The sequence below is a fragment of the Candidatus Manganitrophaceae bacterium genome, from assembly GCA_016200325.1.
GTDB lineage: Bacteria > Nitrospirota > Nitrospiria > SBBL01 > Manganitrophaceae > Manganitrophus.
The window spans coordinates 1-57671 of record JACQEZ010000010.1; the positions used below are offsets into that span (position 1 = coordinate 1).

46 protein-coding genes and 2 pseudogenes (1 of these 48 running past the window's edge) are annotated in these 57671 nt (G+C 58.1%); 25 read left to right on the forward strand and 23 right to left on the reverse strand.

The window, feature by feature from the left end; all coding sequences use genetic code 11:
• The coding region (locus tag HY282_07640; GenBank protein ID MBI3803622.1) for a DUF4091 domain-containing protein at positions 1-1154 on the forward strand (1154 nt) is incomplete at its 5' end.
• A 50-nt stretch (positions 1155-1204) separates the two neighbouring features.
• Positions 1205-1573, forward strand: a complete 369-nt coding sequence (locus tag HY282_07645; protein MBI3803623.1) for a hypothetical protein — start codon at positions 1205-1207, stop codon at positions 1571-1573.
• A gap of 21 nt (positions 1574-1594) precedes the next feature.
• On the opposite strand, the gene HY282_07650 is transcribed toward HY282_07645, so the two are convergent.
• From HY282_07650 to msrB, 3 genes are all read right to left on the reverse strand, one after another.
• Positions 1595-1777: a hypothetical protein gene (locus HY282_07650; GenBank protein MBI3803624.1), complete on the reverse strand. Its 183-nt coding sequence runs from the start codon at positions 1775-1777 to the stop codon at positions 1595-1597.
• A gap of 257 nt (positions 1778-2034) precedes the next feature.
• Entirely contained in the window at positions 2035-3177 is a 1143-nt protein-coding gene (locus tag HY282_07655; protein ID MBI3803625.1) for a hypothetical protein, read from the reverse strand.
• Between the two features lie 244 nt (positions 3178-3421).
• On the reverse strand, positions 3422-3934 hold the full coding sequence (msrB, locus tag HY282_07660) for a peptide-methionine (R)-S-oxide reductase MsrB (protein MBI3803626.1): 513 nt from the start codon (positions 3932-3934) through the stop codon (positions 3422-3424).
• A gap of 172 nt (positions 3935-4106) precedes the next feature.
• On the opposite strand from msrB, the gene msrA reads away from it, so the two are divergent.
• Positions 4107-4721, forward strand: coding sequence for a peptide-methionine (S)-S-oxide reductase MsrA (gene msrA / locus HY282_07665; GenBank protein ID MBI3803627.1), 615 nt, complete (start codon positions 4107-4109; stop codon positions 4719-4721).
• A 62-nt stretch (positions 4722-4783) separates the two neighbouring features.
• Here msrA and HY282_07670 read toward each other — a convergent pair whose 3' ends face one another.
• A complete protein-coding gene (locus tag HY282_07670; GenBank protein MBI3803628.1) occupies positions 4784-5296 on the reverse strand; it encodes a cyclic nucleotide-binding domain-containing protein in 513 nt (170 codons plus the stop codon).
• Positions 5297-5705: 409 nt separating this feature from the next.
• On the opposite strand from HY282_07670, the gene HY282_07675 reads away from it, so the two are divergent.
• Entirely contained in the window at positions 5706-5972 is a 267-nt protein-coding gene (locus tag HY282_07675) for a hypothetical protein (protein MBI3803629.1), read from the forward strand.
• 143 nt (positions 5973-6115) lie between these two features.
• Here the strand turns inward: HY282_07675 and HY282_07680 are convergent, their stop codons facing one another.
• On the reverse strand, positions 6116-6808 hold the full coding sequence (locus tag HY282_07680) for an SGNH/GDSL hydrolase family protein (protein ID MBI3803630.1): 693 nt from the start codon (positions 6806-6808) through the stop codon (positions 6116-6118).
• 256 nt (positions 6809-7064) lie between these two features.
• Here HY282_07680 and HY282_07685 point away from each other — a divergent pair, with 256 nt between their 5' ends.
• Positions 7065-7331: a hypothetical protein gene (locus tag HY282_07685; GenBank protein ID MBI3803631.1), complete on the forward strand. Its 267-nt coding sequence runs from the start codon at positions 7065-7067 to the stop codon at positions 7329-7331.
• Positions 7332-7475: 144 nt separating this feature from the next.
• Here HY282_07685 and HY282_07690 read toward each other — a convergent pair whose 3' ends face one another.
• The 4 genes from HY282_07690 to HY282_07705 form a co-directional block, all read right to left on the reverse strand.
• On the reverse strand, positions 7476-8279 hold the full coding sequence (locus HY282_07690) for a HAMP domain-containing histidine kinase (GenBank protein MBI3803632.1): 804 nt from the start codon (positions 8277-8279) through the stop codon (positions 7476-7478).
• A 386-nt stretch (positions 8280-8665) separates the two neighbouring features.
• On the reverse strand, positions 8666-9148 hold the full coding sequence (locus HY282_07695; GenBank protein ID MBI3803633.1) for a winged helix-turn-helix transcriptional regulator: 483 nt from the start codon (positions 9146-9148) through the stop codon (positions 8666-8668).
• A 132-nt stretch (positions 9149-9280) separates the two neighbouring features.
• The gene (locus HY282_07700; GenBank protein ID MBI3803634.1) at positions 9281-10639 is read right to left on the reverse strand and encodes a chloride channel protein; all 1359 of its coding nucleotides are present in this window, start codon (positions 10637-10639) and stop codon (positions 9281-9283) included.
• A 164-nt stretch (positions 10640-10803) separates the two neighbouring features.
• Positions 10804-11652 carry a carboxypeptidase regulatory-like domain-containing protein gene (locus HY282_07705; GenBank protein MBI3803635.1) on the reverse strand — a complete coding sequence of 283 codons (849 nt, stop codon included), beginning with the start codon at positions 11650-11652 and terminating at the stop codon, positions 10804-10806.
• 715 nt (positions 11653-12367) lie between these two features.
• Here HY282_07705 and HY282_07710 point away from each other — a divergent pair.
• On the forward strand, positions 12368-13246 hold the full coding sequence (locus tag HY282_07710) for a metallophosphoesterase (GenBank protein ID MBI3803636.1): 879 nt from the start codon (positions 12368-12370) through the stop codon (positions 13244-13246).
• A 50-nt stretch (positions 13247-13296) separates the two neighbouring features.
• Here HY282_07710 and ppc read toward each other — a convergent pair whose 3' ends face one another.
• Entirely contained in the window at positions 13297-16116 is a 2820-nt protein-coding gene (gene ppc, locus HY282_07715; GenBank protein MBI3803637.1) for a phosphoenolpyruvate carboxylase, read from the reverse strand.
• A 250-nt stretch (positions 16117-16366) separates the two neighbouring features.
• Positions 16367-17548: a hypothetical protein gene (locus tag HY282_07720; GenBank protein ID MBI3803638.1), complete on the reverse strand. Its 1182-nt coding sequence runs from the start codon at positions 17546-17548 to the stop codon at positions 16367-16369.
• Between the two features lie 431 nt (positions 17549-17979).
• On the opposite strand from HY282_07720, the gene HY282_07725 reads away from it, so the two are divergent.
• From HY282_07725 to HY282_07735, 3 genes are all read left to right on the forward strand, one after another.
• Entirely contained in the window at positions 17980-18609 is a 630-nt protein-coding gene (locus HY282_07725; GenBank protein MBI3803639.1) for a DUF1499 domain-containing protein, read from the forward strand.
• Between the two features lie 82 nt (positions 18610-18691).
• On the forward strand, positions 18692-19237 hold the full coding sequence (locus HY282_07730) for a hypothetical protein (GenBank protein MBI3803640.1): 546 nt from the start codon (positions 18692-18694) through the stop codon (positions 19235-19237).
• Between the two features lies 1 nt (position 19238).
• Positions 19239-19646, forward strand: a complete 408-nt coding sequence (locus HY282_07735; protein MBI3803641.1) for a hypothetical protein — start codon at positions 19239-19241, stop codon at positions 19644-19646.
• A 30-nt stretch (positions 19647-19676) separates the two neighbouring features.
• Here the strand turns inward: HY282_07735 and HY282_07740 are convergent, their stop codons facing one another.
• The gene (locus tag HY282_07740) at positions 19677-22001 is read right to left on the reverse strand and encodes a 6-phosphofructokinase (protein ID MBI3803642.1); all 2325 of its coding nucleotides are present in this window, start codon (positions 21999-22001) and stop codon (positions 19677-19679) included.
• 1084 nt (positions 22002-23085) lie between these two features.
• On the opposite strand from HY282_07740, the gene HY282_07745 reads away from it, so the two are divergent.
• From HY282_07745 to HY282_07770, 6 genes are all read left to right on the forward strand, one after another.
• Complete coding sequence (locus tag HY282_07745) at positions 23086-24681, forward strand: response regulator (protein ID MBI3803643.1); 1596 nt, start codon at positions 23086-23088, stop codon at positions 24679-24681.
• Positions 24682-24749: 68 nt separating this feature from the next.
• Positions 24750-24989, forward strand: a complete 240-nt coding sequence (locus HY282_07750) for a CDGSH iron-sulfur domain-containing protein (GenBank protein ID MBI3803644.1) — start codon at positions 24750-24752, stop codon at positions 24987-24989.
• A gap of 86 nt (positions 24990-25075) precedes the next feature.
• Positions 25076-25495: a hypothetical protein gene (locus HY282_07755; protein ID MBI3803645.1), complete on the forward strand. Its 420-nt coding sequence runs from the start codon at positions 25076-25078 to the stop codon at positions 25493-25495.
• Positions 25496-25844: 349 nt separating this feature from the next.
• Positions 25845-27473 (forward strand): Ig-like domain-containing protein, encoded by a 1629-nt coding sequence (locus HY282_07760; GenBank protein ID MBI3803646.1) that lies wholly within the window; start codon positions 25845-25847, stop codon positions 27471-27473.
• 70 nt (positions 27474-27543) lie between these two features.
• Entirely contained in the window at positions 27544-30288 is a 2745-nt protein-coding gene (locus HY282_07765; GenBank protein MBI3803647.1) for an FAD-binding oxidoreductase, read from the forward strand.
• A complete protein-coding gene (locus HY282_07770) occupies positions 30288-30650 on the forward strand; it encodes a DUF393 domain-containing protein (GenBank protein MBI3803648.1) in 363 nt (120 codons plus the stop codon). The genes HY282_07765 and HY282_07770 overlap by 1 nt, the downstream gene beginning before the upstream one ends.
• Positions 30651-30908: 258 nt before the next feature.
• Here the strand turns inward: HY282_07770 and HY282_07775 are convergent, their stop codons facing one another.
• The 3 genes from HY282_07775 to HY282_07785 form a co-directional block, all read right to left on the reverse strand.
• Entirely contained in the window at positions 30909-31166 is a 258-nt protein-coding gene (locus tag HY282_07775) for a hypothetical protein (GenBank protein MBI3803649.1), read from the reverse strand.
• A gap of 332 nt (positions 31167-31498) precedes the next feature.
• On the reverse strand, positions 31499-33334 hold the full coding sequence (locus HY282_07780; protein MBI3803650.1) for a DUF4091 domain-containing protein: 1836 nt from the start codon (positions 33332-33334) through the stop codon (positions 31499-31501).
• A gap of 331 nt (positions 33335-33665) precedes the next feature.
• Complete coding sequence (locus tag HY282_07785; protein ID MBI3803651.1) at positions 33666-34331, reverse strand: hypothetical protein; 666 nt, start codon at positions 34329-34331, stop codon at positions 33666-33668.
• A gap of 276 nt (positions 34332-34607) precedes the next feature.
• Here HY282_07785 and HY282_07790 point away from each other — a divergent pair, with 276 nt between their 5' ends.
• The 5 genes and pseudogenes from HY282_07790 (at position 34608) to HY282_07810 (ending at position 39846) form a co-directional block, all read left to right on the forward strand.
• Positions 34608-36032: an aldehyde dehydrogenase family protein gene (locus HY282_07790; GenBank protein ID MBI3803652.1), complete on the forward strand. Its 1425-nt coding sequence runs from the start codon at positions 34608-34610 to the stop codon at positions 36030-36032.
• Between the two features lie 52 nt (positions 36033-36084).
• Positions 36085-37494: a pyruvate kinase gene (pyk, locus tag HY282_07795; GenBank protein ID MBI3803653.1), complete on the forward strand. Its 1410-nt coding sequence runs from the start codon at positions 36085-36087 to the stop codon at positions 37492-37494.
• Between the two features lie 43 nt (positions 37495-37537).
• Positions 37538-37861 carry a hypothetical protein gene (locus HY282_07800; protein ID MBI3803654.1) on the forward strand — a complete coding sequence of 108 codons (324 nt, stop codon included), beginning with the start codon at positions 37538-37540 and terminating at the stop codon, positions 37859-37861.
• A gap of 353 nt (positions 37862-38214) precedes the next feature.
• A pseudogene (locus HY282_07805) lies at positions 38215-39060 on the forward strand (PKD domain-containing protein).
• Between the two features lie 273 nt (positions 39061-39333).
• A pseudogene (locus HY282_07810) lies at positions 39334-39846 on the forward strand (PKD domain-containing protein).
• 1961 nt (positions 39847-41807) lie between these two features.
• On the opposite strand, the gene HY282_07815 reads toward HY282_07810, so the two are convergent.
• Positions 41808-42008, reverse strand: coding sequence for a cold-shock protein (locus tag HY282_07815; protein ID MBI3803655.1), 201 nt, complete (start codon positions 42006-42008; stop codon positions 41808-41810).
• 305 nt (positions 42009-42313) lie between these two features.
• On the opposite strand from HY282_07815, the gene HY282_07820 reads away from it, so the two are divergent.
• Positions 42314-42703 (forward strand): CBS domain-containing protein, encoded by a 390-nt coding sequence (locus HY282_07820; GenBank protein ID MBI3803656.1) that lies wholly within the window; start codon positions 42314-42316, stop codon positions 42701-42703.
• A gap of 558 nt (positions 42704-43261) precedes the next feature.
• Positions 43262-46075 carry a PKD domain-containing protein gene (locus HY282_07825; GenBank protein MBI3803657.1) on the forward strand — a complete coding sequence of 938 codons (2814 nt, stop codon included), beginning with the start codon at positions 43262-43264 and terminating at the stop codon, positions 46073-46075.
• A 27-nt stretch (positions 46076-46102) separates the two neighbouring features.
• Here the strand turns inward: HY282_07825 and HY282_07830 are convergent, their stop codons facing one another.
• The 6 genes from HY282_07830 to HY282_07855 form a co-directional block, all read right to left on the reverse strand.
• A complete protein-coding gene (locus tag HY282_07830) occupies positions 46103-47215 on the reverse strand; it encodes a carotenoid 1,2-hydratase (protein ID MBI3803658.1) in 1113 nt (370 codons plus the stop codon).
• On the reverse strand, positions 47208-49763 hold the full coding sequence (locus HY282_07835; protein MBI3803659.1) for an FtsX-like permease family protein: 2556 nt from the start codon (positions 49761-49763) through the stop codon (positions 47208-47210). Before HY282_07835 ends, HY282_07830 begins: the two co-directional genes overlap by 8 nt.
• Positions 49763-50476 (reverse strand): ABC transporter ATP-binding protein, encoded by a 714-nt coding sequence (locus HY282_07840; protein MBI3803660.1) that lies wholly within the window; start codon positions 50474-50476, stop codon positions 49763-49765. The genes HY282_07835 and HY282_07840 overlap by 1 nt, the downstream gene beginning before the upstream one ends.
• Before the next feature lie 116 nt (positions 50477-50592).
• Complete coding sequence (locus tag HY282_07845; GenBank protein MBI3803661.1) at positions 50593-51783, reverse strand: trypsin-like peptidase domain-containing protein; 1191 nt, start codon at positions 51781-51783, stop codon at positions 50593-50595.
• Between the two features lie 225 nt (positions 51784-52008).
• On the reverse strand, positions 52009-53073 hold the full coding sequence (locus tag HY282_07850; protein ID MBI3803662.1) for a S8 family serine peptidase: 1065 nt from the start codon (positions 53071-53073) through the stop codon (positions 52009-52011).
• A 483-nt stretch (positions 53074-53556) separates the two neighbouring features.
• Complete coding sequence (locus tag HY282_07855) at positions 53557-54273, reverse strand: hypothetical protein (GenBank protein ID MBI3803663.1); 717 nt, start codon at positions 54271-54273, stop codon at positions 53557-53559.
• 172 nt (positions 54274-54445) lie between these two features.
• Between HY282_07855 and HY282_07860 the strand changes: the two genes are divergently transcribed.
• Together HY282_07860 and HY282_07865 are read left to right on the forward strand one after the other, a co-directional pair.
• Positions 54446-54832, forward strand: a complete 387-nt coding sequence (locus HY282_07860; GenBank protein MBI3803664.1) for a hypothetical protein — start codon at positions 54446-54448, stop codon at positions 54830-54832.
• A gap of 101 nt (positions 54833-54933) precedes the next feature.
• On the forward strand, positions 54934-55656 hold the full coding sequence (locus tag HY282_07865) for a DUF169 domain-containing protein (protein ID MBI3803665.1): 723 nt from the start codon (positions 54934-54936) through the stop codon (positions 55654-55656).
• Between the two features lie 26 nt (positions 55657-55682).
• Here HY282_07865 and HY282_07870 read toward each other — a convergent pair whose 3' ends face one another.
• Positions 55683-57239, reverse strand: coding sequence for a diguanylate cyclase (locus HY282_07870; protein ID MBI3803666.1), 1557 nt, complete (start codon positions 57237-57239; stop codon positions 55683-55685).
• Positions 57240-57420: 181 nt separating this feature from the next.
• Between HY282_07870 and HY282_07875 the strand changes: the two genes are divergently transcribed.
• Positions 57421-57671: the start of a radical SAM protein gene (locus tag HY282_07875; GenBank protein ID MBI3803667.1), read on the forward strand. The gene runs 1216 nt beyond the window's last position; only the first 251 of its 1467 coding nucleotides appear in the window; it begins with the start codon at positions 57421-57423; its stop codon lies off the right edge, out of view.

Below are 57671 nucleotides of genomic sequence, written 5' to 3' on the forward strand. Positions count from 1 at the left end.
ACAAGATCGGCGGCACCCACCATATTCCGATCCCCAGCATCCGTCTGAAGATGCTTCGAGAGGGGATCGAGGATTATGAATATCTCACCTTGGTAGCCGCCAAGAAAGAGCAGGCCGGCCTCGACGGGCAAGCGTGGGTGAGAGCCAACATCCTCGACCCTTACATGGCGGCGGTCGATCCGGCCGATGGGGTCCGCAAGTTCATCACCTACGTCTGGAATAAAAATCCGGGCGCTCCCACCTCCAGCACCGGACTGCTGCGCGCACGCGAAGAGCTGGCACAGATCCTCTCGCCGGAGGGGCCCGACTTTGGCCTCGGCGCTGCGCCGACCTCCAAGTCAGTCGGCCCCGGAGCGGCTGCTTCCTCACAGATATCGATCGCCTCATTGGCCGCCTTCAGCGGCGGGGTTGGGCTGACCTGCGCCCCATCCCATCCGGCGGTGACCTGCTCGCTTGTCCCTTCGACCGTCGCGGTTCCGAGTGACGGAAACACCACATCGACATTAACGGTCACGACGACCGCTGCAACACCGGTCGGTGCGCATTCCGTTTTGATCAGAGGTCAATCGGGGACGCTTGCGCATCAAGCGGTCTTTGGTCTGACCGTCCAAGCGCCGGCGCCGGCCCTTTCTTATAGCGATACGTTTAATCGGGACAATGGAGGTTTGGGAAGCAACTGGAATGAATACCTTCCCAACTTTGAAATCTTCAACGGTCAGATCCGAAATACCGATGCCAACGGCCAGGAGGCGCAGTTCGTCCGGCCGGTCGGGCCGGATCAAACCGTGGCCGCTAACTGTAAGATGCTCGTCGCTGAAAACAGCTGCGGGGTGATGGCCCGCTGGTCGAATGCCAATAATTTCTATTATGCCCGGATCGATGTCGGCCAGCAAAACATCGCTCTGTTCAGGCGGGTCGGCGGCGTCGTTACCCCGCTGGCGACGGCAAAGCGGCCGCTCCGCTACGACACCTATTATCGGATCCGTCTCGTGGCCAACGGTCCCTCCCTGACCGTCTATTTTGGAGACGAGACGGCGCCTGCGATCTCGCGGACCGACACCGCATTGAGCGGGGGAAATTATGCGGGGATTCGGTCGTATGCAACCGCGGCCTCGATGACCTGGTTGAATAACTTTACTCTGACCGGTCCTTGAGGCATAATAACGAATAAGGACCCGTTTGATTGTTAGAATAGGAGAAAGAGATGAAGCAGCGTCACCTTGCACTCATGTTAGGAATGATGGCCATCCTGATCGGCTCCCCCCGATTCTCTGTTGCCCAGGACGGGGAGGGACAGATGGAGATCATGGATGAAAACAAAGGACAACCCGACGCCCCGCCGCCACAAGAGGATCTCCCGCCGATGGCTTCGCCGGAGGCAATGGAAGAGAGCCCTTCTTCTAACCAGTCGGATGCGGAAGCGCCGACCCCCGATGAGACCCGACAATCGGAAGAGGCGCGGCAATTGGAAGAGATGAATCGGGGAATGGCCCAGGGCGAAAGTGGTGAGGCGTATGCAGACAAATTCGGTCTTAAAGAGGATGACCGACAGGAGGCGCCGTTCAACAATTAAAAGAGTGAAGCGGGTCTCGGTTCAATCCCGCTTTTTCGGCAGCGCCTCCATCGGGCCGGTCTCTTCGATCCGCACCGGATAGCCGGCGAGCTGATTGAAAATCTTTCGATCCAATTCGGGGGTTCTCTGGACGACGTAAACATTGATGCAGGGTCGGCCTTCGCAGGCGCCCAACGCGGTGCCGACGACCCCCGGAAACGACATCAATTCTTTGGTCTGCTCTTTGAGCACGTCGTTGAGTCTGCTCTCCGTCATCGATTTCTCTCCCGGAGAACCGGGGCTCCTGTCATTCGGATCGGCGGCATCCGCTGTCACGGCAAGGAGAAGGATCAGGCCGATCATCCACATCGCTGATTTCATCTTCGTAAAGAAATCCATTCTTGTTCTTTCCTGTTGATGAGGGGAGGGCGCCGTCCGGCCCCCTCCCCCTTCCGATCCGATTTCTACTTCTTTCCTCTGAATTACTTGCCGTCGATGGTGACAGCCAGTCCGGAGAGGACATCTTGGATATGGTTGGCGATCGCCGAGGTTCCGCTGTTGTTCCCGGCGAAGAGCAACCCGACCGGATTGGCATTCACATCATCGGTCACCAGAAGCGAACCGGAATCGCCCGCTTGGATGAAGGAGGTCGAGGCGCTGACGACGATCTGGTTGACAAAGGTTGCATTCCCCGACGCACCATAGTTGACCGTCATCGTTGCATTGATTCCGGTGACCGTTCCGTGGGTGAGGGAGGTCGTCCTCCCATATTTTTGAACCGCCTGTCCGACGGCCGCCGGGACGGCGGTGGAGCTTGGCACGCCATATCCGCCGGGAGGGGTGGCGTTGTTCAGAAGCGCGGTGGTGGTGCGGGCGATCGCCGCATCGACCGTATTGGTTCCCGATCCAAAATTAATCGTCACGAACCGGGAGAGGGTACCGAGGATATTGTTCCCATTCAAGACGCATCCGGTATCGACCAGGCCCGGCTGGACGACCTGGCTTCCGATCGGCGCCTGATTTTCCAACGCATAGACATGGTTGTTGCTGAGGGCATAGACATTCCCCGCCGCATCCTTCACCCGCGCCGCAATGGTGCCGGCCGAACACTCATTCACATTTCCGGTGGAAACGCCGATCGGAACCGGGGGAGGAAAGATCACCGTATTCGGGTTGGCGCCGCCACCGCCACCCCCACCCCCACCGCCACCCCCACCCGGCGGTTTACGGTGATGTCGTCGCAAATCGAAAAACTCTCCGGTGACTTTAACCGTCACCGGAAGGCCCTCCAGGCTGTCGGCAATCATGCCGGGGGGGACATTCTGTTTGGCGAAAACGATGACGGCCGGTTTGCCGTTATCGGAGAGGCCGGTCGCCGTTCCGACCACTTCAGGAATCGCCATCAGTTCCCGGGTATGGCGCTTGTGTACCGCGATCGCTGCTTTGATCTGCGGATCGTTTTCGTCGAGCTCTTGATCCGTTTCCTCTTGGACAACGGTTCCCTCGCGTAATTTCGCCTCCGCCTCACTCCCTTGATGCCATGCCGGTTTTCCCAGCCATTGGCTGATGGAGAACAGGGAGAGAAGCACGAATAAGGTCAGTGCAATCTTTCCGGTCTTCTTCATGGAATATATCCTTTCCGGGCGTCCTGCCCTTTCATGCGGGTGATACGTATCGTGACCCATTGCTGAGAGTCACTGATAAAAATGTTACACTAATTCTCCTAAGTGACGCCAGACTATTTTTCGATATTCTTTTAAGGTTTTGATCAAGAAATTCAGGTAGAGAAGAAATGCGACCTACAGGCTTTTTTGTCGATGATATGTCAATGAGAAAGGGGAGGGATCTTAAAAAAGAGGCGGTAAGAAATTACCGGATCGGTTCGCTGCCGGATGGTTTGAAGGTCAGCGCGGCGGAATTGATGCAATAACGGAGAAAGGTCGGTGCGGGGCCGTCGTTGAAGATATGTCCGAGGTGGCCGCCGCAGCGGGCGCAGTGGACCTCCGTCCGCGGCTCGGAGAGCTTCCGGTCGATCTTTGTACCGACGGCGTCGGCGAACATCGGCTGCCAGAAGCTGGGCCAGCCGGTTCCGCTGTCAAACTTTGTTTTGGAGGAGAAGAGGGTCTGATCACAGCCGGCGCAGTGGTAGGTTCCCTTCTCTTTGGAATCATGGTATTTATTTTTAAAAGGGGGCTCGGTCCATTCCTGGCGAAGCACCCGGTATTGCTCCGGGGTGAGGCTCGCCCGCCATTCGTCGTCCGATTTACTGACGGGGAAGGGCTCGCCCCCCTCCAACGCCCGGGCGACCTTCAGGCCGAGCGATTCTGTCGCGCCGAGGAGCGCCAGGCCGGCCAGCATTTTAAGACAGTGTCGTCGATCCATCAAAAAGGCTCCGATAAGGCTAGTTTATCGCGCTCGGTTGCCGAAGTAAAGATCCGAGCCGTTCCGATTGAAAAAATCATTGTGTGATAAGATGGGCGGCAGACCGCGATCGCTTTATCACAGCAGAGCGCCATTTGCGAGGGAGAAGATGAAAAGAGTGAGATGGAATGGAATGGGGTGGTGGATCGCGGTTTGGCTTGCTATCCTTTCCCAGATCGGCTCTGCCTCAGAGAATCCCGTACCCGGCACGCCGCCGGAGACCGCCACCTTCGCCGGCGGCTGCTTCTGGTGTATGGTTCCCCCTTTCGATACCCTCCCGGGGGTCATCTCGGTGACCTCCGGATATACCGGCGGTCATCTTGAGAATCCGACCTATCAGCAGGTCTCGGCCGGCGGAACGGGACATGCCGAGGCGGTGGAGGTGGTGTACGATTCGACGAAGATCGGGTATGAAAAATTGCTCGATGTCTTCTGGCACAACATCGACCCGGTCGCGGTCAACCGCCAATTCTGCGACTTCGGGGATCAATATCGGAGCGAGATCTTCTACCATACTGAGACGCAGAAGCGCCTGGCCGAGCAGTCGAAAGCGGCGATTGAGAAATCAGGCGCTTTCAGAGAGCCGATCACGACCAAGATTACCCCCGCCTCTCCCTTCTACAAGGCGGAGGAGTATCATCAGGCGTTCTATAAGAAAAGTCCGATCCGCTACAAATTTTATCGGTATCTCTGCGGGCGAGATCAGCGTCTCGAACAGCTGTGGGGAAAGGCACAGGCGGGACATTGAGCTGGAGCGACGGAAGGTGCGCCCCCATGCGCTTTTCCCCCGGATCGTCGCCGCAGGTTTAACTAATCGTCCTGCCCGCTCTCGATCTTTCCTGCTTTGCCGCCGCCGTAGAAGGTGTAGTTAATCGTCTGCAAGAACATCTCATTCATCGAGTCGAGGTTGGCGCTCATCTTCAGGATAATCTCCCGCAGCAGTTTATGAACCAGTCCGGGCTGCTGCTTTTCCATCTCATCGTAAAAAAACCGGTGGAGGAGCAGGAGCCGACCGTCGGCCGTCGCCTTGGCCCGGGAGGCATGCCGGCGGCTGACAAAGAAAGAGAGTTCCCCGAAGAATTGACCGGCCGAAATCGTCGCGATGACCTGTCGATGGCCGCTCGGGGTCTTCTTCGTAATCTCGACCGACCCGCGTTGAACGAGATAGATAATTCCCGGAATCTCGGTCTCTTTGTAGATCACTTCATTTTTCTTGTATTCTCGCTCTTCGAGGTTCTGGATCAGATACCGGAGTTCGTCGATCGTCAGTTCGGAAAAAAGAGGAAATTGCTTCAGCTCTTCGATGGTTGTTTTGGTGAGCATTCTTTTTCACCTCCTTCCGGTCAGTGAGGACGGGATCGCGCAGTGATGTTTAGACGTATTCCACTAACTGGCACAATATATGAGAGATCATCACTCCTGTCAATGCCCTTCGTCAATGAAAAAGAGCGGCCCTGGAGAGGGAAGGACCTTTTTCGATCGTCCTCTCCCGGCGCCGGTCGGACGTTGCAGCGATGGCGCCGGTCAGCGGCGGACGGGTCTGTTCGATCACGTCCCATTTTAAAAACAGGTGAAAAAAACGGAGAGGGGCGGTCCCGGACAGGCAGAACTCCTTGCTTTTTATTATTGACAGACAACTAAACCTTCCACCCTTAGTATATTGACTTCCTGGGCTCCTTCGAGGTAGATTAGGGGGTTCGAGCGTTCTTAAAAAAACCATGGAGGGATTAAAATGATGAAAAAGATCTTCGGTTTGGTTGGTGCATTTTTGATCGTTGTCGCCCTCGCGGGTGTGAGCCTTGCCAATAAGGCCGTCACCGGTGAAATCGTGAAGATCGACGGTGAGATGGTTTCGATCAAGGACAGCTCCGGAAAGGTTCAGCAGATTCATGTCGATCCCAAAGCGACCAAGAAGACCGGTGACCTGAAAGAGGGAGCCAAGGTCTCGGCCGAGGTGACCGACAAGGGTCATGCCGATTCGATTGAAGTCAAGAAATAGTCAGCGCCAGTGATCGGAACCTCCTCCCGGACTCAGCGAGTACGGGAGGAGGTTAACCCCCCTTTTTGTCACCCTTCCTTTCGGCATGATCGAGTCCACTCATCAATCGATGATCGACCGCGGCAGGCGCGCTCCGGCCCGGCTTAATGCGGCTTGATCACCTTTGCAAATGCGGTCGCTATGACGCGGTAGCCGGCGTTGGTCGGGTGGACGCTGTTGCGGTGAATCAGCCCTTTCTTCCCCAAAAAGGCGCTGTAGACATCGGCGACCGGGACATTGAATTCGGCGGCCACCTTCTCCAGGATCTGATTGAACAACGGGACCACCTGATCCGAGCCGGCGATCTCCGGTATGATATACAGATTATTGATATAGATCCGCGTGTTCGGCAGCGCTGTCCTCAACGCTTGGAAGATCTGCGTCAGGTTCGCCTGAAATTGACCCAGCACGGTCGTCACATCGGCGCCGTCCAAGATGGTGAAAAGATCGTTTCCTCCGACGGTGATTGTGATGTCGGTCGGCTCAAAGGCTTCAATCGCCTGCGGAACCTGATGTTCAAGGACCAGTTGACTGGTGGCGCCGGAGACCCCCGCATCGTTTAAGATCGTATTCGGAATGCTGTCGAAGACCCCCCAGTGATAGAGGAGATAGACATATCCCCGGGTGGCGGGGAGTGCCCCCTGACCTGCAGCGAGGCTATCCCCCAGCGCCATGTAACGGGTCGGCTGATCCAGGGGCTGGGTACTTTGCTTCGAAAGGGTTTCCGCCTGGACGGAGAGGGGCAATAGGAAAAAGGTGATTAAAATGATCGACCGACCCCATTTTTTTAAGAGCATAAGGCCTCCTCGGTTAAGCCTGTTCAACAGAACGCATTTCCATCTCCGGAACAATAAATAATGTTACCCGATTTTATTTCGAAATAAAATTTTAAAATTAGGCATAAACGGTATCGCCGATCACAGAAATAGAGGCTGTGGCTTCCAAAGAGGGGTCTATTGGCGTCGCGATTACATTCCGGGATTGACTTCTTTGTTCCGGTCAGCATACGATTAATTTGTTACACCATAATCACAAAACAATGGAGGAGCCCACATGTTGAAGAAAATTTTCGGTTTCATCGGTGCCTTTGCTCTCGTGATGGCGCTTGCCGGTGTCAGTCTCGCCGGAACCATCACAGGAGAAATTGTGAAGATCGAGGGCGATATGGTCTCGGTGAAGGACAGTGGCGGAAAGATCCATCAGATTCATGTTGACCCGGCGGCCACCAAGAAGAGCGGTGAGCTGAAACAGGGTGACAAGGTGAAGGCCGAAGTGGATGAAAAAGGCCATGCCAGCTCGGTTGAATCGCAGAAGAGCTAGCGCGCAGCATTCGCACGGAACATAGAGAGGCCCTCTCTTCCCAGTCCTGATCAAGAGAGGGCCTCAGATTTTTTGCCCGCCCGAATATCGCTGCGACCGCGCCGACTTTTTTTAAAGAGAAGACCGTCAAAACAAAAAGCCGATCTATTCTTTTTCCAACTCTTTTTCCAACCGATAGGGGAGAGAGACGGTGAAGGTCGCGCCTTTTCCATACTCGCTTCGGATGGAGACCCTCCCTTTAAGCAGCGTCACCAACTCTTTCACGATCGTGAGGCCCAGACCGCTTCCTCCCGACGTTCGGCTCTCCTCCGCCTGGTAGAAACTTTCGAAGACCCGCGACAGCGCCTCCGGCGCGATCCCGACGCCGGTGTCGGAGACCGCCATTTCGATCTCCTCCGTCGCCGGAAGATCCCGGGCGGAAATCACGATCACCCCCTGCTCGGTAAATTTAATGGCGTTGGTCAAGAGGTTTACGACGATCTGCTTTACCCGCAAGGGGTCGGAAACAATCGACGGGAGGGCGGAGGCCAGACCGTCACGGCGGATCGACAACCCTTTCCGGTCGGCCAAAGGCTTCATCTCTAGAGAGAGATCTTCCAGCAGCGGCGCAATCGCGATCGGCGCCAGATCCAGAGGCAACTTCCCCGACTCCATCCGGGCGAGGTCGAGGATGTTGTTGACCGGCTGGAGGAGGTCGTCGGCATTCCGCTGAATTCGCTCCAGCGCCGGCTTCTCTTCTTCTCCGATGGGGCCATCGGTCCCGTCGCGCAGCAGCGCGGTATAGCCGATGATGGCGTTGAGCGGGGTGCGGAGGTCGTGAAAGATCTGAGAGACGAATTCCGATTTAAACCGGTTGGCCCGCTCCGCCTCGGCGCGCAGCCTCTGTTCATTTTGCAACGCTTCGCGGCGCAGGCGGGCCAGTTCCAGGTGTGCGCCGACCCGCGCCATCAACTCCCGGGCCGAAAAAGGTTTAACGAGATAGTCGTCGGCGCCCGGCGGCTCCGTCCGCCACGGTTTCGACCCTCCAGCGGGCGCTCAGCAGGCGTCGAACATACTCGCGCATGTCGGTATTGTCATCCGCCAACAGGATGCGGGATCCGAGCGTCCGAACATCGGTTGGCGAGAGGTGAGCATGATCCGGACGGCGGTTTTGAGGCTCCGGGGGGCCGAGCGGATTGGCGGACCAATTGAAATTTCGAATCAGATAGCCTAATTCGCCGCCGCTGACGAGCCAATTTTCGAGGTGGGGATATTTTTCTGTCCGGACATAAAACGCTGAGCGACTCTCCTGAACAAAGCGAACCAAAATACTTCTCTGCAAGCATCGGATCGCTTTATTCTTCGCTGAAGAAAAAAGTCGCTTTCACCCGCTCCACCTCCATCAGGCGAACGATCTTTAGAAGCGCCTCGTGCATCTCCAAGACCTCTTTTTCGGAGAGATACTGTAAGCTGTGGAGCAGCTTCCCCTGAGACGGCTCCGGCGCTTGATCGACGATCCGCTTTCCGATAGCGGTGAGGTGAACCATGACGACGCGGCGATCGGGCGCGTCTCTTTTTCGGACCACATATCCCTTTGTTTCGAGGCGATCAATGATCCCAGAGACGGTCGAGATATGAAGGTACATCTTCTGGGTCAGCTCGCTGACCGACGTCCCGCCGTCGTGCCGGAGCGTTTTAAGGAGCCAGAGCTGGGGTCCCGTCACGCCGAACTCTTTTAACACCTCCTCGGAGTATTGCTGGATCGCTTTGAAGATTCTCCGGAACGATTGGACGATCTCCGCGATCGCCGTCTTTCTTGTAACTTTCTTTTTCGGCATTGGGTCTGTCCTCTTTATCGGTTGGGCCATTTTGACGAGGGACATCTCTTTGAGCGGCCTTTGTCGATGATCGCCGATCGGATCAGGACAAAAGCAAAGAAGCGGATCGGAGAGCGATCACTTAGCGCTTAATCACGATCTGCTCCGGCGGAGGCGGTGATAGAGATCAACAAGGATGAAAGAGAGCTTTTTGGGACGCGCGATCCGTTGAATCTGGATGACCTCGCCGATCTCCGATTGCAGATCGATCTGAAACGATTCGCTCTTGGCCACGCCGATGATCTGGCTCGGATAGACGCTCCGATGTCCGGTGATCAGAAAGCTCGTGACACAGGCGACGGCGGCATAGGAGGCGAGGAGCGGGCCGAAGAGCTCGATTGCCATCACCGAGGCGGCGATGGGGGTGTTCGTCGCCCCGGCCAAGACCGCCATCATGCCGATGGCGGCGAAGGTCCCCCGGTCCATCGACGTCATCTGCCCCCAGAGATCTCCCGCGGCGGCGCCGATAAAAAAAACCGGTGTGAGAATTCCGCCGCTCCCGCCCGATCCGAGCGTCACCGCCGTCGTGATCGTTTTCCAGAAAAACGCGCCGGAAGGAAGACCCTTCCCTTGCACCGCCTCTTCTATGCCGGAGATTCCGAGACCGAGATAGCTGTTTCCGACCGAGAGGGTCAATAGGATCAAAAGTATCCCGCCGGCCACCCCTTTCCAGGGCTTCCAGATGGGCCATCGTTTAAAGCCGCGCTCGACCCCTTCTAGGATCAAAATGAGCACCAACGCGATCAAGCCGAAAAAGAGGCCGGCGAGAAAGACTTTGAAAAAGGTCCACTCATCGATCGCAGGCACCAGGGTAACGGTGTGATGGAAGTAGGTCATGCCGAGGCGGGTGGCGACATGGTAGGCGATGATTCCGGAGACGAAGGAGGGGTAGAGGACATCATAAAGGAGCTGTCCCAAAAAGAGGACCTCGACGGCAAAGAGGGCGCCGGCGATCGGGGTGCCGAAGACCCCCGCGAAGCCTCCCGCGATGCCGCAGATCACCAGTTTTTTCCGATCATACGGAGAGAGACGAATCAGATTGGCGAAGGCCGAGGCGAGGCCGGCCCCGATTTGGGCGCACGGTCCTTCCTTCCCGGCGGAGCCGCCGGAGGCGATCGTGAGGATCGTCGCCAACAACTTGATCGGCACGACGCGGGGATCGATCCGGCCTTCCCGTTTGTGGATCGCCCAGATGACTTTCTCCGTTCCGTGTCCTTCCGCTTCCGGCGCGAAAACCCGGACCAATAGGCTGCTTAAAAAGAGGGTGATCGGCAGGAGAAGAAAGAAGTAAGGATAGGGTGCCGTCCGTTCGATGCCGCGCCGAAGGAGAATGAGAAAAAGCGCGGTCGACGCGCCGACGACCACGCCGACGAAGGCGGCCAGCGCGGTCCACTTCAACAGACTCAGCAGCAGGGTTCCTTGCTCGACAAAGATTCGGCGGTGGAGCGACATCCTTTTAATCGTCTCCTCCCGCAGAGGGGGATCGGTCGCTCCGGAAATTTTGGGATTTTCAGGAGACAAGTTTAACCTACTGTCGAGAGAAGTGGAGAGATATACCGTCCCGCCTTACCGAGCTTGAAGCTGTCTACCCTATCACACATCGGTTCGGCTGTCCATCATGGATCGGCGGTGCGATCTTCGCGGAGGCGGGCGCCCAATCCGATCCGTCCCTGCTCCTGCTTTTCATATTCCGGCCGTTCCACTTGGCTGGCATCGAACTCAAAGCGGACCGGGGAGGTGTTCCGTGCCGTGACGGTGACCGTTTGCGAAGCGATTTTCATGTGGGGATGCCAGGCGGTAATCTTGTAGGTTCCCGGGGGCAGCCCCTCGATGGAAAAGCGGCCGTCGGCGCCGGTGATCGCATAATAGGGGTTGTCGACCACAAAGGCCCAGTTCTGCATGAACTCATGCATGCCGCAGATCGTCTCAGTGATTTTGGTCGACGGTTTCAGTCGGATTGTCCCGGTCTGAGTCGATTTTACCGGGAGCGGCTGGTTCAGGACAATGTTGCCTCCCTCACTTTGATAGATCTGAATGTTGTGGATGACCGGGTCGTCATTGATGACATTGATTTTCTGATGCTGCTCCATTACGGAGACGAACGGCTCGAAGGTGCATTGGACCACGTGGAACTCTCCCGTCGGATGGCGAAACGGCTTTCCTTTTTGGACCGCTTGCACGGCGATGACCACATCCTGAAGCCCTCCTTCTTGGGAGCGCTTAAACTCCTGGAGGACCCGGTTCCCCTTGCCGTCCGAATCCCGCTTCTCGCAGAACGGACCGAAGGGGTAGAGGACGAGGTGAAAAAGACGGGGCGGGGGGACCTCTCCTTTGAGGGTGACCGTTCCAGTCACGGTGCCGCCGTTGCCGACGTTGATTTCCTCATAACCGAAGGCAGCCGGACCGGCCGACATTAAAACGATTCCGGCTAAAAATAGGGCTCCAAAGGCATTTCTCATCTTCATAAGGCCTCGCTGTGATCGAAAGGGGTTCCAATTGTCTGACTGACTTCCGCTTCTACTATTTTGTATACAAAATAATGGTCCATGTCAAGTAGTATAAAGGATAACCGGCAGGTAATGGGTCTTACAAAGATGACCGGGCGCATATCGGTAAAACGGCCTCGATAGCGCTATTTTACATCGATGTGCTCTCTTCGAAGAAATCCCAAGATTGACTTTCCCTCTATGGGACAGTGCGATGCGGGTGTTTTCCTGGGGAGCGCTACGGGCAGTGTCTGTTGAACCGAGCGCCTATTCAAAGAGGGAAGGGAATGATCAATCGACTGTGGCTCTTTGGCTTGGTTCTTTGTATCCCGTTGCTGGAGTTATTATCGGAGCGGTCGGCCTCGGCGCGCTCCAGCCGCAGCAGATTGTCGTTAAGACTGGATCTCCATGCTTTTTATCAATCCGTCGCGAATAAGATAGACATGCCGCGGGGGGCATGATCTCTTTCACCTGCATTTATTTCTTCCTTTGTTAAACGGTTAAACCGTTCAAATACAACCTATTATAAAATCGTAGCGTTCTTTTTCCGGGTCTGTCTATGATACAGAAGGAGTAGTGTCAATTTTGTGAAGCGAATTCCTCTTTTCTCGGCTAAATTCTTTATAATAAGATCATCGGGACGGGATCGTTGTTTTCAATTCTGACCGGTTGATCAATCACGAAAGGAAACGGGGTGGGGAGGGGGAGACTTCCGAAAGGGTGGTTCCGTGCGACCGAGTCGTTTGAAGCGGCCCTGTTTCACGGCGGATGGGGGGCGCGCCTGGCCTATCGGCTGGGGCTTCAGGGCGCGGTCGAGACCCGCTTGCACGCGCTCTCCCTTCCGACCGCGGCCCCTTCCATGCCGCCATTGCGCATCGGCTTTGCATCCGATTTTCACGCGGGGCCGCTGACCGATCCAAGGCTCCTCGCCCGCGCTTTCGAGTCGCTCGCCGCGGCCTCACCCCATCTTGTTCTGCTGGGAGGGGACTTCATCTCCTTCCGAACCGATGAAATCGATCTCTTTTGTGAGCAGGTGAGACGGCTCAATCCGCCCCACGGCATTTATGCCGTCTTGGGCAACCATGACCTCTGGGCCGATGATGCGATGATCGTAAAGCGGCTTGAATCGGCCGGGGTCCGCGTGTTGGTCAATGAGAATGTCCGGCTGGGAGGGCCGTTTGAAGCGCTCTTCGTCTGCGGGATCGATGATCCGGTCGCCGGAGATCCGGATCCGGCCGATACGTTCAGAGGGGCGGAGGGGACCCGGATTCTTCTGATGCATTCGCCGGGCGGTCTGCCGCTGCTGCGGGGGTATCGTTTCGACGTGGCATTCACCGGGCACACCCATGGTGGACAGATCGCTTTACCGGGAGGGATCCCGATCGTCCTGCCGCCGGGAAATGCCGGCCGCCGGTATGCACATGGAGAGTTTAAAGGTTCAAACGGTCAGGGCGTGTTGATCGTTAGCAAAGGGGTCGGACTGAGCGGCCTGCCGATCCGACTTTTTGCAAGGTCTGAAGTGCATCTCTGCACGATTCAGTGGCGAAGCCAGAAGAAGGAAGGAATGCTCTGATATCGGCAGATCCAAGCGCCGATGGGTCTCACCCGCACTCCGCGCTCGCTTTACCCCGTATTCCGCATTCCGGTTGCGATACAATTGATCGTCAATAAGATGGCGTGAATCAGCTCTTCGCGCTCTTTCTTTCCGAGCTTCTGGGAGCGGAGCTTTCGAATGAGGTTGACCTGGATGTAGTTGATCGGATCGATGAAAGGGTTGCGCAGCCGGATCGACTGCTGGAGGGTCGGATCGTTGGCGAGGATCTCCTCGGTTTCGGTGATCTTGCCGACGAGGTCGATCGTCAGCTCGAATTCGGATTGAATCCGTCCGAAGATCCGTTTTCTCAGCTCGGCGTCGCGGACGAGCCCCGCATAATGATGCGCGATGTGGATGTCGGCTTTGGCGAGGGTCATCTGAATATTGTCGATGAAGTTGTTGAAGAACGGCCAGGCGCGGTACATCTCCTGGAGGAGCGGGCCGTGCTCCGTCGGGTTTTTGTCGTAAAAGGTCTTGAAGGCGGACCCCACCGGAAACCAACCGCCGACCAGCTGGCGGCTCTGCGTCCAGGAGAAAATCCACGGGATGGCGCGCATATCTTGCATTGTCTTCCCTCCCCGCCGAAAAGCCGGTCGGGAGCCCATCTTGAGATGGCCGATCTCGGAGATCGGCGTCGCCTCCTGAAAATAACGATAGAGGTCGGAATCGCCGACCAGCTCTCCATAGAGCCTGTAGGCGATCTGAGAAATTTCCTCAAACGCCGCTTCATACCGGGCGATCCGCCGCGAGGCGGTCGTCGACGGCTCTTCATTCAAAGTCGCTTTGAGCACCCCGCTGATCAATAATTCCAAATTGTGGGTCGCCGTCCCCTGGTTGGCATATTTCGAGGAGATCACCTCACCCTGCTCCGTAATTTTAATCCGTCCCATCACCGTGTCGGGGGGTTGGGCGAGGATGGCGCGGTGGGTCGGTCCCCCGCCGCGGCCGACGCTGCCGCCGCGCCCGTGAAAGAGGGTGAGATGCACCTGATGCGCCTGCGCGACATCTCGGAGGATCTTCTGGGTTTTGTAAAGCTCCCAGCTCGAGGTCAAGACGCCGGAGTCTTTGCTGCTGTCGGAGTAGCCGAGCATGATCTCCTGCTGTCGTCCGCGGGCCAAGAGATTTTTCTGATATGCCTGATTTTTAAAGAGGCCATCCATGATATCGGGGGCCGACCGCAGGTCGTTGATCCGCTCGAAGAGGGGAGCGATGTCGAGCCCGCTCTCATAGCCGGCATCTTGCGTCGGGCCGCAGAGTCCTGCCTCCTTTGCGAGGAGCTGAACGATCAACACATCGCTCCGTTGCGCGGCAAGGCTGATGATGTAGCTGCCGATCGCTTCGGGGTCGATCGCTTCTTTGATCTTACGGATGCTTTTAAAGGTCTCGAGGACCTCCTGGTTTTCGGGAGAGAGGGTCAAGAAGGAAGGGATCAGGGGGCGAAGGGTGAGGAGCTCTTGGGTCAGGATCTCCACTTTCTTATTCTCATCGGCGGCGGCGTAGTCGGGATAGAGTTGCAGGCGCTCGAAGATCTCCTGGACGACCTTTCGATGCCGCTCGGCCTCTTGCCGGACGTCGAGGCGAGCGAGGTAAAAATCGAAGACCTGGACCCGCGTTAAAAGGGCATCGACCGCCATCTCGGCGGGGCGTTTCCCGGCATCCCCGACGAGGCTTCGCCGGAGGATTTCCAGATCGTCGATGAATTCGGAGGCGGAGCGATAGCCGCGGGCCGGCGCTTTATCCCTGGAGAGACTAAATCCCATCCGATGATCGATTTCGCTCCGGGTTGCTTCGAGCTTGAGTTTGATGAAGCCGAGCTTCTGCCGATACGGCTCGTACGGGTTTCGGCCGAGGAGGGGAGCGGCCTGCTCCGGAAAGCGCCCGGCGTCGTCCTGGATCGACATCAATAGCGCTTTGGAGACATCGACGAGGTATTTCGACTGGCTCAGCTCAATCGTCAGCTGATGGATCGACTCAAGGTAGAGATGAAAGATCAGCTCCTTCTGCCGGAGGACGGTCCACTCGGTGTCTTTGGCCGTGACGGATGGATTCCCGTCGCGATCGCCGCCGATCCAGGAGCCGAACCGCAAAAACGGCGGGATGATCATGTCGGTCTCTGGATACTGTCCTCGGATATGATCCCGAATATCGGCGTAGATCCGAGGGATGATCGGATAAAAGGTCTCCCGAAAATAGAAGAGGCCGTTGCTCACCTCTTCGCGCACCGTCGGGCGGTCGAGATGGATGTCGCCGGTCTGCCAGAGAAGGGTGATCTGGTTGAGGAGGTCTTGCTTGATCGCTTCGGTCTCCCGCGGTGTCCAGATCGGGCTCTCCCGCTTGAACATCAAGAGGTAGATCGTCCGGTATTTTTCCAAGATCGTCTGGCGCTTCGCCTCGGTCGGGTGGGCGGTGATCACCGGCATGATCCGCATCTGCGTCAGCTGCTCGTGCCAGGCGGCCGGATTTTTCCGATTCGCTTCGGCAAAATAATCGTCAAGCGATCCGTCGACCTGCCGGCCCCGCCGCTCCATCTCACGCCGCGCCTGCATCCCGAAATTTTCCTCCGCGACGTTCAGGAGATTGAACGAGAGATCGAAAGCGGAGACGAGCTGGGTGCAGGTGGGAAGGTCGAGCCGGTCGATCATTTGGAGGAGCTTTCGCTCGAGCGCCGGATTGTACCGGTCGCGCAGCTCGCGGCAGATCTTCCGGAATTGCTCGATCAGATTCACGAGCGGCTCCCCCCCCTGTTCCAGCAGGACCTGGCGGAGGAGCCCGTCGAGATAATCGATATCCCCCTGGAGCGGACGGAGCGGGTGCGGTCGGTTCGATTTGTTTGAATCTCCTTTGGCCATGCGGCTAATCTAACAGTCTTCACGCACGGAATCAAGAAATCTGTTTCTGCGGAGGGGGTGGATCGATCCTTTTTGGTGCCCCTTTTTGCGAACATTTTGTCGTTATTTCCGCCGCTGCCGAGCGGTTTCATCCGGATACGCAAATGGCAATCGAGGGGTAGAATCTTTCAGCTCGCCGTTTTTCGGACGCTGAAATAAAAAGGGCGCCCCGGTGTAGACCGGGGCGCCCCTGAAATGTGCGAGGGTCGGCTTAACTGCAGAGGCCGGCCTCTTTGCAGCTGGTGAAGGTGGTGTCGATCGAGCCGTTGTTCCCCTCGTCGACCTGGACCCCGCCGGTCGGCGTGTAGATCACGGCCAGGAGGCTGCTGCCGTGGGCGATGAGGAATCTGCCGGAGACCGGGCAGCTCTTTCCCTTCGGAACGAACGGCTCTTCTCCTTCCGGTGTGCTGATCGTGAAGGTCGTTGCAGCGCTGCCGGTGCAGCCGGACGAGATGGCGATTGCCCCATTGAGGGAGAGGGTCTCGCCCTTCGTGTCGACGTTGTTGATCGTTCTGGTCGTCGGCGTCAGGACCATCTTGAAATCGGTGAAGGTGACCTCCTGATTTGCCGCCGCGCTGCTGCTGGTGATCCTGGTTCCGCCGTTGAGGTCGACGGTGGTCGCTCCCGGCGTGCAGGCCGGCGCCGCATCGTGTGCCTCGGTTATGGTCATCGTCAGATTGACGGCGAGGGCGGTGTTCACCTCGAACGTCCCATCTCCGGTCTGGTCGACCTTAGAGGTCAGGGTCAGGTTATCGGTGAAGCTGCTCCCTTCAAAGCCGCAGGTTCCTGTGGTGGAATGAAAGGTGAGTCCTCCGGTGATGGCGGTTTCAGAAATGGAGCCTGAGAAGGTGGAATGGATCACGTAATTGCTATAAGTAAAAGTGAGGCCGAGCCCATTGTCTAAGAAAGTCGTTGCCAACGAGCCGTTGGTGACCGTGCCGCTTTCCGTGCAATTATCGTAAGTCGAGGTTGTGGTGTCGTCAAGAAAGTTCGAGGGGGTGTTGTTGTCGTCGGTCGTAACGGTGATTGTTCCCCCGCCGGAACACTGTGTCGAAGGGAGTGCCGTAACCTTCTCCCGTGCGGCGATGGCCGTCTTGACGGCGTCCAGCGCCTGACGGACCTGAACGGTCTCGCTTAACTCCGTTGATGTCCCCGGCTTCAATAAAGCGCCCAAGGAAGGGGGAGCGCCGCTGCCGCTTGCTGCGGAGGAGATGCTCGACGCCGCCAGGTTCAACGCGGTGGCAACCGCCTTCGAGGCGGTTCCGCCGACCTTGGCCGAAGCGCTCGGTGGGGGAGTCGGTGTCGGATTGTTGTTTGTCCCGCCGCCCCCGCCGCCACTGCCGCAAGCGTGCAGAAGGAGGAGAATCGAGAGAGACAAGCCTGAAAGAAGCATTTTTTGGGATCGTTTGAATGATGACATCATTTCCTCTGGTTGGGGTTTATTAATGTGTTGGTTTATGTTTAAAGTTGATGAGGATGAGCTTGGTGCGCCGATTTATAGCATAGCTCCAATAAAATAGTCAATAAAATTTGGTAGTAATTACTATTGGTACGAACCTTTCATTTATAGCAACCCAACAGGTTGAAACAGTCCCTATTCTGCGGATCAATGAGGCGGGAGAAACTGAATCCATTCCTTTAGCTTTGTTTATTCGTTGGTTCCGGCAATCATTCGAATCGAAGGACATGAAGCCGTCGAAGCGGGATTCCTTCACACCCTAAGAGAAGAGACCGGTGCTCGGTTCCAGAGGTTGACTTGGTTCCTGGTTCGGGCATACCATGTTTTAGCTGATTCAAACTTAATCGAGATGGAGATCATCATAAATGAGCAACCCTCCAATGAAAGTGGATGCCGGACGGCCGACCGCCTGGACCTACTTCGCCCAAGTCGGTTTCTTGCTTGCCCTTCTCGCGCTGTTTACGGCGATCGGGGCGGGATTCGGAGCGCGCTTTGAGCGATGGCATTTCCGGACCGGTTTCTCGCTCCTGCAATATGGCGCGCTCGGCGGGGCCGCGGCGGCGGTCATCTCTCTGATCGCCCTGGTCGGGCTTCGTCGTCGCGGAACCCGGGGGGAGATGACGATCGCGCTCCTCGGCTTTGCCATCGGCATCACCATCTTTGCGATTCCGTTGCAGTGGATGATGACGGCGCGACAGGTTCCACCGATTCACGACATCACCACCGATCCGCCCGATCAGGCGTTCGATAAAGCGCTTGCAGCGGCGCGGTCGTCCGGTTGGAAGTTGGTCGATGCGCGGAAAGAAGAGGGGAGGATCGAGGCGACCGACACCACTTTTTGGTTCGGTTTCAAAGATGACATCGTCGTCCGGATCACGCCGGCCGATCCGGGAAGCCGAATCGATGTCCGCTCCGTCTCGCGGGTCGGGAAGAGCGATGTCGGGACCAACGCGCGGCGGATTCAAAAATATCTCAGGAAGCTGGAAAAATCGTAAGAGAAGATCGATGCAATATTGACAGCGCGCCCTTCCTCCGGTATACCGAGATGAGATCCACGGAACACTTTTGGAGGGTCTCATGTTAAGACGGCGCCGCCGATCGGCCAGGGTTGTTTTTCTTCCCCTTCTTTTTATTCTCCTGCTTCTCTCCGGCCCCGCCGGCAGGGTGCAGGCTGCTTTCTCTCCGCATCCGGGCTTCTCCCGTCCCCTCTCGTCTTCTTTGCAAGAAGACCTCCGGATTCGGGGGGTTCCCCCGGCGTCGACGCAACGCCCGGAGACGGCGGAAGAGGCCGCCGTTCGAAAGCGGGCGCGCCTCGCCGCCGACCACTATCTCCTTTCGAACAAGGTCCTCTTCGGACATATCTTGGCCCGGCATGGCGCCGATGCAACGGTTCCGGGCAAGAGCCGATTTTTGAGGGGATATGATGTCCGCGCCGGGATTGATTACGTGTTAAAGAGTCCCGATGCACGAATTCAGGAGAACACCGAAGGCCGCCGCGGCTATCTCTTCGAGTTCTCCTATCGAACGCCGATCGGAATCAGTCCGGAGAAAAAAAAGTTGAGAACGATGCGGGTGGTGATCGATGCGCAGGGGCGGGTGATCACCGCTTTTCCGGTGAAATAAGATGGCGATTATCTTTTCGATCGGGGTCTCTGCAGACCGGACCGACCGACGACAGATCTTGCCTTTCGAGTCGGAGCTGCGCGGATACTTTCGGGGTCTTTCTTCTTTAAAAGGAATTTTGCCGACCGGCCTGACCGATCTCGATCCGTACGGCGACACCCGCTTCGAGGGAGAGCGACTCCTCCAATTGGAACAACAGGTCGAGGGGCTTCTCTCGATCTTGGAGCCGCTTTATCGGCAAGAGCGTTTGTCGGCGGAGCTGGAGCCGCCGAGGGTCGTCGGGTTGGAGCGCGATCCCGCCGGCGCGCCGTGCGGCCGCGCCGGCGCTCTCCACTTTCTGACTTCATTGAAAGATCTCTCCCGGCAGGCCCGGGAGAAAAACCTTCCCCTTCTGGCCCTCGGCGACTGAGGGCGATTCTCTGATCAAGAAAAAATAAGATTAAAAAGAGGTCGAGGAGATATTCCCGTGCATTCGGGAGAAGAGCTCCCAATCGAACGGCTTCGCTGCGATGCTATGGAGCGGGATCGCCTCGATTGCGCCTTCGCCCCGGGCGGCGAGAAGACAGCCGACGGCCCGCTCCGGACTCTCGATCAGCCGCTGTACCGTCTCATAAGCAAAATGCTGGGCGAGCGCCTTGTCTTGCGGCACCGGCGGCGCCCCGCGGAGGGTGTGGCCGAGGATCGTCGCCTTCGTCGCCACCGTTAATTGATAGCGGTCCTGTCCCCGCTGGACCGGCGGCCATTGGGCGATCGATTGGGCGATGTAGTCGACCAGCCCATGAACCCCGCCGAGCGGATGATGCCGATGCGGCGTCTTCTCCGCAACGACAAAGAGATGGCTCTTGTTCGGCACCCCCATCGACCGCTTGAGCGTTCCCAAGATCACCTGATCGATGTAAGCATCGGGGTCGGGGTGCTCGTTCACCAAGATTCCCTCCGCGCGGGCCTGGTGGGCGCAGGAGAGCGCAAGGTGTCCGGCGCCGGCCCCCATCACCTCGACGAAGAAGATGCTCCCCATCGCGGCACTGGTCGCTTTGAGCGACTGAAGAGAATGGTCGGCGAGTGCGACGGCGGAGTGGTAGCCGAGAGAGGTCGTCCCGGCGAGGTTGTCGTCGATCGTTCCGGGGAGGCCGACCACCTGGACGCCGAACTTCTCAAAGAGGGCGCGGGCGCCGCGAAGACTCCCATCTCCGCCGATGACGACGAGCGCGCCGTTTTCCAAATAAGGGGAGAGATTCCGCAGCGCGAGGGCTTGCACCTCTTCTTCTTTGAAATCTTCAAATCGGCTGCTTCCGATCGGGCTGCTGGAGAATCCGGCCATCCCGCGCATCTCCCGGTCGGTGAACCGCTCAATCCAATTGTTCGCCAATCCTAAAAAGCCGTGCCGAACGAAATGGACCGTGATCCCTTGACGGTCGCCGGCCGCGCGGAGCTCTTTGAGTGCGGCCCCCGCGCCGGCGAAGTCGCCGCCGGAGACGAGCGCCACGATCTGCCGGATCTGACGCGGCTTTAGTGTCACCCGTCCGATCCGCTCCCGCTCCACGGTCACCCACGCCTCGCGCGCCGTCCGCTCCCGCTCGGAGAGACCGACCGCCGTCGAGTAACCCGACAGCCGTCCGTTTTCATAGGCAAGAAGAACGACATTGTCCTGACCTTCTTTATATTCGCCGAACTCGGAGAAGGCTTCGTGGAACGGCCGCGGGTCGAGGTAGGTGATCAGCGCCCGCAGCGTCGAGCTGTGGGTGTAGAGGGAGACGACTCCCCCCTGGTGGGCTTGGGCGATCCGGTGAAATCCGTCGACGACATCGGCATAGAGGTCGAAGAAGGAGTTTCCGCCGGGATAACAATAGAGGGGGTGTTTGATCAGGCGCTTGGCTGTCTTCGCGTCGACGCCGAAGGCGCGGGCCGCCTCTTCGACCTCCGCGGTTTTCTCAAGGCCGGTCACCCAACCGAAATCTTGAGATTCCAGCGCGGGATCGACCGTCGCCTCGGGGAGGCCGCCGTCGTTCCGGGTCATCGCCGCGGTGACCCGCTCGAACAGTTGTCGGGTATTGGGGCTGCTGCTGATCTGGTGTCGGAACGTCTTGGGGTCGAGGTAGTTTTCGAGGTGGAGGAAATCGAGCTGCTGGCCGACGGCCCCGACCATTCGGGCGAGTGCCGCCCCGACCGCATCGGCTTTCGGAAGCCCCCGTCCCGGCTCCAGCGTGTTCGCCAGGCGCTGGCCGACCCGATGGGTCTTGCTCTCGACGCGGGAGACGCCGTGGCGCATGGTAAAGAGAAGGGCCCGTCCGGTGAGGTCGCGCGGCAGGAGCCAGAAGCGGTCGTCGCCGAGATCGAGGACGATCCGACCTTCCGACAACTGCGGCGTCAGCTGAGCGCGCGGAACGATCGCCACCGGCCGGCGTCCGAGCGGTTTCTGAATCGAGCGGATCGGACCGTGGAGCAGCGGTGCGAGTCGTCCTTCGGCCAAGAGCCGGTTCCAGGCGACATAAAAGACCAGCGGGTCGCCGCCGCAGCCGTCGTCGATTAATTTCCGTCGCGCGGCGCGGTAGCTCGCTGCGTTGTCGAATCCCTGTACGGCCCGATCGACGAAGGCCTGGAGCCGCGGGATCGCCTCGGCGGCCCGGCGGGCACGGTCGGCGGTGGGGGGGGGCGGTTCCGGGAAAGTCACCCCGTCGGGAGGCGAGCGTCTGGCCATCGCCTCGGCATAGTTCATTAATCCTTCGACGGAAATTAAAGGAAGCCCTGCAGGATTTGCATCCATTTCTCACCTCGCCTTGGGGGCCTCGTTAATAAAAGGATCCCAGTGAACCCAGTCTATAATATCAATTAGAATGAATCAAGATTTGTATGGAAGTGGGTTTGGATTATTTTATTTAGTCAACATCGATTGCATGCATCTGTGGGTGGCCCGCCTTCTTACCCTTATTCCGGATGCGCGTGGCGCCCTCGGCTCTAATTGTTGCGGGACAGGATTTGTTATCCCTCTCGTAGTAAGGAGGGAAGATAGAATCTAGAAGATAGAAGACAGAAGGCGGATCTAAAGAACATTGGAGCGGGGTTTCACCCCACCCCCCACCGTGGGGCCGTCTTGCCACGGCCCCTCCGGCTTCCCCAGGCAGCGGGTGGGGCTTCCCCCCCTGCTCCCCCCCACGGCCGAACTCGGCGCGACCGCACAAAGAGGTGCGGACTGCGCCTCAGACAGGCGCCCTGTAAAGGTAGATAGAACGATTCATTTATAGCGGTGGCGCACTGCGTCCTCGCTCCACCCATCCCCCCGTGGGGCCCTTTCTCTCCGACACAGCACGCCACCGAGGGGATAAACCCAAATCTAGTACTGTTTGTGTTTGAATTAAAAAAGATCGTAAGCGCCTGCGCGGCAAGGGCGTACTACGCCCCCCCCCTCTGCTGCGTTTTATATCAGACGTCTCACCGACCGAATCAGGTCACCTGTCGAAGCCCCATCCGCGGTGCCCTTCCGCGCGTGGTGCAAGTTGTGACCGTAAGGGGGGAGCGGGGGGGATCTCTCACCGGCTGCACGGGGGGGCCGGAGGGGGCCGGGCAGTCGGCCCCCACGTTGGGGGGTGGGTTAAAACCCCACGACCTTCGGCAGGCAATCCGCACACACAAGAACCGACCTCGCCGCGGCAACCCTTTTTTGAATTTCTGCAACGGGTCCTTTCTCCTCTCCCTCCGCGAGAGCGACACTAAAATATCTCTCCCTTCTATTCTAAATGAAGTCACCGCCCGGTGAATGATCCCCCTTGTCCTCCACAAAATAAATCGATATAATCGGCTGGCGTCTTTCTTCGGTTGAACGGAAAGAGATCGGATCGGTGGGGGGATGGATGGCATATCGCAAGGACTCGCGGGCCAACATTCTGTTGGTGGATGATCACCCGGAAAATTTGTTGGCGTTGGAAGCGGTGCTGGGGCTGCCGAATTATAATCTGGTTCGGGCCCGCTCCGGGATGGAGGCGCTCCGCTTTCTGCTCAAGGATGATTTCAGCTTGATCCTACTGGACGTCGCCATGCCGGGCCTCAACGGATTTGAGACCGCCGCGTTGATTCGGGAGCGGCCGAAGTGCCGGAATATCCCGATTATTTTCATTACGGCGGTCAACCGAACCGAGGCCGATGCGGCAAGAGGGTATGCCGTCGGCGCGCTCGATTACATCATCAAGCCGTTTGAGCCCGACATGTTGCGGTCGAAAGTCGCAGCGCTGGTCGGGACCCATCCGGTGCGACGGCGGACCGACCGCGCAGGGAGCGAGTCGAAAGAGCGGGCGAGGGAGCTGGAGACGCTGGAGCGGATCAGCGGGCAGCGCTATAAGAACCTGGCCAACGCCGTTCCCCACATCATCTCGATTGCACGCCCGGATGGATCGATCGATTTCTTCAATGAACGGTGGACCACGTATACCGGTTTGACATTTAAAGAGAGCGGAGGGTGGGGATGGAAGAAAGCGATCTGTCCGGACGATCTCGCCCCTTTCCTCGACGGCTGGAAAACGGCGGTGGAGAGCCGGGCGAATTATCAGACGGAGTGTCGTCTCCGGCAGCAGGGGGGGGCGTACCGGTGGCATCTGCTCATGGCCCTTCCGGAGAAAGACGAGAAGGGGAATGTGATGGCCTGGCTTTGGACCGCAACCGATATCGATGATCAGAAGAGATTGGAAGGGTCGTTGCGAAGCTTGGTGGCCGAGCTGGAGGAGAAGAAGAGCGAAGCGGAGGCGGCCAATCGGGTTAAATCGCGCTTTGTCTCGAATGTGTCTCATGAGCTTCGGACCCCCTTGAATGCGATCCTCGGCTACACCGCCTTGCTGCTCGACCAGCACTTCGGCGAGGTCAGCCCGCAGCAGGAGGAGGTGCTCGTCTCACTGAGGCGGAACGCCCGCGATCTGACCAATTTAATAGAAAATTTACTCGACCTCTCTCGGATCGAAGCGGGGAAAATCGAAATTCGGTCCGAGCCGGCCGATCTTCAGCAGATTATCTCGGAGGTCTTTGAAGGCCTCAAGCATATGCTCTCGCAAAAAAAGGTTGTCGTCCGATGGAAAATCGACTCGGGACTTCCGATCATCCGAAGCGATCCGTTCCGGATTCGCCAGATCCTCTCCAACCTTCTTTCCAACGCCTTCAAGTTTACGGAGAAGGGCTCGGTCACCTTCTCCGCCGAGGGGACAGCCGCTCCCCGGGGAATTCTGATCTCGGTGAAGGACAGCGGGATCGGCATGCCGAAAGAGGCCCTTCCGACCCTCTTTGAGCCGTTCAAGCGGGTCGCCCGCCGCGGCGGTTTTCACGCCGACGGGGTCGGCATCGGTTTGACGATCGTGAAGGAGTCGATCGAGCTGCTCGGAGGAACGATCAAGGTTCAGAGTCAACAGGGGAAGGGGACGACCTTCACCCTCTTCTTGCCCGATCGGACTGAAAAGGGCAATTGACCCTGTTGCAGAGAGCGTCCGTTTATCCGTTTAAATGACCATTCCATTTATCCTCAAAGGAGATCATGATGGCAGATCCAATCATCGCGCAACGGGGCCCCTATATTCTCGAGATCGAGCCGGGAACTTATTATTGGTGCCGCTGCGGAAAATCGAAGGCGCAGCCTTTTTGCGACAGCTCCCACAAGGGTGGGGAGTTCAGCCCGCTGGAAGTGACGATCGAGCAGAAGAAAAAGGTGGCCTTTTGCGGTTGTAAGCGGACCGGGAATCCTCCTTTCTGTGACGGCAGTCATTCCAAAATAAAATAATTTGAATTCATCGAGGAAGGGAGAGGGTTCTCAAGGGGCCTTCTCCCTTTTTATTTGCGTTTTATTTTCGGGCAGGGGAGGGAGAGATGAAAACGACGGCACGGTCACTCTGGACGGCGATGGCGGCGGGGCTGGCGGGAGGGCTCCTCTCGGTGTGGCTTCTCACCGGCGAGGAGGTGTCGGCCCAGAAAACGAAGGAACATAAGAAGGTTGTCACGGCGGAAGATTTCCATCTGGTCGATCGGGACGGAAAGCTCCGGGGGGCGCTCTTCGTCTCCGCCAAAGGGGAGCCGGGCTTCGCCTTGTTCGATAAAGACGAAAAGAGCCGGGTTCTCTTGATGCTAAATGCGGATGGGAGTTCATTGGTTGAGCTTTTAGATGAGGCCGGGAAATCCCGTGCAAGGATGGCGCTCTCAAAAGAAGGACGCCCGGACCTGATGCTGGCCGGAGAGCCGACGCTCCTTCTTCTCGACACCGAACAGAGACCGCTTTGGAAAGCACCCTGACACTTTAATCTCTCGGCTGCGCTTCCGTTTCAGTCAGTGACCCTTGTGTCCCGGATCTGCAGTTCAATCGGTTCCGGTCGGTTCACCTTCTTTTATCATTCTCTTTTATTATCCCTCCGTTTTCCGGTATTGGGAAAATAATTCCAATTTACTTCCTTTTCTCTTTGTTGCTCATGTTACAACCGATCGAAAAGCGCGAATGAGAAAGATCTGCGGAGATGAGGTCCAGCTCTGATCCTCCCGGCATCCAAGTTGCTGTGTATAAGGTGTCTTCTAAAAACCAAAGAGAATCGACAGCTGATCCTCTTCCGAATCTGCGGGGCACGACAAACAGAATTGATAATGAGCAATGAGCAGCAAACAGGGTAAGCGCGCGTCGCAATGTTGGCAATATTGGATTGTCCACCTTCTCATCCTCATCCTCGCCGCCTGTGGCGGGGGCGGAGGGGCTTCGGCGCCTTTGGGACCCTCTCCCGCGCCGGAATTGCCGATCGCCCCTCAAGCGATTCCGCCGGTGTCCACCCCTTCAGTGATTGCGCCTCCCCCTTCGTTGATGCCGGTATCGCGGGCGCCATCACCGCCGACCCTTCCCCCCTTCCGGCCGCTGCCGGAGAGCCGGGTGCCGAGCGTCGCCGCCGTCAGCCCGGGAAATGGGGCGACGGGGGTCGATCTACAGACGCAGATCCGAGTGACCTTTGATAAACCGATCGACCTCACCACCCTCACGACCGCGACGCTGATCGTCGCGGGACCCGATCAGATCGGCGTGCCCGGATCGATCTCTTATGATCCATCAAGTCAAACGGCCCTTTTTACTCCGAGTCGTCCACTCTCTCCCGGAACGGTCTATCAGGGGACCCTGACCCGGGGGATAAAAGATGTTTTTAAAAATTATTTCACGATCGGATATGATTGGCGCTTTACCACGTTGGATAATGAGAAAGACCCTCCCGCGCCGATCTGCCCGGAGAGAACGCGCCCTCCCTATCTTGCTTTCGTCACGCCGACGTCGGCGACGGTGGCATGGGAGTGTACCCCGGAAGGGACGATCGAGTGGGGCGCGGCTCCGAACGTGGCCTACCGTTTCGACGATCTCGTCGGCTGGAGAAAACATTTCGTCACCCTTCCCGGTCTTCTTCCCAACACCCGTTATGTTTACCGTGTGAGCGTCGGCGGGAGAGTGCTCGGTGAAGGGAGCTTTCAGACGGCGAAGGGGGCGGGGGACAATCAGTTTAATTTTGTCGCTTTTGCAGACAGCGGCGTCAAATCGTCCGATCAACTGGCCTTGGCGGCGCTGGTGAAAAAGCTCGACCCCTCCTTCGTGATTGTCCCGGGCGATGTCGTCTATGAAGATGGATACGATCCGGAATACGATCCGCGCTATTTCTTCCCGTATCAAGATCTGATCCGACAGATCCCCTTTTTCCCCGTCGCGGGAGATCACGATGTCGTCGCCGATGACGGGGCGACCTTTCTAGCGAATTTCTTTCATCCGACCGGAAAGCTCTATTACGAATTCCATTGGGGAGAGACCGACTTCTTCGCGCTCGACTCCACCCTGACCCGGTATCACAAGTACGATCCAGGCCAGCTGGCCTGGTTTCAGGAGGCGATCTCCCAAAGTGCGGCCCGATGGAAGATCGTCTATTTCCACCATCCTCCCTATAGCAGCGGCCTCTTCGGGAACCTTCCCAATATGAAAGATTTTGTTCCGCTCTTCGAGAAATACCATGTCGATGTTGTTTTCACGGGACATGCCCACGACTACGAGCGGACCGTTCCAATCAACGGGGTGACCTATTTCGTGACCGGCGGCGGAGGGGCGTATCTCACCCAATCGCCGGGGATCAGCCCTTTCACGGCCCACTCCCAATCGGTTCATCATTTGATTTCGGCGTCGATGACCTCCGATGCGCTGACCCTGCAAGCGCTCGACGAAAACGGGGTCTCGTTCGATTCGGTGGTGATCCAAAAATAGAGACCGCCGTCGCGGCCGCCGGACAACCGTTTGCATTGTCAACCCGTTCCGACGCTGCTATAATCAACCCATGTCTTTCGATCTGAAGCAACTCGAGGCGGTCTTGGGGAAAGAGAAGGTCCTCTCCGATGCCCCGTCGATCACCGCCTACTCCATTGATGCCAGCATCTATAAGGTCACTCCGGAGGCGATTGCGATCATCGAATCGGCGACCGACCTGGAACAGGCCCTTCGGTATGCCCGGCAGCATCAGGTCCCCCTCACCGCTCGAAGCGGCGGGACCAATCTCACCGGAAATGCGGTAGGGGAGGGGATCATCCTTGAATTCTCCCGCCTCAACCAAATCGTAGAGGTCGACGATCCGGCCCGCTGGGCGCGGGTACAGCCGGGAATCGTCTTCGCCGAGTTGAACCGGCGGCTGGCGCGTCGGGGCTGGATGTTTGCCCCCGATCCGTCGAGCGGCGACATGTGCAAGCTCGGCGGAATGCTCGGGAACAACGCCGCCGGACCGCACACCCTGAAATATGGCGCGACACGGAACAATGTCCTGGAGCTCCGGGTCCTCCTCGCCAACGGGAACTGGATCGATGCGAAGGAGTACCGGCTCGACGATCCGGCCCTCCAACGGCTCCTTCAAGAGAATCCCTTTCTCCAAGCGCTCATCGATTTGGTCCGGCGAAACAGTGAATTGATCCAGTCGAAGCGCCCGAAGGTGTCGAAGAATTCGAGCGGTTATGATCTCTTCAGCTTGGCCGATGGATTGGCGCGCGGCGTTTTCCCGCTTCATCAACTTTTGATCGGAAGCGAGGGGACGCTCGGGTTGATGTTGGAAGCGAAGATCAAGCTCGTTCCGAGGCCCGCCGAGACGGCGACGGCGCTCGTCTACTTTGATCGCCTTTCCGAAATCGGGGATGCGGTCAACGCCCTCTTGCCGCTGGCGCCGAGCGCGCTCGAAATGATGGATGCCAACTCGCTGAACCTCGTCGGACGGGAGCGCTTTGGAATTCCGAAGGCCGCGGCGGCGATGCTCCTGGTGGAATTTGATGCGTCGCCCCGGGACAAGATGAAGGCGGTCCGGGAGCAGATCGGAGCATTTCGGTTGAGCGCTCCGATGACCGAGGCGTTCGATTCGGAGCGCCAGGCCGAGCTCTGGCGGATTCGTAAGGCGATGTATCCGACCCTCTACCGGTATGACGCCGAGAAGAAGCCGGTGAATTTTGCCGACGACGTCGTCGTCGCCGCCGCGCAGATCCCGGCGCTGATCGCCTACCTCGATCGGCTCTTCGCCGAGAAGGGGGTGGCGGTGGCGATCTACGGTCATATCGGCGACGGCAATGCCCACATCAATCCACTTTTAAATCTCAACGATCCGGCCGATTTCCAGAAGATGGTGACCCTTTCCCATGAGATTCATACCACGGTGATCGAACGGTTCGGCGGCTCGCTCTGCGGGGAGCATGGCGACGGACGGGTTCGAGCCGAGTTCGTGAAAGACCTTTATGGACCGGAGCTGTATGCCCTCTTCAAAGAGGTAAAGCGGCTCTTCGATCCGGAACATCTCCTCAACCCCGGCGTCAAGATCGTCGAGACGCCGTTTACGGAGGGGATCGACCTTGCGCGGCTCGCGAAGCCGTGCGCCACCTGCGGAAAGTGCAACTCGGTTTGTCCGGTCTACGATGTCGTCGGGGAAGAGTCCAATGCCGCACGGGGATGGTTCCACATCCTCACGTCGCCCGATTACACGTATGAAAAATCAGCCCGGGTGGTGGAGGCCTGTCTGAACTGTAAGTCCTGCCGGACCGTCTGTCCCGCCGGGATCGATGTCTCAGAGCTGATCTTGAAGAAACGGGAGGAGCATCCGAATCGGACGGCCGGAGCGATCTTTGCGTTTCAATCCAAACGCCGTTTCTTCGAGCCGCTGTTGAAGCTCGCCGCCTGGACGCAACCGCTATGGGATCATTCGGTCGGCCGATTTCTGATCGAGCATCTGACCCGGCCGATTTTGAAAGGGCTCGCTCCGACGGCGCGCATCCCGGCCGAGATGACCTTGCCGCGGCTGGCGCGCCGGCACCTGCGAGACCGTTATCCCGATCTCACCCGCTCCGACAGCCCGGTCGCCTATTTCCACGGCTGCGCGGCGAACTACTTCGACGACGGGGTCGGCGATGCCGTGATCGAGTTCTTAAAGAAGAAAGGGATTGCGGTCGCCCTGCCCCCCCAGCGCTGCTCCGGAACGCCGATCCAGACCTATGGCTGGATTGACCGCGTCCGCGAGAACGCCCGGTTTAATATCGCCTCATTGGAAAAGTTTGAGAAAGTGGTCACCGGCTGTGCCTCTTGTACGCTGATGCTGAAAGACTATCCGACGCTGCTGACCGATCCCGAGGAACAGGCGAGCGCACGGCGGCTGGCGGCCAAGGTGGTCCATATCTCTGAGATCGGAGCGAGCGATCTTCAGGCGGATCGCTCTTTTTCCCCTCAGAAGAAAACCCGGGTGACCTATCACTCCTCCTGTCACCTTCGCGCCGCGGGGGTGACCAAGCCGCCCCGAGAGCTGCTTCGTCGCCATCCGAATTATGAATTCGTCGAGATGGCCGATGCCGATCGCTGCGCCGGCGGCGCGGGGACCTTCTGCATCAAGAACCCCGACCAGTCGGCCGCCGTCTTCGAGCGGAAGCGCCGCGCGATCGAGGAGAGCGGCGCCGAGATCGTCGCCACCTCCTGTCCCGCCTGCATGATCCAGCTCAAGAACGGCCTGAAAGGAAAGGTCGAGGTGAAGCATATCGCCGAAATTATGAATGAGGGGGCTGAGTGATGGCGCGATTGAGGCCGACTTTGATTTACGATGCCGAATGCCGGCTCTGTGTCTCGTCGAAGGAATGGGTCGAGCGGTGGGACCGGCGTCACCAGATTCGATTTCTTCCGTTCCAAAACCTGGAGGCAAAGGAGCAGGTGCCTGATTTGGCCGGAATGGCCTGCATGGATGCGATGCGCTTTGTCGATGCAGAAGGGAAGGTGACCGCCGGGGTCGACGCTTTTAGGAAAATGCTCCCTCTTCTTCCCTTCGGACCGCTCTTCTCCCTTCTTTTTTATCTTCCGGGTGTCCCTTGGCTCGCCGGGAAAATCTACCGCCACGTCGCTGCCAACCGCTACCGATGGTTCGGCGCGAAATCTTGAGATCTTCTGACCGATAATGAATTACCCCGCAGCAAGCTACGGGTATCAAAACAAAAACCCCACAGCAAAATTACGAAGCAATCTTCGGGGAATTGGACCCGATAGAAGATTAAAAGGGTCTCTCTTGATCTGAAGAGTGAGGTGTCCAGCCGTATCAACGCCGCTTATCTTCCCGTCTATCATTGAAAATGATCCAACAAAAAGCGGGTATCCCCATTAGAAAGGGATACCCGCTTTTTAAAACGGCTGGTTGCGGTGTTATTTCGCCGGCTCAGCTGCCTTTTCTTCCTTCGGCTTTGCGTCTTTGGCGGCTGCTTTTTTGGCCGATTTGGCTTTCTTTTTGGCTGCCTTCTTTTCGGTCTTATCTGCTGCTGGCTTGTCCATCGACTTCTCCGCCGCGGGAGGGGTGGCGGGTGCCGCAGGTGCAGGGGTCATCGCCTTGTCGTCTGCCAAGCTGACAGTGACAAATGCCAGGGCAACAACGAACGAGAGCATAACGGTTGTAAATCGCTTCATTATTTGATCTCCTTGGTTGTGATGGGATAGTGTAATTTTCGAAACACTTCTCTATTAATAGCAAAGGGCATGCCAGAAGGAAAAGGAGCCGATCGTCCTAAAAGCGAGCAATTTTAAGGGGTTTTCAGCTGATTTTTAAAAGCGAGTGATCGGGTTTCCGAATTGAATTTCCCATTTGGTATGGTGACCACACCAAATGGGGTAGTCATCTTACGGTATATCTTCATCGGGTCAATCATTCCTCGCAACGGTTCTCCTGGAACCGCTCGGGGACTTCTCAACGTTTCCAAACCAAAGTCTTGAAGCGACCGGTCGGACCGGCGCAAAATCTCTCAATGAATCTGAACATTGGCCGGGGCCGACGGCCGATTTGGTTTTTGATCGGAGAGGATTTTCAAGGCGATTTTCTCCCGGGCATCATAGAGATCCAGCGGCTCTTTGTCGAAGGTGTAGGTGTTGGTGACGATCCGGGAGAGCTGTTGCTGGGCGAAAGCGTCATCCCCGAGGCTCTGCAAAAGCGACAGGTACTCGTAGTCTTCCATCCCCTCCCGAATCAGCTTCAATCGGATTGATTCGATCGGAATATGATGGGTGCCGCCGATCTTGTCCGGCGATCCGGGATAATAAAGGGTGCCGTCCCCATTGCCGCCGAAGTAGTATTGCGTGACCCATGCATCTCCCTGGTCATAGGCAAAGACCAAGTCATAATAGAGCTCGCCTTGGATGTCATATTTAAAGCTCATCCATTGCATCACCCGGTTGAACATCGCCGGCAGGTCAATCATATAAGTGGGCCAGCCGGTATGATATCCTGCCCGGTCGGGGGCGGTCCCCCCGATCATATTGCAGCCGTGGCTGCCGCACGCCTGGTACCACCAAACTTCCGGGCCGTATCTTGCTCTCTGGTTACCGACCGTGCTCGGCTGCCCCGCCACATCCCCAGGGGGCTCGGTGGTGCCGATCGCAAAGCCGTCCGGTTTGTTGTCCATGAATCGGATCGTTGGGGCAAACAGATCGATGAATCCGGCCACGCCGTTCGCGGTCGCGGCCTGAACGCTGGTGGTGACCAGCGAGCGGAGTTTCGGATCAGCCTGATGCAGCGCCGTCGCGCGCGTTTGGATGAAGGTCCAGTCGTCGGCGGTTTTCGGTTCGTCGACGGTATATTCGAAGAGGCGGTCGAACCATCCCTTGTCTTTAAAGTGCTGGGCAATATCTTGCAAGAAGGGGATATTCAGCTCATCGCCCCAGATCGACATCCGATAGCTCGTCATTCTCGCGCCGGGGAGTTTTCCGCTCGGAAGGCTTTCAGTGCCGTTCAACAGCGGTCCATAGGCGGCATCATAGGCAGCCCAATTGATCTTCCCGTTTGAAAGAAAGCCGCCGAGGACCTCGGGTGCCGGAAGATAATCGGTGGTCAGGCGGTGCAGGAGATTGGCTTTTGCGTAGAGCTTGATCAGCTGAAGATGTTCCGGTTTGGCCGGGTTGATAAACGCCCCGAGGCCGTGGCCGATCGGAACAAGGTGGTAGTCGATGGAGTAGGCCGACTTCAGGGTCGCGGTCGAAGGGAGCGCGAAATTCCAGATGGTCAGCTGAATGGGAACGGTCACTGCGTTTTGGCCGGACGCCGTGACAGTCAGCTTTCCGGAGTAGACCCCTGCAATCGCGGTCGGAGGGATATAAAATTCAATCCAAACCGGTTGGTTGTTCCCCTTGGTCACCGAAAAAGGAAAGGCATTGCGGACTTCGCCGACATAGTCATCCTTCTTTGGTATAAGCGCATCAGGCCACAGCCCGGTCGCCCCTTGAATGTCGGAAGGGGTGGTCACCGCGATATAGACCTCTTTGTAGAGCATCACCGATCGCCCGGAGAGGGTATTCCCATGTCCGTCGGTCAAATCGCTCACCGTTACATCGACATTGGACAAATCGGCCTGATCGGCGGTGACGATCAATTGAAACGATTCGAACTCATTCTTTGCCGCTTTGAGGACCGCCGATGTCTGGGTCGGTTTCGGCGGGGTGAGGAGGGCGGTGTCCCGGATCTTGGCGGTGGCATGCTCGGTCCAAACCACCATGGCATCGGCGCCGGTCGGCGCCCCGTGAAGAATAAAGAAAATCATGAAGGCCGCATAGGTCGCTTTTGTGAGGTTCGCATCTTTCTTTTTCATTTTCCCCTCTTGCCGGGTTAATCGTCGATAAACGCATCCGATACCTTCACTTCAGATCTCATCGGCAAATTCAGCATCACCCAGAAGCGACGTTTTTCTCTTCACAATTATGTGCGGATTCGGCAAATTCGATTGTCTAAAAGATCCTGGTGGAATCCCAAATAAAGATACCAAAGAATCTCAATTTAGACTGGTGAAAAAAGGAATAAAGCGGGGAGGGAATCCCTGTTTGGGATTCTCCCTTTACGGATAAATCGTGACGGTGTTCGGACATCTACTTAGGAAGCGGGGTCTGCACGAAAGGAAAGGAACGAGGAAAAGCGGTCGGTTCTCAGCGAGAGGGGGGTGGAGCAATGGGGGCGTTTGGCGCAGGGGGAGAGGTGGGGGCCTTCGGCGGCTCGGCAGGTGCGGCGAGTTTTTTATATCCGGAGGGGATTTCGAAGAGATCGGTGTCGAGACGGCGAACTTCGATGTTAACGAGCTGAACGAGGATCTGCTCGTCTTTGCCGTAGAATTCTTGCCGGATCGGCGCGTTGTTGAGGTCGATCGCTTCCCAGGCGAATCCGATCCGTTTTTTCCCCTCTTTGTCCCGCCAGGTCAGCTTGAATTTGTTGGTGGGATGTCCGGCGACCGGCTCTTTGACGATGAAGACCTTTTCCATCTTCACATCCGATTTGGGTGAAAAAGGATCGACCGGATCGTCTCCGCCGACCTTCTCCATATACATCTTCTCGTTCGGCATCAGCATCCAGAAGACGGGGGGCCGCTTGTCGCCGCGGGTGATGTGGATGACCTTTCTTCCGGCCTGGTTCATCTCAACCCGAAGCTGCCTTTCCTTCGAATAGACTTTGGCCTCGATGATCTGGGGGTTCTCTCCAAGCTCGCCTTGGCTGATCGTGACATATTGATCGGCGATGAAGTCGGCTCGGACGGCGGAGGCCGAGATGAAAAGAAAGAAAAAAGTCCATCCAATCAGTGTTGATCCGATGCGCATCATACTCTCCCGGGCGGGAACCTAACATTTTTTTGTTTAAAAGGCAAGGAAGCGAGGACCCTGGTTCGCGGGGGCCGACGTCACACCCGTCACGGGGAGTGACGGACTGCATCGGCTGACCTCATAAAATATGGAAGGTCTGACGATACCAGAAACAGACACAGGAGCGACGCAACCGAGGGTGTTTTGGTATAAAAGCTTTTACTCCGCAATCCGAATTTCGCAATTGATTGATTCCGACCCTTGATTTTAGTATGATCGGAAAAACAGTGAGGAGGGATCGGTTTGGATCATCCGTTTTGGATCGGGGGGAAGTGGCGGCGCTCGGCGGAGAAGGTCGAGGTCATCAATCCTTACGACGGTCGGCCGGTCGGGACGACCTACGCCGCCTCGGCGGAGGATGTTGAGGCGGCGCTGTCGGCGGCGGCGGCCGCTTTTCAGGAGATGCGGCGGATGCCGGCCTTTCGGCGGGGGGAGATCCTCTATCAGATTTCCGAAGGGCTGAAGGGGCGGCGGGAGGAGGTTGCTCGGACGATCACGCTGGAGTCGGGCAAGCCGATCGCCGATGCGCGCGGCGAGGTGGGCCGCGCGATCAATACTTTCCAGATCGCCTCGGAAGAGGCGAAGCGGATTGAGGGAGAGGTCATCCCGCTCGATCTGATGCCGGGGTCGGAGGGACGGATGGGGATCACGCGGCGATTTCCGATCGGTCCGATCGTCGGGATCGCGCCGTTTAACTTCCCGTTGAATCTCGTTGCCCACAAGGTGGCGCCGGCGCTGGCCGCCGGGAACTCGATTATTTTAAAACCGGCGCCGAAGACGCCGCTGACGGCGCTGTTGCTGGCCGAGATCATCGCCTCGGTCGGTATTCCCGACGGGGCGGTCAATGTCTTTCTCTGCGCGAATGCATTGGCGGAGAAGATGATCCTCGATCCGCGAATCAAGATGCTCAGCTTCACCGGCAGCGCCCCGGTCGGATGGCATTTGAAAGAGAGCGCGAACAAGAAGCGGGTCGTGCTCGAGCTGGGTGGAAACGCCGGGGTGATCATTCAGCCCGATGCCGATCTGGAATATGCGGTCAAGCGCTGCGCGGTCGGCGGCTTCTCGTATGCCGGACAGGTCTGCATCTCGGTCCAGCGGATTTATGCGCAGGAGGCGATCTATGACCGCTTCTCCAGCGAGCTCGTCCGGCAGGTGAAATCGCTTCAGGTCGGCGACCCGCTCGATGAAAAAACGGCGATGGGGCCGATGGTCGACCTCAAGGCGGCGGAGCGGGTGGAGAAATGGATTCAAGAGGCGGTCGCGCAGGGAGCGAAGCTCCTCACCGGCGGGACGCGGTCGGGGACGTTGATCGCGCCAACGGTGCTTACCGAGACGACCCCCGAGATGCAGGTGAACTGTCAGGAGGTTTTTGCACCGATCGTCACCCTCACCCCCTATCGAACGCTGGACGAAGCAATCGCGGCGGTGAACCGTTCTTCCTACGGCCTGCAGGCCGGCCTCTTTGCGCAGGACATTCGGGAGATCTTCCGAGCCTTTGAAGAGATCGAAGTCGGCGGGCTGATCGTCAATGATGTCCCGACCTACCGGGTCGACCACATGCCGTACGGCGGAATCAAAGAGTCCGGGGTCGGTCGGGAAGGGGTCCGATATGCCATGGAAGACATGACCGAACTGAAGTTCATGGCGCTCCATTTAAAATGAGAGTGCGAATGCCGCAACAGAGCCGCCTAAAGAAAGGACCGTTGTGAAGTTCATTCAAGCACGTCGGGCCAAAATCGTCTGCACGCTCGGACCGGCAACGGCCTCGGAGGAGATGATCGGCCGGCTGATCGGCGCCGGGGCCGACGTCATTCGGGTCAACTTCTCGCATGGCGCGCAGGAAGAGCATGCAGAGGCGATTCGGCGCGTTCGCCGGGTGGCGGAGAAAAAGGGGAAGCCGGTCGCCCTGCTTCAAGACCTCCAGGGGCCGAAGGTGCGCGTCGGCTCGTTGAAGGAGAAATCGATCCAGCTCAAGCGGGGCGCCCAGGTGATTCTTCTGTCGCGTCCGGCGATCGGAAACGAGGAGGCCTTCTCCACCGACTATCCCGATCTCTATAAAAAGGTCGCCCCCGGAGATGCCATCTTAATGAACGACGGGGCGATTGAGCTGCGCGTGCTCCGCGTCGTCGACGATCAGATCTACTGCAAGGTCGTCAGCGGCGGGATGATTCAATCCCATAAAGGGATCAACGTCCCCGGCCGCGACCTCGGCCTTCCCTCGCTCACCGCGAAAGATCGGGCCGACCTTGCATTCGGGTTGGCGCAGGGGGTCGATTATATTGCCCTCTCGATGGTCCGGCGGGCGGAGGACCTCCTCGCGATCAAGCGGCTGATCCGGAAAGCGAAGAAGGACATTCCGGTGATCGCCAAGTTGGAGCAGGCGATGGCGATCGAGCACCTTGATGAAATCATGAAGGTCGCCGATGGGGTGATGGTTGCGCGGGGCGATCTCGGGGTGGAGATCCCCCTCGAGCAGGTCCCGCTGCTTCAGAAGGAGATTATCCGAAAGGCGAACGAGGCCCACATCCCGGTGATCACGGCAACGCAGATGTTGGAATCGATGATCGAAAATCCCCGGCCGACCCGGGCGGAGGCTTCCGATGTCGCCAACGCGGTTTTCGACGGAACCGACGCGTTGATGCTCTCCGCCGAGACGGCGGCGGGCCAGTATCCGGTGGAGGCGGTTCAGACGATGGCGAAGATCATCGTCGCCGCGGAGAGCCGTGCGCCGGTGATGGACCGCCGCCTGCAGCAGGGGCTTTCGGTCGCCCGGGCGGTCAGCGCCGCCGCCTGTCAGCTTGCTTGGCAGATGGATGCGAAGGCGATCATCACGTCGACCCTCACCGGCGGGGCGGCGCTGCGGCTCTCGAAATATCGGCCTAAGAACCCGATCCTCGCTTTTACTCCCCACCCGGAAATTCAGCGGCGGATGAGCCTTTATTGGGGGGTGACGCCGCGGCCGATGCCGCTGTTAAAGAGCAGCGACGATATCTTTAAGGAGTTTATCCAAGAACTCGGTCAGAGCCGGTCGGTCCGGCGAGGCGATCTCTTGGTGATGGTCTCAAAATCGCCCTGGGTCGGTCTGGCGGTGAACGACTTAATCAAAGTCCATCAAATGGAGTAGCGGCTCTATCAATCCGATCGACGTTCAGAAAAAGTTAAACCAGTTGACCTGCCCGGCCTGCGGAGAAGCCGAGTTCAAAATCGAACGGGTGGAGGGGAATCCGGACGAGGCGCATTTTGAGGCGGTCTGCCAACGGTGTCTATTGAAAATGCGGGCGGTCATGATCCCGCCGGCGGTCATCGAGGCGCTGGAATCGATGGAGCCGCATGAAGGACGTCCGGTTCTCGAAGCCCGCTGTCCCCACTGCGGCGGGGTGGGGGCCGCCTTTGATTTCCGCTGTCATCTAGAAAATGCGATCGATTACGATGTGGTCACCTGCCGTCATTGCCGCCGGGTTTATAAGGAAAAGGTGACCCCCGGCCGCTGATTGTACTGTTTATCCTTCTGATAAAGTTCAACGTCTTTCTTCCAAGCCGTCTCTGTATTTCAGCAAGAGGAAACTCCGTTTCTGGATTGCAGACTGGAGTCATTTCCCCTTGCTGGCATTTCTCTTGCTTATTTAAACATACATCGAACTTTTTCAATCCGTCGAACTCCTTTGAGGTAGACCGACAGGGTTGCCTCTTCTGTTCTAAAAGGTTTTGTTTATCTTCTCTTTTTAAGGGATAGAAGAAGACGGTATCTCCTTTTTCTACTCCCATTTCGTCTGAACCGTTTTGCAACTAAATTGCACACCCGATCCACGGCCCGTGATCGTTCACCCCATACCAGGAGATCCCCATGCGTCTGCTTCGTCCGCTTTCTCTGTTCGGTATTGCGCTCTTGTTCTTGATCGGCGGACGGTCCGCTGCAGACGCCGCCGTTCTCTTCAACGACGATTTCAATCGAACCACCGGATTGGGGGCGAATTGGAAAATCGCCGCCGGGAATTATACGACCGACGGCGCCCGCGCGGTCTCGTCGGGGACAGCCAACTATGCGGGGGTGGTCCCCAGCGTGGGAACCAATGACTACACCGTTGAATCGGTCGTCATCATTCCGGCCGGATCGCTCTATTCCGGCATTATCGGCAGAGGGAATCCAAACAACTTCAGCGCCGACCTCTATGCGGCGCAGATCGCCACCAATGGAACGGTGAACCTTTATCGGAGGAACGCCTCGGTCTGGATGCTGCTGAAGTCGGCGCCGGCGGGGATCGCCGCCAACACGGCCTACACTCTCCAACTCAAGATCTCCGGAAGCAATCCGGTCATCTTGGCGGTCTCACTTAACGGCGGCTTGCTCTTCTCCTATTCCGACGCTTCCACCTCTCGGCTGACCGCAGGCCTCCCGGGGATTGAAAATTATAACAGCGCAGTCAAATATGACCGGTTCACCGTTTCGTCGTTGACCGCCGCCAATCAACCCCCCGTGGCGCGGCTCTACGCTCAGCCGCCCTCCGGCCCGCCGCCGCTGACGGTTCATTTCAATGGATCGGCCTCCTCCGATCCGGATGGGACGATCGCCTCATACAGCTGGAACTTCGGCGATGGGAGTCCGGTCGGCAGCGGGGCCCAGATCGACCATCTCTATTCCGTCGCAGGAGATTACACCGTCACCCTGACTGTCACGGACAATCAAGGGGCTCACGGCTCGGCGGTGACCCACATTGTCGTGAACAGCGGCGCGGCTTTTAATGATGATTTCAATCGCGGCAATTCGACCGCCGTCGGGCCGAATTGGAACGAATACCTTCCCGATTTGGAGATCTTCGGCGGCGCGCTTCGGAACGTTTCCGGGAAGAGCCTGCCGACCGCGGCGGTCGCCAACCCGGCGATCGGAGCCGATCAAGAGGTGTCGGTCGATTGCAAAATCGTGTTGCCGGGGGGCGCGGCCGACAATGGAAACAGCTGCGCCGTGATGGCCCGCTGGTCGTCCGATAGCAATTTCTACCGAGGCTTGCTCGATGTCGGGCGGCAGAGTCTTGCCCTCTTTAAGACGGTCAACGGCGTCACCACGCGGCTTGGGTTGGTCAATCGACCGTTGCAATACGGCACTTTCTATCGGATTCGTCTTGTCGTTACGGGGAGCGCGCTCCAGCTCTTCTTCGGCGACAGCGCCGTGATCTCCCTTTCCGATGCCTCTTTGACCGCGGGGAATTTTGCCGGCCTTCGAACCTTTAACGGCCTAGCCCAATCGGTCTATTTCGATAACTTCTCCGCTTCGATTGCCTCCGGACCGCCGGCCAATGCCTCTCCGATCGCCAAAATCGTCGCCAACATGACCTCCGGAACGGCGCCGCTGGCGGTCCATTTCGACGGAAGCGGCTCGTCCGATCCGGACGGGACGATCGCGTCGTATCAATGGGATTTCGGAGACGGATCGACGGCGACCGGCGCCGTGATCGATCACACCTACGCCGCCGCGGCGACACCCGCGGCGCATCCGAGCTTCGTAGAGCGGGTCAGCGTCAGTCCCAGCGCGGAGGCCAACGGCGGCAGCGGCCGCGCATCCCTCAGCCGAGACGGACGTTACGTGGCGTTCGAGTCGGCCGCCGACAACCTGGTGCCGGGCGATACGAACGGCGCGGTCGATATTTTCGTCTATGATCGAGAGACGAAACAGATGACCCGCGTGAGCGTGAGCTCCACGGGGGTTCAAGCGAACGGGCCGAGTCAGGGGGCAAAGCTCAGCGGCAACGGCCGCTATGTTGCCTTTGAATCGACCGCCTCCAACCTGGTCGCCGGGGACACCAACAATGCCGTCGATATTTTTGTCCATGACCTCCAGACCCATACCACCGTGCGGGCCAGCGTCGACTCCGCCGGCAATCAGGCAAATGCACGAAGCAGCTATTCGATCATGAACGGCGACGGCCGCTTTGTCGCCTTTTTCTCCTATGCGACGAACCTCGTGCCGAACGATACCAACAACGGGAACGATGTCTTCGTTCATGATCTAATCACCGGGGAGACGGCGCGGGTGAACCTCGATTCCGCCGGCAATCAGGCGAGCGTCAACAGCGACAACTACTGTCCTTCGCTCAGTGACGACGGCCGATATGTCTTCTTTCTCTCCAACGCGACGAACCTCGTGCCGGGCGACACCAATGCGGCTTACGACGGCTTCGTCCGCGACCGGCAGACCGGTACGACCGTTCGAGTCAGCGTAGACTCGAGCGGACTTCAAGCGAATGGAGGCACGGTCGATGGAAAGCTCAGCGCCGATGGGCGGACCGTCCTCTTCCAATCGTATGCGTCTAATCTGGTTTCCGGTGATACGAACGGCATATCGGACGTCTTTTTCCACGACATGCAGACCGGCGTGACGACGCGCGCCAGCGTCGGTCCGGCCGGGGCCGAAGGAAACGGCGGCAGCATCGATGCCCGGATCAGCGATGATGGACGGTTCGGGGCTTTTGAATCGGACGCAACCAACCTTGTTTCGAGCGATACCAACTTGCTGCGGGATGTCTTCGTCCGCGATCGGATTGCGGGAGCAACCGTTCGTGCCAGCGTCAATTCCGACGGATTCGAAGCGGACGGCCGAAGCCAAGATCCGCGGATCAGCGGCGACGGGCGCTTTGTCGCCTTCAACTCGGAGGGGACGAACCTCGTCTCCGGCGACGGCAACCGTGTGGCCGATCTCTTTGTGGTTCCGGGCCCGGGGACCTATACCGCCACGTTGACCGTCACCGACCATGGCGGGGCGACCGCCCGCGCGCATTTTGTGATCCGCGTCGATCCGGCGGCGACGAAGGTGGTCCTGGTCGATTCATTCGATCGGCCCGATTCGACGAATCTCGGGGCCGCCTGGAACGAGTATCTCCCCCAGTTCGAGATCGCCGGCAATGCGCTGAGAAATGCGAGCGGGAACAGCCTTCCGGTGGCGGCGGTGTTCAATCAAGCGGTGGGGCCGGATCAAGAGATCGGCGTCGACTGCACGATCGTCGCGTCGGGAAACAGCTGTGGGATCATGGCGAGGTGGTCTTCCGAGAACAATTTCTATCGCGTTCGCCTGGGGATAGAGCAGGGGAACTTGGCGGTGTTTAAAACGGTCAATGGAACGACGACCCTCCTTGGATCGGCCAGCCGGCCGCTCTCCTTCAACACCTCCTATCATCTCCGCATGGTGGTAAAGGGAAATGCGCTGTCGATCTATTTCAACAATGAGACAGCGCCGGCCCTCACGCTGACCGATCTCTCCCTGTCGTCGGGAAGTTACGCCGGACTCCGCTCCTTTGCCGCTGCGGTCGGGACGTCCACCTACGACAATTTTTCCGTCTCCGTCCCGTAAGCGGATGCGGTCCGCCCCGCCGCAGGCGGAACCGGCCGAACAAAAAAAGCGCCCCAGGAGATCCTTCCCCTGGGGCGCTTTGAATTCCGATCGGTGAATTACAGCTTCACCACGTTCGCCGCTTGTGGTCCCTTCGCGCCGGTTGTCACCTCGAACTGCACTTCCTGCCCTTCCTCGAGAGACTTAAATCCTTCTCCCTGGATGGCGGTAAAGTGCACGAAGATGTCGTTTCCATCTTCCTGGGTGATAAATCCATAACCTTTGCTTGCATTGAACCACTTCACACGACCTTTTGCCATTTTACTAACTCCTCCATGATTTGGTGATGTCGGGGAATGCTCCCCGTTGTTAAGCAAATAATTTGCTCGAGCAATAAACCCACGCGGTGTCGGATCATCGCGGCCTTGCAAAATCATTTGCGTTGGCGGCATTCTATAATAAGCCCAAAAACCGTGTCAAGCATTATTTTGGTGTTTATTGGAAGCCGGTCTATCCCCCTCTTCTTCTCACAATATTGGGATTTATCGGTCCCTCTCTTTTGACAAGACGGTATTGGTCAGGTATCTTTTATACCATTTCCGAGTTCAAATGTAAGGAGGATTACATGGTGCCGGTCAAATTGGTGATGACGAAGAAAGTACTCAAGGTAAAACCTGGAACGAAGGTTAAAAAAGTGGCGGAGATGATGGAGAGCAAAGGGGTCGGGAGTGTGCTGATCGCCGATGAAGAAGGATATGCCGGAATTATCACCGACGCCGATATCGTTCGGCGGGTGGTGGCCGAAGGATTGGATCCGGAGACGACCCCGGTGGAGAAAGTAATGACGACCCCGCTTCTCGCCATCGAGGCCGATCGCTCAGTGGTCGATGCCAACGACATCATGGATCAGGAGCGGATCCGCCACCTCGGCGTCATCGAGCATGGAAAGATCATCGGCGTCATCTCAGTGAGAGACCTCCTCCGCCACGTCTATGGAGGATGGGGATTTGTGTAATTCGACCGGCTCCGCCGCCGGTCGTTTCGGCGGTGTCGGAGGTCGTCGCTTTGCCGCTACCGCCCATGTATTGATGGTAAGTCGCATCCCCCCCATTTAAGCGCTATTGAATCAGCGAAGGACCCCGCCCAGGGGCCCTTCGTTTTTCTCCTCTCCCACCCTTCCGTCCCTCTCTGCAGATCGGGTCAATTTTATCCTCATTGTCGCTCGTCTTTCTTATCCTCCTTTTTATCTCCTCATCTCCGAGGTTATTCTCGCGCCCCCTCCGATGATTCGGTGCGGAATTGATAATGTCTATCGATTTGGAGATCTAAGCCACCGATGTCCGCCGCCGCTTCCCATGGCTCTGTATGAGGTATAAAACTTGCTTTTTTTCCAGACCGGAAGATCGGTCCGAGGGCCTACGCTGCCTTAATGAGGCTGAAAAAGTAAATGTGCATAAAAACGCCTCCTCTCCGATCGGTAATGATTTGCAACTTCTGATACAGTTCCTTCAAACTTTCATGTAAGGGGAATAACATGTGCGAGCAGCAGAAAAGAGGTCTGTGGAGCGGGGTGATGTCGGTTTTTTTTATCCTACTTTGGGTCACGGCTGCCCGAGGGGCAACCCTCTTTTCGGATGAATTTAATCGGACCGGTCCAAACCTCGGCGCCGATTGGGGGGTGGTCGCCGGGAGCTATTCGACCAATGGGACGCAGGCGGTCTCGGGCTCGGGCGGAACGAGCAACTGGGCGCGGGTCAATGCATCGCTCGGCACCAACGATTACCAGGTGGAGGCGGTCATCACCCCTCCAGCCAGCAGCGCCTATTCGGGACTGGTCGCCCGCGGAGATGCCGCAACCTTCTACAGCACCCTCTACGCTCTGCAGATCGACGCGGCGGCTCAAAAAGTAAACCTTTATCGCCGCAACGCCGGAAGTTGGACGCTGCTCCAGGGGGTCGCCGCACCGGGAGGGGTGGCCGCAGGGAGCCCCTACAAATTAAAATTGGAAGTGACCGGATCGAACCCGGTCGCCCTGAAAGTTTTTTTCAAAGATGCGCTTCTCTTCAGCTACAGCGATTCTTCTGCGAATCGGGTCCTCTCCGGCCCTCCCGGCTTGGAGAACTTCAACAGCGGGGTGGCTTATGACCACTTTTTTGTCTATTCAATAGACACGACCGGCAACCAACCTCCCCAGGCGAAATTCTCCGCCACGCCGACCTCCGGCACGGCGCCGTTGAAGGTGGCTTTCGATGCGTCGACCTCCACCGACCCCGACGGGTCGATCACGAGCTATGCCTGGGATTTCGGCGATGGGACGGCGGGAACCGACCAGATCATCGATCATACCTATACGTCCGCGGGAAGCTATACCGCGGCGCTTACGGTGACCGACAACGACCATGCCCAGGCGAGCCTCTCGCGGGTCATTTCAGTTCAGTCGAACGGCGGCCAGACGATTCTTTTCCAAGACAATTTCAACCGGGTCGGGAGCACGCTCGGCACCGGATGGCGATTGGACGCCGGCAGCTTCAGCACCGACGGGGCCAACGCCGTCTCGGGAGGAACGGCGAATTGGGCGGCGGTCACCGCCCCTTCGTCGACCTCCGACTATGCGGTAGAGGCGACCTTGACCGTGCCGTCGGGAAGCCTCTACTCTGGGATTGTCGCCCGTGGAAACAGCAAAGCGATCAACACCGACAATTACTCTCTTCAGATCAGCACTGCCGGAACGGTCAACCTGTACCGGCGGAACGGCAGCGTTTGGACCTTGCTCAGGTCGGCCTCGGCGCCCGGCGGCATCGCGGTAGGAACGCCTTACAAGATCAAGCTGCAGGTCAAAGGGGCCAGTCCGACCGAGCTGCAGGTCTCATTCCAGGATGCCCTTCTCTTCGCCTATACCGACAGCAGCGCCAGCCAACTCTTCTCCGGGCTGCCCGGCATCGAAAATTACGACGCGGGGGTGAAATATAATCTGTTGACGGTTTATGGGCTTTCGAGCAACGGCAACGTGAAGCCGACCGCCAAGTTCAGCTGCACGCCGACGACCGGCCCTGCGCCGCTGACGGTCTCCTGCGACGCGTCGGCCTCCTCCGATCCGGACGGGACGATCGCCTCCTATACCTGGAACTTCGGCGACGGCACGACCGGAACCGGCGTCACGGCGGGACACACCTATTCCAATTCGGGAAACGTCACCGTCACCTTGGTGGTGACCGACAACGGCGGGGCGCAAGGGACAGCGAGCACCCTCATTACCGTGACCAGCTCGGGTGGCGGGGGAGGGACCGGCTCGGGATGGACCCTCCTCCATGTGCCGGCCGATCTGAAGGGGGTCCACTTCGTCGATCAGAACATCGGCTGGGTCGTCGGCCTCGACATGGCGATCTACAAAACGACCGATGGGGGAAAAACCTGGACCAAGCAGACGAACATTGTCTGGAAGGGGAGCGCTCCGGCCGTGCTTCCTTGGATCTTTGATGTCTTCTTCATCGATCAGAATCGGGGCTGGGCGACCGGCTGGCCCGAGTTGATCCTGCAGACGACCGACGGAGGGAAAACCTGGGTCGAACAACATCGAAACCCGATCTCCCCCAAAGACAACCAGCCGTTTAACAGCACCAACTTCTGCCAAGATTTTGATGCCGATGGAAATTGCGTTCATGTCTACGGGGTTTATCTCCGGAAGATCCAGTTCACCCCCGACGGCCTGACCGGCTTCTCGGTCGGCCGTTATCGTTACATTTTCAAAACAACCAACGGCGGCCAGCAATGGAGCTTGCTGCCGTTCGACTGGAAGAGTCCGAACTTTAATCCCGATCCGACCTGCTCCAACCCGGACAATCCGAGCGGGCCGCCGGTCCATCCCCATTTCACCGCCTATAATCCGCATCTCTTCAGCGTCGTCCTTCTTTCCGCCACCGAGCTCTTCATCGTCGGCGGGGCGGCCGGAACCTACGATTGTCCCGATTGGTTCAACACGATCGCCCACAGCGCCGACGGCGGCAAGACCTGGGACTTCAAGGTCGATTTGGATCGGAAGCAGCGCTTTTTCGACGTTCGCTTTATCGGAGATGTCGGCTGGATCGTCGGGGGCGGAGGGACGATTCTTCGGACCACCGACCATGGGAAGAACTGGACGGTGATGAACCCGACCCGGTCGATCGCCTCGACCGATCTCTTAGGGGTCGCCTTCCCCGCACCCAATCAGGTCTGGGCGGTCGGACAAGGGGGGGTGACGGTTCATACCCCCGATGGAGGGAGCACCTGGGAGAAGCAAGATAGTAAAACGACGCTCCGGTTGGAGCGGGTCTGGTTTATCGACGCGCTGCGCGGCTGGGCCGCCGGGCACCTCGGGGCGGTCACAAAGACGACCAGCGGGGGAGACTGATCCGAGCGGGTCATCCGTTCGATATTATTATTGGCCGAACGGCTGGTCATAGCCGGTCAGCTCGACATATCCTTTGCCGGTGACCGGTCTGCCTTGGCGTGTCCCGCTGAAACGGCTTGCCCCTTCCCAGTAGGCGACCCGCGTGCTCTTCGACGTAATCAGCTCTTGCGCGTCGAGGATCGGATCGGAGGTGAGAGAGAGCCCCTCGGAGGGGACCTCGATCTTCCAGCCGACCGGATAGCTCGTGCTGTTCGCCGGGCTCTTCCAATACCGGGCCGGGGTAAGGGTGAATGCGTCGGCGGTGAGGTGCCGAGAGGTTCCATCCGGGTGGACGACCGTTCCGCTCGAGAAGGGATCTCGCTTTCCGTCGATCGTCCGGATCTGGTAAAGCATCAGCTCCCCCCCTTCCTTCAATTGAATCGAAAACCAATCCCATCCGACCTGATTTTTATTCAGCATGCTGCTGCTGAACTCATGGTCCATCCAGGTGAGACCCGCCACCGCCTGCCCCTTTCCGCCGATCGAAACGGTCCCTTCTGTCTGAAGCCGGGTGTAAGAAATATAGTGCGATGCCTGTCCCGGCTCGCCTCCTTTGCGGCTGATCCCATCGCTCCCCTGAATCACGGGCGGTTTCTCCGGGGTCAGGAGAAGGTCGATCTTCCAGCCCGGTCGGTCGGTTTCTCCTTCCGCCTCCGCCTGAAGATGGATCGTTCCGTCTGTTTCTTGAACGGCGCGCCATCGATCGATCCAGACCTCCAATCGGTCTCGCTGCGCCCCAGCCTTGCCGATCGCTTCACGGCTGATCTTGTCGGTATAGAAAAACCGTTTCCCGACGCCGTCGGTGAGGGCGAAGTGGGCGAAGTAAAGATCTTTAACGGCCCAGCGGGAGGGATTCTCCTCTCCTTTCGGAGGATCGATTCCACGACGGAAGAAGGTCAGCTCATAGCCGATCTCGTTTCCCGCCGACGACAGGTTCCCGGTGAAGTACCACCATTCGATCTTGAAATTCGGGTGGGTGCCATGGTCTCTCGGGAAGGAGAAGCGATAGCCCGGCTGCGCCCTCTCAAACCGCTCCGCCGCGCCGGGGAGGGGCGGCCAGAGAATTAAAAGGAGCAAGAGAATCCGAATCGGCTTATTCATAGGAGATCGCCTCGGTCACCTCGAGTTGCGCCGCTTTGCGCGCCGGAAAGTAGCCGGCGAGGAGCGCCGTCACCGTCGCCAGAAGAAAAGAGTGGAGAATCACCGACGGCGGATAATGATAGAGCAAGGTCCAGCCGAACGACTGCTTGTTGATCACGAAGATCAGGAGGAGCGAGAGGAAGAGGCCGCAGAAAAGGGAGAGGATGTTTCCGATCACCCCCATGTAGAACGCTTCGATCAACACCACCTGAACCACCTGCCGCCGGGAGGCGCCGATCGCCCGGAGTATTCCGATTTCCCGCTGGCGTTCCAGAATCGAGACGAAAAGGGTGTTGGTGATCCCGAGCAACGCCACCACGACGGCGATCCACTCCAGCGCATAGGTGACGAGAAAGGTCTGATCGAAGATCCGCAAGATCTCCTTCTTGAAGTTCACCTGCGTGATGAAGGTCAGGCCCCGTTCCGCCCCCCAATGCTGAACGAGCTGTTGGCGAACGGCATTGGGAGCGAATCCGTTCTTCAAGTAAATGGCGATTACGTTGAGCCGGTCATCCTTCCAGATCCGCTGCAGGAGAGAGCGGTCGATCACCATTTTGCCGCCGTCGGTGCTGTATTCGTAAAAGATCCCGGCGATCTCCAGCGGGATTTTTCCTTCGGGCGAGGGAAGGTCGACGATCTCTCCCTCGCGCAGTCCGAACCGGTTGGCAAAGACCTCGGAGACGAGCATCTTCCCTTCGCGGGTCGCCTTTTGGAGGATCGCGTTCGAATCGCCCGACCGGAAGAGATAGCGGCTGCGGGCGGCGTGGACCGCGAGATCCCGTCCGACCAGCAGCGCCGGCTCTTCCCGATAGAGAAGTTGCAGCGACCGGTAGCCGTCGACCGCATCGACCCCCTCAGTTTGACGCACCTCGGAGAGCAGGCCGTTCGGCAGGGTCTCCTCCGACCCTTTCGAGAGAAGCGAGGCCGGCGCCCCGACGATGTCGGCTTTGATCGTCTGATCGATCCAGAGGACGACGGTGTCTCGGAAGCTCTCGATCATGATCACGACGCTGATCATCATCGCCAATGCCCCCATGAAGGCGGCGATCGTCGGCCCGTTCCGCCGCATCGCCTGCTCCAGATGTCCCTGCGCCAACCGCCAGGCGGGGGGAAGGTGTCCTAAGAGCGGACCGATCAGCCTGGAGAAGAGAAGCAAGCCGGGCGGGACGAGCATGGAGAAGGTGATCAATAGAAACGCGGCGGAGAGATATCCGGCGAAGGGGAGGTTCCAGTGGAGCGGAACTTGCGAGAGAAGATAGGCGATCCCGCCGAATGCCGCCGCGGCGATTAAAAATCGACCGACCGATGGACGCTGCGGGGAGGCATAAATCCCCTCCATCGCCTCGCGCGGCCGGAGGAGTCCCGCCTGCAGCGCCGGAAAGAGGGAGGAGAGCGCCGCGACGACAATACCGATGCCGATCCCTTCCCAGAAGACCGACGGAGGAAGCGAGAAGGGGGAGGGGGGGATCGGAACATAGAGGGCACTGACGGTTCGGGCGACCAGCCGCAAGATGGCTCGGGCCAGGAGGGAGCCGAGGACCACCCCGCCGATCCCGCCGATCGTTCCGAGGAGCATCCCCTCGAGGAGAAAGAGCGAGAAGATCCGAAGCCGGGTTACCCCGAGCGAGCGAAGGATGCCGATCTCTTTCCGCCGGTGAACGACCGAGACGAGGAGGGTATTGTAGATCAGGAAGATCCCGACGAAAAGGGAGATGGCGGAGAGGGCTGTTAGATTGAGCTGAAAGGCGAAGAGCATCTTCTCCACCTGCTCGCTCCGCTGTTCGGGCCGTCGGAGGGAGAAGGCCGGTCCGAGCTGCGCCGACAAGCGCTGTATCATCGGGCCGAGCGGGGTTTGCGCGTCGGTGATCAGATCGATCCGGTCGAGTCGGCCGAGCTTTCCGAGGCGCCACTGCGCCGAGGCGATGTCGACGATTCCGATATTTCCCCCCTCCGCCTCGGAGAGTCCCCGGCCTTTCAGAAAACCGGCGACGCGGAAGGGGAGGAGGCGATCTCCCTCGCGGACCGAGATCGTCCCGCCGATTTCGATCCGGTGGCGCCGTGCGAACGGCTCGGTCAGGAGGACCGCGTCGGGCTCCATCAACGCCGTGAAGATTTTTTGAGGCTCCCCCCCGCCGATCTCATACTGGCGAAAGGCCCCTTCCTGAAGGAGATCGACCCCCATCAAAAAGAGGATCTCCCCCTGGGTCGACGGGGGGGAGGTCATCGGAAGGGCGGCGTGGACGATCGGCGCCACCGAGCGGACGCCGGGGGTCTCCCGAATCGGCGCAATGATCGTTTCGTCAAACGGACCGGCGCGGCCGACGACCTCCAGGGTGGTGTTCCCCGCAACCGTGTTGACCGAATGACGATAGGTGCTCAGGACGCTCTGATTGGCGATTCGAATCGAAATGAAGACCGAGATGCCGAGGGCGACCCCGATTAACGTCAGCCAGGCGCGCCGTTCCCGGAAGAGATGGCGGAAGGAGATCCACCGGAGGAGAACGCCCATCAGCGGGGCCGCTCCATCCGATCGACTCGGCCGATTTGATCGATTCGGTCAATTCGGTCGACCTGACCATCCTTGAGATAAATGATCTGGTCGGCATAGGGAAGGGCCTGGGGGCTGTGGGTCGCCAGCAGAAGCGTGACCCCGGCGCGTGCGCGGGAGGAGAGGAGCTTGAGGATCTCCTCCCCATTTTTTGTGTCGAGGTTGCCGGTCGGCTCGTCGGCGAGCAAGATTTGCGGGGAGACGACATCGGCGCGGGCAATGGCGACCCGCTGCATCTCGCCGCCGGAGAGGGCGCTCGGTTTATGATCGAGCCGTTCTCCCAGTCCGACCGACACCAGCGCGGCGCGGGCGCGCTCTTTTGCATCGGCAGGCCGGTCGCTGCGCAGCAGCAGCGGCAGCGCGACATTCTCCAGCGCGGTGAGCATCGGGAGGAGGTTGAAGAATTGAAAGATCATTCCGATCTCGGTTCGTCGGAGCCGGGTCCAGTCGGCATCGGTGAAGTGGCGCGTCGGCCGGTTTCCGATCAATAGCTCTCCGGCGGTCGGTTGGTCGAGCCCGCCGATCAGATTGAGCAGGGTCGATTTGCCGCAGCCGCTCGGGCCCATCAAAAGAGAGAACGATCCTTTCTCGATCCGAAGGGTAATTCCCTTGAGGGCGGAGACCGGATGAACCGGGTGGAGATAGGTCTTGGAAATCTCTTTCAGGTCAATCATAATTCCTCATTGCCCTTCGTATTTTGCCTCGGTCAGGGAGAGGTTAACACAAGGGATAAAGAGGGTAAAGAGCACGCCGCGCATGAAGCAATCAAGGTTCATGCGCGAGGCGTCGGCTATTTCTCGTATCGGGTGACGGGAAGACGGGGAAGCCCTTTTTTCACGGAGGGGAGGGTCATGGCGCGGTGGGTCGCAAGGTCGCCGGAGAGGGCCGGCCGCTCTGGGAGGAGGTAACTCACCTCCTGCTGTTTTCCCTCCCGGAAGAGGTTCAGGTGCAGCGTGGTGCCGACCTTGATCTCCTGAAGCGCCTGAATGAACTTTTCTTCAGAGGTCATCGAGGTGCCGTTGATTTTCGTGATGATGTCTCCTCCCATCAGAAAGCTCCGCTCGGCGATGGAGAACTCCAGATCGCCTCCTTGCAGGCCGGCCTGCTCTGCGGGACTGCCCGGCTCGATGACCTCGACCAGGACGCCGACGACGAGGGGAATCTTGAGGAGATCGAGCAGGGGCGGCTCGATGAATTGGCCCTGGAACCCGATCCAGGGACGGATCACCCGCCCGTCTCTGACGAGAGAGGGGATGATCCGCTTCGCCAGGTTTGAGGGGATGGCGAAGCCGATGTTTTGGGCCTCTTGCAGAATCGCGGTGGTGATCCCGATGACCTCTCCCTTTCGATTCAAGAGCGGGCCGCCGGAGTTGCCCGGATTGATCGCCGTGTCGGTTTGAAGCAGTGGTTCCTGAGAGGAGTAGGTCGTCTCCGGGAGGATTCGATTGATGCCGGAGATGATCCCGCGGGTCATCGTCTGATCGAGCCCCATCGGGTTTCCGATCGCCACCACCTCTTCGCCGACCCGAACCCGGTCGGAGTCTCCGAAGGCGGCCGCCGGGAGCCGTCCCTCCGGCGGGGAGACCTGGATAACGGCAAGATCGAAAATCGGATCGGCTCCGACCAGCTTGGCGGGGAGAACCGTTCCATCGTCGAGGGTGACGGTGATCGATTGCCGTCCGTAGGCGACATGGGCGTTCGTGAGGATCAGGCCCGACGGATCGATAATCAAGCCGGAGCCGACGACATGGGTGACCCGATCGGAGAGATGAAAGGAGTCGATCGAGGTTGCGGTGACGAAAACCACCGTCGGGGAGAGCCGGTCGAACAGGTCTGGGATTGATTCCAACCGCTCTTCTTTAGCATGACCTTCTTGAGGAGAAGTCTTCTTCTTTTCGACGGGAGGCGCCTGCGGCCCCCGTGCCTCACTATCAGAAAGGGGCCAAATGCCGCCGGCCAGCGTCAGAATGAAAATAAGCACGATCAATCTCATCAGCCACCTTATTCGTCAGCAGATCGAATCATCGCGAGAGAGAGTCGGTGTCAACAGAGGTGTTCAACGTCGACCTAAAACGAGATGAGTTTAAACGAGATGAGGTTAACATAGCAGAGACACGGGAACAAGAGCGGGCGTCAGAATAATAAAACAAATGGGCCTGAAGGGGAACACCCTCTCAGGCCCATCCGATCGACTGGATCGATGAAGCTAGAAACCGGTCACATGCACCAGGGGCTCGGTGATTCCATCCGGATCGTTCGGCCAGCGTGTTTTGCAGCCGGTTGTCCCGAAGGCGCTTCCGTCGGGGCATTGCCCCGTTGTGCGAAGAGAGTCGCGGACGGCCGCGACCTGCGTTCCGTTGACCGGCTTCGGATGTTTGGCAAGATAGAGCGCCACCGCGCCGGCGACATGCGGCGCGGCCATGCTTGTTCCGGAGAGGGTCTGGCAGTAGCCGCCGGGGCTGGCGGCATCGCCGGGCCAGGTCGACAGGATGTTGACCCCGGGCGCGATGAGGTCGACCCCAGCCCCGAAATTCGAGAACGTGGCGAAAGTGTCATCCCCTCCCGCCGAAGTGGCCGGTCCTGTGCCGCCGCGCCGTCCGTCGGTGTCGACCAGCGCCGAGACGGTGATCACCTCGGGATAGGCGGCGGGGGCGAATCCGGCCGCATTTTTAAATTCATTGCCGGCGGCGACGGTGTAAACCACACCGCGATTGATCGAATTGCAAATCGCCCGGTGGAAGGGATCGATCACCTGTCCGGAAGTGTTCACCCCGCAGTTGGCGGTGTTGCTCCCCGGTCCTCCTAAGCTGAGGTTGGCCACCTCGATGCTCGCTGCGTTGCGGGTGACGAAGTCGATTCCAGCGATGACGTTCGAGAGGGCGCCGGAGCCGTCGGCATTGAGAACGCGGACCGACCAGATCCGGGCGCCGGGCGCCACCCCGACGACATAACGGGTATTGTCGATCGCGGCGGCGATTCCGGCGACATGGGTTCCATGTCCATTCGGGTCGCTCGGCGCGACGCCGGGGCATCCCGAGAGGGTACAGTCCACCGCGGAGACGATGTTGAGGTCGGCGTGGCGATAGACACCGCTGTCGATAATGGCGATATCGGCATTGACCCGATTGTCGACATTATTGATATTCGCGGTCGGGGAGAGATCGGCATCGATCCGATTGACGCCGGTCGGAAGCTGCTGCGGTCCGGTATGGCAGAACGCTTCCACGAGGGTGTCGGCGAGGATCTGATTGATCCCCGGCTCTTCCTGCATCCGTTTGAGCTGGCCGGGAGGGATCTTCGCGGAGAATCCCTTGAGGGCGGCGTTGTACCGGTGTTCTACCTGAATGCCGTGCCGTATCACGAGTTCGTCGGTCATCCGGCTTGCTTCTTCAGCGGTCATTAAATCGTCGAGAACCACGACATACCGATCTTTTAAGCTCACAGAGGAATGAACCGGCTTTATTTTCTTCTGAGAGGCGTTTTCTTCCAGCGGGCCGGGATTTCCCTTTTCATGATCGGGATCCGAGAATGCCGTGATCGGCGTGATTGACGTGATTGAATAGATCGCAATCACGAAAAGCAAAAGCCAGATTAAACGTTTCATGAGTTCCTCCTGTCGTCATAATCGATGACCTAAATCTTTCTTCCATCATAGAAAATTCCAGGAAGGTGAATCAACATGGGATAAATGGCAATACAGGAAAGGGGTATTCACACAGAGAGGGAGGTGAACTAGCGTTTGGACTTTCGGGATTTATTCGATGAATGTAATCTGACCCACATATTTCGGGAGATCTGCCCTCAATCGGGCGGCGTATGATTCCGGTAGGATAATCCGCCGGATATGGTCGACGGTAAACTGGAGATTGCCAAGAATGCGCCACTCCCGCTCCATATAAAAGTTCTCGGGGGCGTCGTCCGGTTTGGACTCGTCAAAAAATTTCAGGAAGCTGAAAATATGGTAGTCGAGAAATTCCTTGATCGAGAGGAGCTGCTTCAGATGATGGGCGTCCTCCGATTTTTCTCCAGACGCCTGAAGCTCTTTGAAGAGAAGATGGTATTCATGGACGACGCGGTCGAAGCGCTCGCCGAGGGTGATCCGCTGTGTTCGTCCCTTGTCGCGTGAAGAGGCATTCTTACAGATATAAAAGACCGGATTGGCCCCCTGCTCGACCAGAAAAGATTTTAGGAAAGAGAGGCCGAACCGGCTGTATTTTCGGATGTGGATATCGAGCTCGCCGATCGGGATATCGGAGAAGGAGATGATCTGCGGGAAATACATCTCATTTTCGCTCATTCGTGCATTGGTGTTGACGGTGAGCTGGCCGGAGATGGCGGGGTTATGCGGTGCGTGGGTCAGCCAGCCGGAGGCGATGATCTCGATCAGGAGCTGGTACTGATCGGCTTCAGGGAGGTTCCTCCCGACGAAGTGGGTCATTTCACTTGAGACGTAACGTTGTTGCGCGGACATCGGTCTTTCCTCTCGTCGCCGGGAACGAGGGCCCTCCTTTCTGCTAATCTTATCTAAAATATATCCAAAATAACCTGGGTGCGCAAGAATCGGACAGACGGCGCTCCTATTGACAGCGGCCTCCTTCTCATTGTTCAATGGCGCGGTCAAAGTTGCGGAGGAGAACGAGGTGATGAAACGATTGATGGTTGGAGCCGTTTTTTTTTTATTGTCGATCCGGCCGGGGTCGGCCAAGACATTGGCGTTGAGCGGCATTCCCGATATTCAGACGAAGAGTACGATGGATGAGACGATCCGCATCGAAGTCGACAGCGTGAAGAAAAAGGGGCTTCGGGTGGTGATCGTCAAAGAAGGAGATCAGTATTATTGGGAGACGCGGGATCGGAGAAAGCTGACCCGAACGACGCAAGGGAACATGATCCTCTTCCTCGACCCGACCGGTGGGGGCTATATCAAGGTGGCGCCGACCCCCGACGGGAAGGCCATTTATATGGAGCACCTGAGCCAGGGGCTGGAGACGTTTACGTATTGGGGGGTGGTGGAGCATTTGGAGCCCTAGGAAATTAATGTCTTCACTGGACAGTCCTCTTTGGGTCGTCCTATAATACCAATACTGAGTTGGGCATGACCCATCAACCTTATCATAAAAGGAGCGTTCCTATGCCAAGCTATGTTTCGTTGTCTCAGACGTTGATCTCTCTTCTGGGGTTGGATCGGCCGCCGGTAGGGGTGGCGCCGGTGGAAAGCGCTCCGCAGGGGGTGCCGGTTTTTAGAGGGGTCTCCCCCTCGGCGTGTAGTTTTTGGCGACAGGCGGAGAAGGAGCTCTTTGCCGCGTCTGCCGCCGAGCATATGAATTGTCCGATCGGGGCGATGGTGATGGGGTTTGAGCTGACGCCGCAGGCGGAGCGAGGGCTGAACCAGGCGCTGACGATGATGTGTCAGGTCGGGTATGTAAAGCCGGAAGAGGCATCGCAGATTCCGAGCCTCGCACGTCAGGGGAAGATGATGCTCTATGGTCCGCTCTCCAATTTTCCGATTGCGCCGGAAGTGGTGGTGCTCTGGCTGCAGCCGTCGCAGGCGATGTTGCTGCGGGAGGCGACGGGGGATGCGGAGTGGAAGAGCGATGTCTCCTCCAAAATTTTCGGGCGCCCGGCCTGTGCCGCATTGGCGGTCGCCTCACAGGGGGCGGCGGTCTCTCTCTCCTTCGGTTGCAGTGGAATGCGGACCTTTACCGGCGTAGAGCCCTCATATATGCTGGCGGCGCTCTCGGGCCGGCAGCTCGATCTTCTGGAGCCGGGATTGCAGAGAATGCACCAGGCCAATTGCGACATGCAAGCCTTCTACAACCAGCAGAAGAATGCATTTCCATTTAAAAAGGGATAGAAAGCCGGGCGGTTTTCCGAGGTTGCTTATTTGGGAAGGCGGGGTCGGGGTGGTTGGGTTTTAAATGCTTTAGGTTTTCCGAGAAGATAGCCTTGGGCCAGGTGGACGCCGAGCTCGCCGACGATTTCTAATTCCTCATCGGTCTCGATTCCTTCCGCGACCATGCCGACGGCCACATATTCTTGGAGGGCGGTGATCAGATTCTTCAGGAAATTTCTGAACTTCTTCGAGGAGACCGCCTGAAGCGTCGTCAGCCGGTCGATCTTGATGTAGTCGGGCATCAGTTGTGCGACAAAAGGGAGTGAGATAAACCCGGCGCCAAAATCATCGATCGCGAATTTAAATCCCTTTTCCCGCCACCTTTCGGCCATTCGAAGATGTCGCTCGACATTGTGTAGCGCCTCTGCTTCCGAGATCTCTAAAATAACGTCGACGCCGGCCGGTTTTGGAATCGAATCCATTCGGCTGAGAATTTCCGAATCGATATTGATAAACAATCGATCGAGTCGGTGTTCCTCCGCCGCCTTGATCTGTGAGCTGAAGCAGATCTGCTTCAGCTCGTTGAGTTGGCCGATGGTGTGATATCTTCGGAACAGATCAAAGACGTTCAGCTTCCCTTTCGGGTCCCGCGTGAGCGCCTCATAGCCGATGATCTCTTTCGATCGCAGATCGATAATCGGCTGAAAGACCACCTTGACCGCGGTCTCATTCAGCGGATAGCCTTCATCGCCGATATGAATCTTTTCCCCACCCCGCCTCGCGATATAGAGGGCCCGGTCGGCGAGATGGATCAACTTGTCGAGATTGTCACCATGGTCAGGATAAAGGGAGACCCCGATGCTTAAATCGAGCGGGACGCGGGCTTTTTTCCCGATCTTGCGAATTCCCTTGCGGATTCGGTCGGCGGCGATGAAAACCCCTTCGCGGGTCGCTTTTGCCAGGACGACGACGATCTCATCCCCTCCCCAACGGAAGATCAAATCCGATCCCCGCGTCAGCTGCTTGATCTCCAGAGCGACCGCCTTTAAGATCTCATCCCCCAATTGGCGGCCCTTCGTTTCATTCAGGCTCTTAAAATTGTCGAGGTCGCAGAGCAAAAAAGCGAGGCCATGTTTGTTCCGGTCGGCCCGGATGATCTCCTCTTCGGCCCGGTGGTCAAAATAGCGGCGGTTGTAAAGCCCGGTGAGGGTATCGCGCATCGCCTCCGATCGGATCTGGTCCATCAGCGATCGAATCTGTCGATTCTGTCGAAGCATGTTTTGCACGAGCTGCCAGAGGAGCCGTGCCTCCGTTCCACTGAATAACTCAGCCGACTTCCTTTTGTGCTCCAAAATATACGCAGGCATATCGGGGTCGCTCGTCACATCTAAAATGAGGTCGGCCTCGTCTCGCGTGATCAGCTCCAGCAGAGAGGTGGTGCTCGGAATGCCGAGACGGGCCGCCTCTTGCATGCCGACGGCCTCTTTATTGATATCGGTGATCCCGACGAGTTGAATGTCGGGAATTTCGGCAAAACACTGGAGCAGGGCGAGTCCCCCCTTTCCACCCCCGACGATCGCAATCCGGATGAGCATCTCAGACATGTGAACTAATATACCATTACGGCGGAATTTGACAAGAGAACAGAGGAAGCAAGTGCGCCGTATCCCGGTTCAAAGGTCCATTGCCCAATTGCATAGACCGCTGGAAAACTTTATAATGCAGGTTGCAACGCAATGTCTCTCCTGCGTTGGAAGGGGTCTCTGGGTCAAAGAAAGAGGTGTGATGAGGCAACCGGGCGACATTCTCCTGATCTCCTGCTATGAATTGGGGCACCAGCCGATCGGGATCGCCATGCCGATGGGATTTCTCAAGCGGGCCGGCTATGCGCCGGAAGGAATCGATCTTTCCGTCGAAAAGCTCGATTTGGAAAAGGTCCGGCGCGCCGTATGGATCGGCATCGCCGTCCCGATGCACACGGCGCTTCGGATCGGCGCGCGGGTGCTGGCGCGGGTGCGGGAGATCAACCCCCGCTG

Excerpts from the sequence above, each read along its gene's own strand:
- HY282_07645 (MBI3803623.1), top strand. The coding sequence starts at position 1,205 with ATGAAGCAGCGTCACCTTGCACTCATGTTAGGAATGATGGCCATCCTG.
- HY282_07650 (MBI3803624.1), bottom strand. The coding sequence starts at position 1,777 with ATGTCGTTTCCGGGGGTCGTCGGCACCGCGTTGGGCGCCTGCGAAGGC.
- HY282_07655 (MBI3803625.1), bottom strand. The coding sequence starts at position 3,177 with ATGAAGAAGACCGGAAAGATTGCACTGACCTTATTCGTGCTTCTCTCC.
- msrB (MBI3803626.1), bottom strand. The coding sequence starts at position 3,934 with ATGGATCGACGACACTGTCTTAAAATGCTGGCCGGCCTGGCGCTCCTC.
- msrA (MBI3803627.1), top strand. The coding sequence starts at position 4,107 with ATGGGGTGGTGGATCGCGGTTTGGCTTGCTATCCTTTCCCAGATCGGC.
- HY282_07670 (MBI3803628.1), bottom strand. The coding sequence starts at position 5,296 with ATGCTCACCAAAACAACCATCGAAGAGCTGAAGCAATTTCCTCTTTTT.
- HY282_07675 (MBI3803629.1), top strand. The coding sequence starts at position 5,706 with ATGATGAAAAAGATCTTCGGTTTGGTTGGTGCATTTTTGATCGTTGTC.
- HY282_07680 (MBI3803630.1), bottom strand. The coding sequence starts at position 6,808 with ATGCTCTTAAAAAAATGGGGTCGGTCGATCATTTTAATCACCTTTTTC.
- HY282_07685 (MBI3803631.1), top strand. The coding sequence starts at position 7,065 with ATGTTGAAGAAAATTTTCGGTTTCATCGGTGCCTTTGCTCTCGTGATG.
- HY282_07690 (MBI3803632.1), bottom strand. The coding sequence starts at position 8,279 with ATGGCGCGGGTCGGCGCACACCTGGAACTGGCCCGCCTGCGCCGCGAA.
- HY282_07695 (MBI3803633.1), bottom strand. The coding sequence starts at position 9,148 with ATGCCGAAAAAGAAAGTTACAAGAAAGACGGCGATCGCGGAGATCGTC.
- HY282_07700 (MBI3803634.1), bottom strand. The coding sequence starts at position 10,639 with ATGTCGCTCCACCGCCGAATCTTTGTCGAGCAAGGAACCCTGCTGCTG.
- HY282_07705 (MBI3803635.1), bottom strand. The coding sequence starts at position 11,652 with ATGAAGATGAGAAATGCCTTTGGAGCCCTATTTTTAGCCGGAATCGTT.
- ppc (MBI3803637.1), bottom strand. The coding sequence starts at position 16,116 with ATGGCCAAAGGAGATTCAAACAAATCGAACCGACCGCACCCGCTCCGT.
- HY282_07720 (MBI3803638.1), bottom strand. The coding sequence starts at position 17,548 with ATGCTTCTTTCAGGCTTGTCTCTCTCGATTCTCCTCCTTCTGCACGCT.
- HY282_07725 (MBI3803639.1), top strand. The coding sequence starts at position 17,980 with ATGAGCAACCCTCCAATGAAAGTGGATGCCGGACGGCCGACCGCCTGG.
- HY282_07730 (MBI3803640.1), top strand. The coding sequence starts at position 18,692 with ATGTTAAGACGGCGCCGCCGATCGGCCAGGGTTGTTTTTCTTCCCCTT.
- HY282_07735 (MBI3803641.1), top strand. The coding sequence starts at position 19,239 with ATGGCGATTATCTTTTCGATCGGGGTCTCTGCAGACCGGACCGACCGA.
- HY282_07740 (MBI3803642.1), bottom strand. The coding sequence starts at position 22,001 with ATGGATGCAAATCCTGCAGGGCTTCCTTTAATTTCCGTCGAAGGATTA.
- HY282_07745 (MBI3803643.1), top strand. The coding sequence starts at position 23,086 with ATGGCATATCGCAAGGACTCGCGGGCCAACATTCTGTTGGTGGATGAT.
- HY282_07750 (MBI3803644.1), top strand. The coding sequence starts at position 24,750 with ATGGCAGATCCAATCATCGCGCAACGGGGCCCCTATATTCTCGAGATC.
- HY282_07755 (MBI3803645.1), top strand. The coding sequence starts at position 25,076 with ATGAAAACGACGGCACGGTCACTCTGGACGGCGATGGCGGCGGGGCTG.
- HY282_07760 (MBI3803646.1), top strand. The coding sequence starts at position 25,845 with ATGAGCAGCAAACAGGGTAAGCGCGCGTCGCAATGTTGGCAATATTGG.
- HY282_07765 (MBI3803647.1), top strand. The coding sequence starts at position 27,544 with ATGTCTTTCGATCTGAAGCAACTCGAGGCGGTCTTGGGGAAAGAGAAG.
- HY282_07770 (MBI3803648.1), top strand. The coding sequence starts at position 30,288 with ATGGCGCGATTGAGGCCGACTTTGATTTACGATGCCGAATGCCGGCTC.
- HY282_07775 (MBI3803649.1), bottom strand. The coding sequence starts at position 31,166 with ATGAAGCGATTTACAACCGTTATGCTCTCGTTCGTTGTTGCCCTGGCA.
- HY282_07780 (MBI3803650.1), bottom strand. The coding sequence starts at position 33,334 with ATGAAAAAGAAAGATGCGAACCTCACAAAAGCGACCTATGCGGCCTTC.
- HY282_07785 (MBI3803651.1), bottom strand. The coding sequence starts at position 34,331 with ATGATGCGCATCGGATCAACACTGATTGGATGGACTTTTTTCTTTCTT.
- HY282_07815 (MBI3803655.1), bottom strand. The coding sequence starts at position 42,008 with ATGGCAAAAGGTCGTGTGAAGTGGTTCAATGCAAGCAAAGGTTATGGA.
- HY282_07820 (MBI3803656.1), top strand. The coding sequence starts at position 42,314 with ATGGTGCCGGTCAAATTGGTGATGACGAAGAAAGTACTCAAGGTAAAA.
- HY282_07825 (MBI3803657.1), top strand. The coding sequence starts at position 43,262 with ATGTCGGTTTTTTTTATCCTACTTTGGGTCACGGCTGCCCGAGGGGCA.
- HY282_07830 (MBI3803658.1), bottom strand. The coding sequence starts at position 47,215 with ATGAATAAGCCGATTCGGATTCTCTTGCTCCTTTTAATTCTCTGGCCG.
- HY282_07835 (MBI3803659.1), bottom strand. The coding sequence starts at position 49,763 with ATGGGCGTTCTCCTCCGGTGGATCTCCTTCCGCCATCTCTTCCGGGAA.
- HY282_07840 (MBI3803660.1), bottom strand. The coding sequence starts at position 50,476 with ATGATTGACCTGAAAGAGATTTCCAAGACCTATCTCCACCCGGTTCAT.
- HY282_07850 (MBI3803662.1), bottom strand. The coding sequence starts at position 53,073 with ATGCAGGAAGAGCCGGGGATCAATCAGATCCTCGCCGACACCCTCGTG.
- HY282_07855 (MBI3803663.1), bottom strand. The coding sequence starts at position 54,273 with ATGTCCGCGCAACAACGTTACGTCTCAAGTGAAATGACCCACTTCGTC.
- HY282_07860 (MBI3803664.1), top strand. The coding sequence starts at position 54,446 with ATGAAACGATTGATGGTTGGAGCCGTTTTTTTTTTATTGTCGATCCGG.
- HY282_07865 (MBI3803665.1), top strand. The coding sequence starts at position 54,934 with ATGCCAAGCTATGTTTCGTTGTCTCAGACGTTGATCTCTCTTCTGGGG.
- HY282_07870 (MBI3803666.1), bottom strand. The coding sequence starts at position 57,239 with ATGTCTGAGATGCTCATCCGGATTGCGATCGTCGGGGGTGGAAAGGGG.